53 protein-coding genes and 1 pseudogene are annotated in these 55,434 nt (G+C 73.6%); 17 read left to right on the forward strand and 37 right to left on the reverse strand.

Annotated elements, in window-relative coordinates; translation table 11 throughout:
* Positions 1-173: 173 nt before the first annotated feature.
* The 3 genes from IE332_RS26105 to IE332_RS26115 all read right to left on the reverse strand — a co-directional run bounded on the left by IE332_RS26105 (position 174) and on the right by IE332_RS26115 (position 3,831).
* Positions 174-1,364 (reverse strand): DUF2510 domain-containing protein, encoded by a 1,191-nt coding sequence (locus IE332_RS26105; RefSeq protein ID WP_189920851.1) that lies wholly within the window; start codon positions 1,362-1,364, stop codon positions 174-176.
* Between the two features lie 98 nt (positions 1,365-1,462).
* Positions 1,463-2,263 carry a 3-oxoacyl-ACP reductase gene (locus IE332_RS26110; protein ID WP_189920853.1) on the reverse strand — a complete coding sequence of 267 codons (801 nt, stop codon included), beginning with the start codon at positions 2,261-2,263 and terminating at the stop codon, positions 1,463-1,465.
* Between the two features lie 107 nt (positions 2,264-2,370).
* Positions 2,371-3,831, reverse strand: coding sequence for a glutamine synthetase family protein (locus IE332_RS26115; RefSeq protein ID WP_189920855.1), 1,461 nt, complete (start codon positions 3,829-3,831; stop codon positions 2,371-2,373).
* A gap of 156 nt (positions 3,832-3,987) precedes the next feature.
* Between IE332_RS26115 and IE332_RS26120 the strand changes: the two genes are divergently transcribed.
* A complete protein-coding gene (locus IE332_RS26120; protein WP_189920857.1) occupies positions 3,988-4,761 on the forward strand; it encodes a gamma-glutamyl-gamma-aminobutyrate hydrolase family protein in 774 nt (257 codons plus the stop codon).
* Positions 4,762-4,837: 76 nt separating this feature from the next.
* On the opposite strand, the gene IE332_RS26125 is transcribed toward IE332_RS26120, so the two are convergent.
* The 6 genes from IE332_RS26125 to IE332_RS26150 all read right to left on the reverse strand — a co-directional run bounded on the left by IE332_RS26125 (position 4,838) and on the right by IE332_RS26150 (position 10,608).
* A complete protein-coding gene (locus tag IE332_RS26125; protein WP_189920859.1) occupies positions 4,838-5,587 on the reverse strand; it encodes an SGNH/GDSL hydrolase family protein in 750 nt (249 codons plus the stop codon).
* Between the two features lie 19 nt (positions 5,588-5,606).
* Positions 5,607-6,902 (reverse strand): beta-ketoacyl-[acyl-carrier-protein] synthase family protein, encoded by a 1,296-nt coding sequence (locus IE332_RS26130; protein ID WP_189920861.1) that lies wholly within the window; start codon positions 6,900-6,902, stop codon positions 5,607-5,609.
* Positions 6,899-7,141 (reverse strand): acyl carrier protein, encoded by a 243-nt coding sequence (locus IE332_RS26135; protein WP_189920863.1) that lies wholly within the window; start codon positions 7,139-7,141, stop codon positions 6,899-6,901. Before IE332_RS26135 ends, IE332_RS26130 begins: the two co-directional genes overlap by 4 nt.
* Before the next feature lie 14 nt (positions 7,142-7,155).
* On the reverse strand, positions 7,156-8,640 hold the full coding sequence (locus IE332_RS26140) for an MFS transporter (RefSeq protein WP_189920865.1): 1,485 nt from the start codon (positions 8,638-8,640) through the stop codon (positions 7,156-7,158).
* Complete coding sequence (locus IE332_RS26145) at positions 8,640-9,545, reverse strand: class I SAM-dependent methyltransferase (protein ID WP_189920867.1); 906 nt, start codon at positions 9,543-9,545, stop codon at positions 8,640-8,642. Before IE332_RS26145 ends, IE332_RS26140 begins: the two co-directional genes overlap by 1 nt.
* Before the next feature lie 115 nt (positions 9,546-9,660).
* Entirely contained in the window at positions 9,661-10,608 is a 948-nt protein-coding gene (locus IE332_RS26150; RefSeq protein ID WP_229928913.1) for an acyl-ACP desaturase, read from the reverse strand.
* 279 nt (positions 10,609-10,887) lie between these two features.
* Between IE332_RS26150 and IE332_RS26155 the strand changes: the two genes are divergently transcribed.
* The 4 genes from IE332_RS26155 (at position 10,888) to IE332_RS26170 (ending at position 14,290) form a co-directional block, all read left to right on the forward strand.
* Positions 10,888-11,964: a cation diffusion facilitator family transporter gene (locus IE332_RS26155; protein ID WP_189920869.1), complete on the forward strand. Its 1,077-nt coding sequence runs from the start codon at positions 10,888-10,890 to the stop codon at positions 11,962-11,964.
* A gap of 72 nt (positions 11,965-12,036) precedes the next feature.
* Entirely contained in the window at positions 12,037-12,939 is a 903-nt protein-coding gene (locus IE332_RS26160) for a 5'-3' exonuclease (RefSeq protein ID WP_189921084.1), read from the forward strand.
* Positions 12,940-13,115: 176 nt separating this feature from the next.
* Positions 13,116-13,910 (forward strand): hypothetical protein, encoded by a 795-nt coding sequence (locus IE332_RS26165; RefSeq protein WP_189920871.1) that lies wholly within the window; start codon positions 13,116-13,118, stop codon positions 13,908-13,910.
* Complete coding sequence (locus tag IE332_RS26170) at positions 13,907-14,290, forward strand: winged helix-turn-helix domain-containing protein (protein ID WP_189920873.1); 384 nt, start codon at positions 13,907-13,909, stop codon at positions 14,288-14,290. Before IE332_RS26165 ends, IE332_RS26170 begins: the two co-directional genes overlap by 4 nt.
* A 128-nt stretch (positions 14,291-14,418) precedes the next feature.
* Here IE332_RS26170 and IE332_RS26175 read toward each other — a convergent pair whose 3' ends face one another.
* The 3 genes from IE332_RS26175 to IE332_RS26185 all read right to left on the reverse strand — a co-directional run bounded on the left by IE332_RS26175 (position 14,419) and on the right by IE332_RS26185 (position 19,078).
* The gene (locus IE332_RS26175; RefSeq protein WP_189920874.1) at positions 14,419-14,721 is read right to left on the reverse strand and encodes a hypothetical protein; all 303 of its coding nucleotides are present in this window, start codon (positions 14,719-14,721) and stop codon (positions 14,419-14,421) included.
* 14 nt (positions 14,722-14,735) lie between these two features.
* Positions 14,736-15,269: a class IV adenylate cyclase gene (locus IE332_RS26180; protein WP_189920876.1), complete on the reverse strand. Its 534-nt coding sequence runs from the start codon at positions 15,267-15,269 to the stop codon at positions 14,736-14,738.
* A 953-nt stretch (positions 15,270-16,222) separates the two neighbouring features.
* Positions 16,223-19,078, reverse strand: a complete 2,856-nt coding sequence (locus tag IE332_RS26185) for a DEAD/DEAH box helicase (protein WP_189921086.1) — start codon at positions 19,076-19,078, stop codon at positions 16,223-16,225.
* 252 nt (positions 19,079-19,330) lie between these two features.
* On the opposite strand from IE332_RS26185, the gene IE332_RS26190 reads away from it, so the two are divergent.
* Together IE332_RS26190 and IE332_RS26195 are read left to right on the forward strand one after the other, a co-directional pair.
* Complete coding sequence (locus IE332_RS26190; RefSeq protein ID WP_189920878.1) at positions 19,331-19,705, forward strand: hypothetical protein; 375 nt, start codon at positions 19,331-19,333, stop codon at positions 19,703-19,705.
* Positions 19,706-19,735: 30 nt separating this feature from the next.
* Positions 19,736-20,059 (forward strand): annotated as a pseudogene (locus IE332_RS26195) (ArsR/SmtB family transcription factor); the annotation flags it as partial.
* A gap of 58 nt (positions 20,060-20,117) precedes the next feature.
* Here the strand turns inward: IE332_RS26195 and IE332_RS26200 are convergent.
* Positions 20,118-21,290 (reverse strand): aminotransferase class V-fold PLP-dependent enzyme, encoded by a 1,173-nt coding sequence (locus IE332_RS26200; RefSeq protein WP_229928914.1) that lies wholly within the window; start codon positions 21,288-21,290, stop codon positions 20,118-20,120.
* A 97-nt stretch (positions 21,291-21,387) separates the two neighbouring features.
* Between IE332_RS26200 and IE332_RS41980 the strand changes: the two genes are divergently transcribed.
* The 5 genes from IE332_RS41980 (at position 21,388) to soxR (ending at position 27,872) form a co-directional block, all read left to right on the forward strand.
* Positions 21,388-23,478 carry a S9 family peptidase gene (locus IE332_RS41980; RefSeq protein ID WP_268256615.1) on the forward strand — a complete coding sequence of 697 codons (2,091 nt, stop codon included), beginning with the start codon at positions 21,388-21,390 and terminating at the stop codon, positions 23,476-23,478.
* A 100-nt stretch (positions 23,479-23,578) separates the two neighbouring features.
* Entirely contained in the window at positions 23,579-23,956 is a 378-nt protein-coding gene (locus tag IE332_RS26210) for a YrdB family protein (protein WP_189920884.1), read from the forward strand.
* A gap of 169 nt (positions 23,957-24,125) precedes the next feature.
* Entirely contained in the window at positions 24,126-24,503 is a 378-nt protein-coding gene (locus IE332_RS26215) for a DUF2568 domain-containing protein (RefSeq protein ID WP_189920887.1), read from the forward strand.
* A 226-nt stretch (positions 24,504-24,729) separates the two neighbouring features.
* Positions 24,730-27,102, forward strand: coding sequence for an immune inhibitor A domain-containing protein (locus IE332_RS26220; RefSeq protein ID WP_308437604.1), 2,373 nt, complete (start codon positions 24,730-24,732; stop codon positions 27,100-27,102).
* A 314-nt stretch (positions 27,103-27,416) separates the two neighbouring features.
* Complete coding sequence (gene soxR / locus IE332_RS26225; protein ID WP_189920898.1) at positions 27,417-27,872, forward strand: redox-sensitive transcriptional activator SoxR; 456 nt, start codon at positions 27,417-27,419, stop codon at positions 27,870-27,872.
* Positions 27,873-27,931: 59 nt separating this feature from the next.
* On the opposite strand, the gene IE332_RS26230 is transcribed toward soxR, so the two are convergent.
* The 5 genes from IE332_RS26230 to IE332_RS26250 are packed head-to-tail and all read right to left on the reverse strand — an operon-like array spanning position 27,932 to position 33,668.
* Complete coding sequence (locus IE332_RS26230; protein WP_189920906.1) at positions 27,932-28,948, reverse strand: ABC transporter ATP-binding protein; 1,017 nt, start codon at positions 28,946-28,948, stop codon at positions 27,932-27,934.
* Positions 28,948-29,946 (reverse strand): ABC transporter ATP-binding protein, encoded by a 999-nt coding sequence (locus tag IE332_RS26235; protein ID WP_189920908.1) that lies wholly within the window; start codon positions 29,944-29,946, stop codon positions 28,948-28,950. The genes IE332_RS26230 and IE332_RS26235 overlap by 1 nt, the downstream gene beginning before the upstream one ends.
* On the reverse strand, positions 29,946-30,932 hold the full coding sequence (locus IE332_RS26240; RefSeq protein WP_189920910.1) for an ABC transporter permease: 987 nt from the start codon (positions 30,930-30,932) through the stop codon (positions 29,946-29,948). Before IE332_RS26240 ends, IE332_RS26235 begins: the two co-directional genes overlap by 1 nt.
* Positions 30,929-31,903, reverse strand: coding sequence for an ABC transporter permease (locus IE332_RS26245; protein WP_189920913.1), 975 nt, complete (start codon positions 31,901-31,903; stop codon positions 30,929-30,931). The genes IE332_RS26240 and IE332_RS26245 overlap by 4 nt, the downstream gene beginning before the upstream one ends.
* A gap of 13 nt (positions 31,904-31,916) precedes the next feature.
* Entirely contained in the window at positions 31,917-33,668 is a 1,752-nt protein-coding gene (locus tag IE332_RS26250; protein WP_189920915.1) for an ABC transporter substrate-binding protein, read from the reverse strand.
* Between the two features lie 165 nt (positions 33,669-33,833).
* On the opposite strand from IE332_RS26250, the gene IE332_RS26255 reads away from it, so the two are divergent.
* Entirely contained in the window at positions 33,834-35,303 is a 1,470-nt protein-coding gene (locus IE332_RS26255; RefSeq protein ID WP_229928915.1) for an aminopeptidase P family protein, read from the forward strand.
* A gap of 16 nt (positions 35,304-35,319) precedes the next feature.
* Here the strand turns inward: IE332_RS26255 and IE332_RS26260 are convergent, their stop codons facing one another.
* The 5 genes from IE332_RS26260 to IE332_RS26280 form a co-directional block, all read right to left on the reverse strand.
* Positions 35,320-35,649, reverse strand: coding sequence for a helix-turn-helix domain-containing protein (locus IE332_RS26260; protein WP_189920917.1), 330 nt, complete (start codon positions 35,647-35,649; stop codon positions 35,320-35,322).
* A complete protein-coding gene (locus IE332_RS26265) occupies positions 35,646-36,017 on the reverse strand; it encodes a type II toxin-antitoxin system RelE/ParE family toxin (RefSeq protein ID WP_189920919.1) in 372 nt (123 codons plus the stop codon). Before IE332_RS26265 ends, IE332_RS26260 begins: the two co-directional genes overlap by 4 nt.
* Positions 36,018-36,117: 100 nt before the next feature.
* Positions 36,118-37,140, reverse strand: coding sequence for a nitronate monooxygenase (locus tag IE332_RS26270; RefSeq protein WP_189920926.1), 1,023 nt, complete (start codon positions 37,138-37,140; stop codon positions 36,118-36,120).
* Between the two features lie 73 nt (positions 37,141-37,213).
* Entirely contained in the window at positions 37,214-37,840 is a 627-nt protein-coding gene (locus IE332_RS26275; protein ID WP_189920928.1) for a response regulator transcription factor, read from the reverse strand.
* On the reverse strand, positions 37,837-39,042 hold the full coding sequence (locus IE332_RS26280) for a sensor histidine kinase (protein WP_189920930.1): 1,206 nt from the start codon (positions 39,040-39,042) through the stop codon (positions 37,837-37,839). The genes IE332_RS26275 and IE332_RS26280 overlap by 4 nt, the downstream gene beginning before the upstream one ends.
* A 178-nt stretch (positions 39,043-39,220) precedes the next feature.
* Between IE332_RS26280 and IE332_RS26285 the strand changes: the two genes are divergently transcribed.
* Both IE332_RS26285 and IE332_RS26290 read left to right on the forward strand, forming a co-directional pair.
* Positions 39,221-40,297: an ABC transporter permease gene (locus IE332_RS26285; RefSeq protein WP_189920932.1), complete on the forward strand. Its 1,077-nt coding sequence runs from the start codon at positions 39,221-39,223 to the stop codon at positions 40,295-40,297.
* Positions 40,294-40,977, forward strand: a complete 684-nt coding sequence (locus tag IE332_RS26290; RefSeq protein ID WP_189920934.1) for an ABC transporter ATP-binding protein — start codon at positions 40,294-40,296, stop codon at positions 40,975-40,977. The genes IE332_RS26285 and IE332_RS26290 overlap by 4 nt, the downstream gene beginning before the upstream one ends.
* Here IE332_RS26290 and IE332_RS26295 read toward each other — a convergent pair.
* From IE332_RS26295 to IE332_RS26310, 4 genes are all read right to left on the reverse strand, one after another.
* Complete coding sequence (locus IE332_RS26295; protein ID WP_189921094.1) at positions 40,974-41,501, reverse strand: Uma2 family endonuclease; 528 nt, start codon at positions 41,499-41,501, stop codon at positions 40,974-40,976. The genes IE332_RS26290 and IE332_RS26295 overlap by 4 nt on opposite strands.
* A 20-nt stretch (positions 41,502-41,521) precedes the next feature.
* A complete protein-coding gene (locus IE332_RS26300; protein WP_189920936.1) occupies positions 41,522-42,118 on the reverse strand; it encodes a Uma2 family endonuclease in 597 nt (198 codons plus the stop codon).
* Between the two features lie 100 nt (positions 42,119-42,218).
* Complete coding sequence (locus IE332_RS26305) at positions 42,219-42,929, reverse strand: GntR family transcriptional regulator (RefSeq protein WP_189920939.1); 711 nt, start codon at positions 42,927-42,929, stop codon at positions 42,219-42,221.
* A gap of 191 nt (positions 42,930-43,120) precedes the next feature.
* Positions 43,121-44,035 (reverse strand): NAD(P)-dependent oxidoreductase, encoded by a 915-nt coding sequence (locus IE332_RS26310; RefSeq protein WP_189920941.1) that lies wholly within the window; start codon positions 44,033-44,035, stop codon positions 43,121-43,123.
* A 107-nt stretch (positions 44,036-44,142) separates the two neighbouring features.
* Here IE332_RS26310 and IE332_RS26315 point away from each other — a divergent pair, with 107 nt between their 5' ends.
* Both IE332_RS26315 and IE332_RS26320 read left to right on the forward strand, forming a co-directional pair.
* On the forward strand, positions 44,143-44,751 hold the full coding sequence (locus IE332_RS26315) for a TetR/AcrR family transcriptional regulator (protein ID WP_189920943.1): 609 nt from the start codon (positions 44,143-44,145) through the stop codon (positions 44,749-44,751).
* 100 nt (positions 44,752-44,851) lie between these two features.
* Positions 44,852-45,178 (forward strand): hypothetical protein, encoded by a 327-nt coding sequence (locus tag IE332_RS26320; RefSeq protein WP_189920945.1) that lies wholly within the window; start codon positions 44,852-44,854, stop codon positions 45,176-45,178.
* 38 nt (positions 45,179-45,216) lie between these two features.
* Here IE332_RS26320 and IE332_RS26325 read toward each other — a convergent pair whose 3' ends face one another.
* From IE332_RS26325 to tatA, 10 genes are all read right to left on the reverse strand, one after another.
* A complete protein-coding gene (locus IE332_RS26325; protein ID WP_189920947.1) occupies positions 45,217-46,131 on the reverse strand; it encodes an ornithine cyclodeaminase family protein in 915 nt (304 codons plus the stop codon).
* A gap of 41 nt (positions 46,132-46,172) precedes the next feature.
* On the reverse strand, positions 46,173-47,201 hold the full coding sequence (locus IE332_RS26330) for a proline racemase family protein (protein ID WP_189920949.1): 1,029 nt from the start codon (positions 47,199-47,201) through the stop codon (positions 46,173-46,175).
* Positions 47,201-48,565, reverse strand: coding sequence for an aldehyde dehydrogenase family protein (locus IE332_RS26335; protein WP_189920952.1), 1,365 nt, complete (start codon positions 48,563-48,565; stop codon positions 47,201-47,203). The genes IE332_RS26330 and IE332_RS26335 overlap by 1 nt, the downstream gene beginning before the upstream one ends.
* A gap of 153 nt (positions 48,566-48,718) precedes the next feature.
* Positions 48,719-49,723 (reverse strand): proline racemase family protein, encoded by a 1,005-nt coding sequence (locus IE332_RS26340; protein ID WP_189920954.1) that lies wholly within the window; start codon positions 49,721-49,723, stop codon positions 48,719-48,721.
* Between the two features lie 87 nt (positions 49,724-49,810).
* A complete protein-coding gene (locus tag IE332_RS26345) occupies positions 49,811-50,746 on the reverse strand; it encodes a dihydrodipicolinate synthase family protein (RefSeq protein WP_189920956.1) in 936 nt (311 codons plus the stop codon).
* Between the two features lie 61 nt (positions 50,747-50,807).
* Positions 50,808-52,301, reverse strand: coding sequence for an FAD/NAD(P)-dependent oxidoreductase (locus tag IE332_RS26350; RefSeq protein ID WP_189920958.1), 1,494 nt, complete (start codon positions 52,299-52,301; stop codon positions 50,808-50,810).
* Positions 52,282-52,599, reverse strand: a complete 318-nt coding sequence (locus IE332_RS26355) for a (2Fe-2S)-binding protein (RefSeq protein WP_189920960.1) — start codon at positions 52,597-52,599, stop codon at positions 52,282-52,284. Before IE332_RS26355 ends, IE332_RS26350 begins: the two co-directional genes overlap by 20 nt.
* A 96-nt stretch (positions 52,600-52,695) precedes the next feature.
* Complete coding sequence (locus IE332_RS26360) at positions 52,696-53,865, reverse strand: NAD(P)/FAD-dependent oxidoreductase (RefSeq protein ID WP_229928917.1); 1,170 nt, start codon at positions 53,863-53,865, stop codon at positions 52,696-52,698.
* 132 nt (positions 53,866-53,997) lie between these two features.
* Positions 53,998-54,891: a twin-arginine translocase subunit TatC gene (gene tatC / locus IE332_RS26365; RefSeq protein ID WP_189920962.1), complete on the reverse strand. Its 894-nt coding sequence runs from the start codon at positions 54,889-54,891 to the stop codon at positions 53,998-54,000.
* 127 nt (positions 54,892-55,018) lie between these two features.
* On the reverse strand, positions 55,019-55,318 hold the full coding sequence (gene tatA, locus IE332_RS26370) for a Sec-independent protein translocase subunit TatA (protein WP_189920964.1): 300 nt from the start codon (positions 55,316-55,318) through the stop codon (positions 55,019-55,021).
* Positions 55,319-55,434 lie beyond the last annotated feature (116 nt).

Consider the following 55,434-nt stretch of genomic DNA (forward strand, 5'->3'; position numbering starts at 1 on the left):
CGCCGGGCCGGTCACACCCCCGTCCGGCCCGGTTCCCGCGGCGCCGCGGCACGGCCCGGCGAGGAAGCGAACGGCGGGGCAGCGAGCGGCGAGCAAGCGAACGGCGGCGGCCCGCCCGGGAGGGAGGACCTCCGGGTGGGCCGCCGCCGTGTGCCGTGTGAGGAGCGCGGGGCTCAGGTGGTGGTGCCGCCCGCGTCCCCGGCGCCGCCGGCCCCGGAGCCCGAGCCGGGCAGCCCCGGGATGCTCGGCAGCTTGCCCTTGTAGTCGGTGATGCCCTTGACGATGGTGTCCATCACGGCGACGTCCGGCGCCTTGTCGGCGATGTCGAAGCCGAAGTGCACCGACACCAGCCCCTTGCCGTCGGCGGACGGGAAGACCACGGTCTGCACGTAGCCGTTGTTGCCCTTGGGCGCGTCCACCTTCCAGCGGACCAGGTAGCCGTCCTTCCCGTTGACCTTGACGGCCTCGGACTTGAGCTCCTGGTGCCCGGTGACGTCGCTGTACGACTCCTTGGCGACCGCCGCGATGTCGGCCTTGGCCGCCGCCTGGACGTCGGTGCCGCCGCCGTCGATCCGGCCGGTGTTGACCCCGCCGAGGGTGCATTCGCCGTTGCCGTCGGCGCAGGTGTACGAGCCGACGGTGATCATCGCGTAGCCCTTGCCGGTGGTGCCGGCCTGCCAGCCGTTCGGGACCGGCAGGGTGAGGCGGTTCACCACGTCGATCGCGGTGTCGGCGTTCGGCCGCACCTTGCCGTTGCCGTTGCCCTTCCCGTTGCCCTTGCCGTCCCCGCTGCCGCCGTTGCCGTTCCCGCCGTTCCCGCCGCTTCCGCCGTCACCGCTGCCGCCGTCGTTGCCGCCGGGGCCGCCGGGGCCGCCCGGGTAGCCGTCCCAGGGACCGAAGCCGCCCTTGGGGACGTGCTGGGCCGTCGGCTTGGCCTTGTCCCCGTGGCCGTCCATCGCCAGGTAGGTGATCCCGGAGCCCGCGCCCAGGCCGAGCAGGGCGGCGACAGCCGTCGCCACGACCAGCTTGGACGGCTTGCGCCAGGGCTTGCGCGGCGGCGGCGCGGGCGAACCGTAGGCGGCGCCGAAGGGCGGCGGCTCCGGGTAGCGGACGGTCGGGCCGCTCCCCAGGACCTCGCCCTCCAGCACCCTGGGCTGCTCGGTCGTCTCCGGCCCCGGAGCGCCGGCCGCATCGGACGCGTCGGGCGCAACGGCCGCATCGGGCGCAACGGGCTCCGGGGCGTCCGAGGGTGCGGGCCGGGTGTCGGCCGTCCAGCCCTTGCCGTCCCACCACCGCTGCGGCCTCGGGTCGCCGGTGGGGTCCTTCGGGTCCGGGTACCACCCGGCGGGGATCTGCTCACTCACAGCAAAGAATCTAAAGGCAGCCGGATAAACGCGAAATCAGCGCGGCAGCCGATTCCCGCGGTTTTCGATGAGATTACGGTGAGAAGGTCCCCGCGGGCCTACAGCGGGGTGACGTACGCCCCGGAGATGCCGCCGTCCACCAGGAACTCGCTCGCCGTGATGAACGAGGAGTCGTCGCTGGCCAGGAACGCGACCGCGGCGGCGATCTCCTCGGCCCGGGCGAACCGGCCGAGCGGGATGTGGACCAGTCGGCGGGCGGCCCGCTCCGGGTCCGCGGCGAACAGCTCGCGCAGCAGTGGGGTGTCCACCGGCCCCGGCGAGAGCGCGTTGACCCTGATCCCCTCCCGGGCGAACTGCACGCCCAGCTCGCGGGACATCGCCAGCACCCCGCCCTTGGACGCGGTGTAGGAGATCTGCGAGGTGGCCGCGCCCATCCGGGCCACGAAGCTGGCGGTGTTGATGATCGAGCCCCGCCCGTGCCGGCGCATGTACGGCAGCGCGGCCTTGCAGCAGAGGTAGACCGAGGTCAGGTTGACCTCCTGGACCCTGCGCCAGGCGTCCAGGGCGGTGGTCAGGATGGAGTCGTCCTCCGGCGGGGAGATGCCCGCGTTGTTGAAGGCGACGTCCACGCTGCCGTAGGTCTCGTACGCCTCGTCGAACAGCGCCTCGACCATGTACGGGTCGGTGACGTCGGTGTGCACGAACAGCCCGCCGGTCTCCTTGGCGGCGGCCCGCCCGGTCTCCTCGTCGAGGTCCGCGCAGACCACCTTCGCCCCCTCCGAGGCGAGCCGGCGGGCGGCGGCCAGGCCGATGCCGCTGCCCGCGCCGGTGACCACGGCGGTGCGGCCGACCAGCCGGCGGCAGACCACCGCGTCCGGCGCGGCGTGCTTCTCGCTCATGGGGCTGTCACTCCTCGCTCTGGGTGGAGACGTTCGTGGTCCGTCACGCGTCATGCGTCATGCGTCATGCGTCACGTCCAACGCTCGTGCGCCACCTCCGTCACGCGTCACATCCGCTCGAAGGACCGGTAGCGCTCCCAGTCGGTGACGGAGCCGTCGTAGGCGGACTGTTCGACCCGGGCCATGTTCAGGTAGTGGTCGACCACGTCACCGCCGAAGGCCTCCCGGGCGAGCTCGCTCCCAGCCCACAGGTCGGCGGCCTCGCGCAGCGATCCGGGCACCCGGGCGTACTCCTCGACCGCGTAGGCGTTGCCCAGGCAGGGCGCGGGCAGCTCCAGCTTGTGCCGCAGCCCGTGCAGGCCGGCCGCGATCATCCCGGCCACCGCGAGGTACGGGTTGACGTCGCCGCCGGGCACCCGGTTCTCCATCCGCAGCCCGGGGCCGTGGCCGACCACCCGGTAGGCGCAGGTGCGGTTGTCCCGGCCCCAGGCGACGGCGGTCGGGGCGAAGGAGCCGGGGCGGAAGCGCTTGTAGGAGTTGATGTTCGGCGCGTAGAGCAGGCTGAACTCGCGCAGCGCCCTCAGCTGCCCGGCCAGGAAGTGCCGCATGGTGTCGGTCATCCGGCCGTCCCGGTCCGCGAAGGCGGGCGCGCCGACCGTGTCGCGCAGCGACAGGTGGATGTGGCAGCTGTTGCCCTCGCGCTCGTCGTACTTGGCCATGAAGGTGAGTGCGCAGCCGAGTTGGGCGGCGATCTCCTTCGCGCCGGTCTTGTAGACGCTGTGCTGGTCGCAGGTGGTGAGGGCGTCGGCGTAGCGGAAGGCGATCTCGTGCTGGCCGAGGTTGCACTCGCCCTTCGCGGACTCCACGACCAGGCCCGCGCCGGCCATCTCGTTGCGGATCCGGGAGAGCAGCGGCTCGACCCGGGCGGTGCCCAGCATCGAGTAGTCCACGTTGTAGAGGTTCGCCGGGGTCAGGCCGCGGTAGCCGCCGAGCCAGGCCTGCTCGTAGGTGTCGCGGAAGACCAGGAACTCCAGTTCGGTCCCGATGTCGGCGGCCAGGCCGTACTCGGCGAGCCGGGCGATCTGGCGGCGCAGCATCTGGCGCGGGGCGGCGTCCACCGGGTGGCCGCCGTGCCGGGCGAGGTCGGCGGTCACCTGGGCGGTGCCGGGCTGCCAGGGGGTCAGCCGCAGGGTGCCGAGGTCGGGGCGCATCGCGAAGTCGCCGTAGCCGGTGGCCCAGGAGGAGAAGGCGTAGCCGTCCACGGTGTTCATGTCGACGTCGACGGCCAGCAGGTAGTCGCAGGCCTCGGAGCCGTGCTCGGCGACCTCGTCGAGGAAGAACCGGGCGGCGAAGCGCTTGCCCTGCAGGCGGCCCTGCATGTCGGTGAAGGCGAGGGCCACGGTGTGCACCTCGCCGGCGTCCACCAGGGTGCGCAGCTCGTCCAGGGTCAGCGGCGGCCGGGGGCGCGAACCGGCGGTGGCGTTCCCGGGTGCGGCGTTCCCGGGTGCGGCGTCCCCGGGGGCGGTGTTCTCAGGTACGGCGTTCTCAGGTGCGGCGTTCTCGGACATGGCGGAACCCTCCTTCCTCGATCACTCTTCGAGATCACGCGGTCACAGCGAACCGTACGGCCTGCGACTCGCGGGGCGGAAGAGGGCGGACGGGTGTGGCGCGCCGATATGCGTGGTTGACGATGGATCAGGTGTTTCGGGAGGAGAATGCGCGCCATGGATCGCAGGCCTTTGATCGGCGTCAGCACCTACCTGGTGGACGCGAGTTGGAGCGACTGGCGGGCCCGGCGGGTGGCCCTCGTCCCCGAGCGGTACACCGCGTACGTCCAGAACTCCGGCGGCATCGCCGTCCTGCTGCCGCCGGACGCCCCGGAGCGCGCGCCCGAGGTGCTGGCCCGGCTGGACGCCCTGGTGATCGCGGGCGGCCCGGACATCGACCCGGCGTACTACGGCGAGCCGGCCCACCCGGCGACCGAGGTGGACTCGCCGGAGCGGGACGTCTGGGAGGTCGCGCTGCTGCGGGCGGCCCTGGCGGCGGGGATGCCGCTGCTGGGCGTCTGCCGGGGGATGCAGGTCCTGAACGTGGTGTGCGGCGGGACGCTGGTGCAGCATCTGCCGGACGTGGTGCCGGTGGACGTGCACGGCGGCTCGCCGGGGCGCTACGGCTCGCACCTGGTGCGGCCGGTGCCGGGGACGCTGCTGGGCGGGCTGCTGCCGGAGAGCGAGCTGGAGGTGCCGACCTTCCACCACCAGGCCGTCGGCCGGCTCGGGGCGGGCCTGCGGGTGAGCGCCCACGCGCCGGACGGCACGGTGGAGGCGGTGGAGGGGCCGGGCTTCACCCTCGGGGTGCAGTGGCACCCGGAGCAGGGGGACGATCTGCGGCTGATGCGCGCCCTCGTCCGGGCGGCCACCCCGGCGTCCCTGGACGCCTTGGTCCCGGACGCGGCGGCACTGGGCTCCCCGGCCCTGGACGCGGTGGCGCTCCACTGAGGGGCGGCGAAGTTCGGGCACGACCCCCGCCGTTCCCCCCGCGCTCCCCGGTCGGGGCGCGGGGGGAACGGCCGGTTCAGGGGGTCGCCGGGCTGGGGGCCGGGTGGTGGAGGTGCTCGGCGGCGGCCAGCAGGGTGGGAAGCATCCGGGTGGCGTGGGCGGCGTAGCCGTGGGGTGAGGGGTGGATGCCGTCGGGGCCGAGCAGCCGGGGGGCCTGGTCGCGGAACTCCGGGCCGGAGGTGGGCGCGAGGTGGGCACCGGTACGGGTGGCCGTGCGGGTGTGGCGGCGGGCGAGGCGTCGGGAGCGGTGGTGGCCGATCCAGCGGGCGGGGGCGCGGAAGCCGGGGCCGTAGCCGGGGTTGGGGCAGGGGACGACGACGAGTTGCCAGCCGGCCTCCCGCAGGGACCGGGCGAAGTGGGCGTGCCGACGGGCGGCGCGGCCGAGCGGGGCGGGCAGCAGGACGTCGTTGCCGCCGACGATGAGGACGGCGATGCCGGGGCGCAGCGGGGCGGCCCGCAGGAGCTGGCGGCCGACGGCCGCGGTGGTCGAGCCGACCCGGGCGTGGACGCGCAGGTCGACGGGCCGGCCGGTGCCCTCGGCGAGGCCGGCGGCGAGCCGGGCCCCGAGGGTCTGGTCGGGGCGGTGGGCGCCGAAGCTCTGGGCGAGGGAGTCGCCGAGCATCAGCAGGGTGAGCGGACGGCCGTCGGGGACGGGCTCGGGCGGGGCGTACCGTCCGTCGGCGACCGGGACGGTCCAGTCGGTGGGCGGGCGGTGGGCCAGCAGGTGCATGTACAGCCGGGCGAGCCGGAGGGCGAGGCGACGCATGGTGGGCAGGGCTCCCGGGTCAGGCGGCGGTGAGGACGACGGCGGCGTTCTGCCCGCCGAAGCCGCTGGAGACGGACAGGGCGGTGGGGACGTCGACCGGTCGCGGCACCTTGGTGACCACGTCGAGGCCGATGGCGTCGTCGAGCCGGTCGAGGTTGGCGGTGGGCGGGACCAGCCGGTGCTGCAGCGCGAGCACCGTGAGCGCCGCCTCGATGGCGCCGGCCGCGCCCATGGTGTGCCCGATCACGCTCTTGTTGGCGGTGACCGGCGGCGGCCGGCGGAAGACCTGCCGCAGGGCCGCCGCCTCGGCCGGGTCGTTGAGCGCGGTGCCGGTGCCGTGCGCGTTGATGTGTCCGATCTCCTCGGGCGCCAGCCCGGCGTCGGCGAGCGCCGCCCGTACGGCTCGGGCCAGGCCGTCGCCGCCGGGGTGCGGGGCGGTGAAGTGGTGGGCGTCCGAGGAGGCGCCGTGCCCGACGAGGTGGGCCCGGGGGCGGGCACCCCTGGCGCGGGCGTGTTCGGGGTGTTCGAGCAGCAGCACGCCCGCCCCTTCGCCGAGGACGAAGCCGTCCCGGTCGGCGTCGAAGGGGCGGGAGGCGCCGGCCGGGTCGTGCCGGCGCCGGGAGAGCGCGCCGAGGCGGTCGAAGGCGACGCAGGTCATCCGGGTGCGGGGGCTGTCGGTGCCGCCGGCCAGGACGAGGTCACAGGTCCCGGAGGCGATCAGGTCGCGGCCGAGGGCGAGCGCGCTGGTGCCGGAGGCGCAGGCGGTGCTGACGACCAGGCCGGGACCGCGGGCGCCGAGGTCGAGGCTGACCTCGCCGGCGGCCATGTTGGGGATGGAGCGGGGCAGCATCAGCGGGGAGACCCGGTCGGCCCGGCCCTCGGCGAGCCGGGCGTACTCGACGGGGTAGGTGTGCACGCTGTTGGCGCTGACGCCGAGGACGACGCCGACCCGGTCGCCGTCCCACTCCGCCGGGTCGAGCCCGGCGTCGGCCACGGCCTGCCGGGCGGCGACCACGGCCATCTGGCTGAAGCGGTCCAGGCGCCGGGCGAGCCGCCCGCCGAGCAGGGCGGGCGGCTCGAAGTCGGCCAGCCGACAGGAGAAGTCGACGGCGAGGCCGTCGAGTTCGGGGTCGGGCCGGGCGGTGGGACCGGCGCCGAGGAAGTGCGCCCAGACGGCGTCCGGCCCGTTCCCGGCCGGGGTGACCAGGCCGAGGCCGGTGACGGCGACCGTGCGCGGGGCGGCGGCCGTACGCGGGGCGGCGGCCGTACGCGGGTCGGCGACCGTACGCGGGTCGGCGACCGTACGCGGGCTCAACTGGCCGACTCCTTGGCCAGGGTGGCTTCCGCGTGGGCGGCGAGTTCGCCGAGGGTGCGGTCCGGGGTGATGTCGGCGACGGTGACGCCGATCCGCTCCTCGACCACCAGGGAGAGTTCGACCAGGGCGAGGCTGTCCAGGGCGAGTGAGGCCAGGGTGGCGTCGGGGGTGACCACGGCCGGGGACACGTCGAACTCGTCGACCAGGCAGGCGCGGATCGTCTCGTAGGTGCTGGGCATGGTGAATTTTCCTTTCAACTGGGGTGGTTGGTGAGGTCGAGGGCGGTGGCGGAGGGCTGCCGCCCGGGCAGTCGGGCCCAGGCGAGGACGGCGCCGAGCACCGCGACCGCGCCGCCCACGACGGCGGCCGCGGCCAGGCCGTCGGTGAAGGCGGCCGGGTCGCCGGGGGCGGCACCGGTGAGCGAGGTGGCGAGCACGGAGCCGAGCACAGCCACACCGAGGGTCGAACCGACCTGCCGGGTCGCATCGTTGAGGGCCGAGCCGACACCCGCGGCGGCGACCGGGACGGCGCTCATCACCACCTCGGTGGCGACCGGGGCGAGCAGTCCGGCACCGAGCCCGGACAGTCCCTCGAACAGCAGCACCGGCCCGTCCCCCGATCCGGCGGCCAGCCCGCCGAGCTGGACGAATCCGGCGGCGATCAGCAGCAGTCCGCCGGCCGAGGGCACCCTGGCCCCCGACTGCCGTGCCACCAGCGGCCCGAGGAGCGCGCCGGTGGCCAGGCCGAGGGAGAGCGGGACCATCCGCAGCCCGGCCTGCCAGGCGCTCAGGCCGCGGACCTGCTGGAGGTAGAGGGTGAGCAGGAACATCGCGCCGAACATCGCGAAGGACATCAGCGCCAGCGAGACGGTGGCCGGCCAGACCGGCCCGCCGCGCAGCAGCCGGACCGGCACCATCGGTGCGGGGCAGCCGAGTTGGCGACGGACGAAGGCCGCCAGCAGCAAGGCGCCGAGGGTGAACGCGAGGAGGACGGCGGCACTGGTCCAGCCCCGGCCCGGGGCCTCGATCACGCCCCAGACCAGCGCGAGCAGCCCCGCGCAGGACAGCAGCGCGCCGGGCCGGTCCAGCGGCCGGACCTCGGGAGCACGGGACTCGGGAACGGCGATCAGCGCCGCGACGCCGATCGCCGCGATCACCGGGACGTTCAGCCAGAAGGCCGACTGCCAGCCGTACCGGTCGACCAGCAGGCCGCCGGCGACCGGGCCGAACACCGCGCCGACCCCGGCCACCGCCGCCCAGATGCCGATCGCCCGCTTCCGGGCGGCCGGCTCGCGCAGCACGTGCACCACGGTGGAGAGGGTGGCGGGCATGAACAGGGCCGCGCCGAGGCCCATGCCGCAGCGGGCGGCGACCAGTTGGGCGGGCCCGGTGCCGAGCGCCCCGGCGGCGGAGGCCACACCGCACAGGGCCAGCCCGGTGAGGAAGGCCCGCCGCCGCCCGTACCGGTCCCCCAGCGCGCCGCCGGCCAGCACGCAGCCGCCGAGGGCGAGGGCGTAGCCGTCCACGATCCACTGGGTCTCGGCGAGGGTCGGGCCGAGGTCGGCGCGCAGGCCGGGGACGGCCACGTTGAGGACGGTGAAGTCCAGGCCGAGCAGGAACAGCGCGGCACAGACCACCGCGACGGCCGCCCAGGCGCGGCGTGGGGTGGTGGTCCTGTCCAGGGACGGCGTCGACTCCGTGGACGGCGGGGACTCCGAAAGTGGCTTGGGCCCGGGCATCAGGCGGACAGCCGCAGCGGCTCGTCGCGCCGCCGGAAGCCGATCCGGTACAGCGTGGCGGCGCCGCGCAGGAAGGTCACCTCGCTGGCCCGCAGGTAGCGCCGGTACCGCCGGTAGCCCTCGGGGCCGACCAGCCGCTCGGCCTCCACCCGGGCCCGCAGCAGCCGGGCCGACCAGGAGGCGAGGGTGCGGACGTAGTCATCGGCGGAGGCGGTGAGGGCGACCACCGAGAAGTACGGGTCGCAGGCGGCGGCGATCTCGGAGAGCCGGGGCAGCTTGGCGCTCGGGAAGACGTCGGCGCCGACGAAGTCGCCGATCGGGCCGGAGCCGTCGGCGGCACCGTCGTAGGCGATGCACTGCAGCGACATCCGGCCGCTGGGGCGCAGCCAGCGGTGGCAGGCCTCGAAGTAGCGGGAGTAGACGTCGAGCCGTTCGGCCCGGTCCATGCCGGCGGTGGCGAAGTGCTCGAAGGCGCCCATCGAGACGACGGCGTCGTACGGCCGCTCGGGGGCGTGGTCCTCCCAGCTCTCCAGTCGGGTTTCGGTGCCGGGCAGGGCGCGGGCGGTGAGGAAGTCGTACTGGGCGCGGGAGATGGTCAGGCCGGTGGCGTGGGCGATCCGGCCGTCGCGGCCGGCGTGCGCCAGCATGGCGCCCCAGCCGCAGCCGACGTCGAGCAGCCGCAGGCCGTCGCCGGGGCGGGCACCGACCAGGTCGAGGTGGTGGTCGAGCTTGGCCCGCTGGGCGCGCGGCAGCGCGGTGGCGTCCGGCTCCCCGGGCGGGATGCCGTCCCACCTGGCGGCGGTGTAGGCGAGGGTCTCGTCCAGCCAGAGGGCGTAGAAGTCGTTGCCGAGGTCGTAGTGGAACGCGATGTCGGCGGCGGTGGTGCCGGCCGTGGTGATGGTCATACGGGTCCTGTTCTGGAGGGTCGGGCTCGGGTGTGCTCGGCGGCGGCGTACGCAGGCGGGCTCGGGCGGGCGGGCTCGGGCGTACGCAGGCGGGCTCAGGCGGGCTCAGGCGGACTCAGGCGGGCTCCGCCCGGCCGGCCCGGACGGCGAGGGCCTGGGCGCGGCGCTCGACGAAGCGGGCGGCCCGGGCGTCGGTCCGCTCGACGTGCGCGGCGATCCGGTCGCGGGCCCGCTCCCCGGCGGGGCCGAGCCCGGTGAGGTCGTTCACCCTGAGGGCGCGCAGCAGCGGGACGAGCACCTCGTCGTGGTGCACCCGCAGGTCGTAGACGCCGGCCACCGCGATCTCGGCGGCCATCCGGCCGAAGCCGGGCATGGCCAGGCCGGGCATGGCGAAGTCGCGGATCGTGGCGTCGAGCGTGACGAGCACCTGGTCGGCGCCCGACTCCAGTGCGGCGCGCAGGAGTTCCCGGTAGAAGACCATGTGCAGGTTCTCGTCCTGGGCGATCCGGGTGAGCAGCCGCTCGCAGACCGGGTCGCCGCTGAGCCGCCCGGTGTTGCGGTGGCTGACCCGGGTGGCGAGCTCCTGGACGGCGGCGTAGGCGATCACGTCGAGGGGGCCTTCGAGCTCCGGGACGGTGCCGGTGCCGAGGTGCGCCATCCGGGCGCGTTCCAGCGCGATCGGGTCAACGGCACGGGCGGCGTGCAGATAGCCCCGGATGGCCGCGGCGTGCCGGTCCTCCTCGGCGGTCCACTGGTGCAGCCACGCACCCCAGGCGCCGTCCCGGGAGGTCCGGCTGCCGATGGTCCAGTGGTAGCCGGGCAGGTTGTCCTCGGTCAGCAGGTTGACGACCAGGGCGGACCGTACGGCCGGACTCAGCGCGGACTGATCAGCGCTCCAGGGCTCACCGCCGAGCGGGCCGTCGAAGTCCCGGCCGAGGCTCCAGGGGACGTACTGGTGCGGGAACCACTCGCGCGCCGACGCGAGATGACGGTTCATCAGCTCCTCGGCGGTCGCTTCGAGTTCGGAGAGCCAGCGGAGGGCGTCCGCGGTAGCGATCTTCACGGGCCATGATCGTCGTGTAACCGCGTACGGCCGCGCAAGCTCGCCTCACCCGTTCAGGTGACTCCCGGATCGCGGCCCTGACCTGGGCCCATGCCCCCGGCATGCCGGCCGCCGAGGAGGCCGCCACGGACACCGGAACGGACGTCTGAACGGACGCCCGAACGGCAACGACAACGGTCACCAGTACAGCCTTTGGATCTTTGTCGATTCTGCGGTTCACTTCGGGTGCGGGGCGATCGCACCCCGTCACCAGCACCCGTGCGTCCAGAGAGGACTTCGATGGCCGGCCACGAGCATTCTCACGATGATCATGCGCATGACCAGCAGCACTCCCCCGGCCACACCCACGGACACGCGCACGGAAGCGGACACGGCGGCGGACACGGCGGCCACTCGCACGGGGTCTCCGCCGACGCCGACCGCCGCTGGCTGCTCAGCGCGCTCGCCCTGATCGTCGTCTTCATGGCCGGCGAGGTCGTGGTCGGCTTCGCCGCCCAGTCCCTCGCGCTGATCTCCGACGCGGCGCACATGCTCACCGACGCCGCCTCGATCGTGCTGGCCCTGATCGCGATGCGGCTCGCCGCCCGCCCGGCCCGCGGCGGCTACACGTACGGCCTCAAGCGCGCCGAGATCCTCTCCGCGCAGGCCAACGGGGTCACCCTGCTGGTGCTCTCGGCCTGGCTCGGCTACGAGGCCGTCGCCCGGCTGATCGAGCCGCCCGAGGTCACCGGCTCGCTGGTGCTGGTCACCGCGCTGATCGGCATCGTGGTCAACCTCGCCGCCACCTGGTGCATGTCCAAGGCCAACCGCAGCTCGCTGAACGTCGAGGGCGCCTTCCAGCACGTGCTCACCGACCTGTACGCGTTCATCGCCACCGCCGTCGCCGGCCTGGTCGTCCTGCTCACCGGCTTCGCCCGGGCCGACGCCATCGCCTCCCTGATCGTCGTCGCGCTGATGCTCAAGGCCGGCATCGCCCTGGTCCGGGACTCCGGGCGGATCTTCCTGGAGGCCGCCCCGGCCGGGATCGACCCGGACGCCGTCGCCGACCGGATGGTCACCGAAACGCTGGTCGAGGAGATCCACGACCTGCACATCTGGGAGATCACCTCCGGCCAGCCCGCGCTCTCCGCGCACATCCTGGTCACCCCCGGCGGCGACTGCCACGCGGTCCGCCGCCAGCTCCAGCGCCGCCTCGCCGACGAGTACGGGATCACCCACAGCACCCTCCAGGTCGACCACGTCGGCGAGGACGAGGCGGGCGCGCTGCTGCAGATCTCCGCCCCCGGCGACACCGCCGCCGAACACTGCGCCGACGCCCACGGCCCCGTCCACCGCGCCGGCCCGCACGAACACTGAGAACCCGCGGTCCGTCGCCCCTGTCCGTCACCCCCGTACGGCATGATCTGAGTCGTGACCGCACCGCGACTGATGCTGCTCGACTCCGCCAGCCTGTACTTCCGGGCCTACTACGGCGTACCGGACTCCCTGCGCTCCCCGCAGGGAGAGCCGGTCAACGCCGTCCGCGGCCTGCTGGACTTCATCGCCCGGCTGGTCCACGACCACCGCCCCGACCGGCTGGTCGCCTGCATGGACGCCGACTGGCGCCCGCAGTGGCGGGTGGACCTCGTCCCCTCCTACAAGACCCACCGGGTCGCCGAGGCCGCCCAGGACGGCGAGGAGGAGGTGCCCGACACGCTGGCCCCGCAGGTCCCGGTGATCGAGCAGGTGCTGGACGCGCTCGGCATCGCCCGGGTCGGCTCCCCCGGCTACGAGGCGGACGACGTGATCGGCACCCTCACCGCCCGCGCCGACGGCCCGGTGCAGATCGTCACCGGCGACCGCGACCTCTTCCAGCTCGTCGACGACGCCCGCGGCATCACCGTGCTCTACCCGGTCAAGGGCATGGGCAACCTGCAGGTCACCGACGACGCCCTGCTGCTGGAGAAGTACGGCGTACGCGGCGCCCAGTACGCCGACATGGCCGCCCTGCGCGGGGACCCGTCGGACGGCCTGCCCGGCGTCAAGGGCATCGGCGAGAAGACCGCCGCCCAGCTGATCAACGAGTACGGCGACCTCGCGGCCATCCGCGCCGCCGCCCTCGACATCGGCTCCGGGCTCACCCCGGCCCGCCGCCGCAACATCGTCGAGGGCTCCGCCTACCTCGACGTCGCCCCGACCGTGGTCCGCGTCGCCCCCGACGCCCCCCTCCCCGCCTTCGACCCGGCCCTCCCCCGCGAACCCCTGGACCCCATGACCCTCGAGGAACTCGCCACCCGCTGGGGCCTCGGCACCTCCCTCGACCGCCTGCTGGAGGCCCTCGCCACCCGCTGAGCCGCACCCGGGAGGGGCTCGTACCCGGGAGGGGCTCGTCGCATCGCGCGGCGGGCCCCTTCGGCGTTCCCGGACCGGACCGGACCGCCGGTTGCTTTGCCTCCCCGTGAACTCTTGACCGCAATCTACTTTGCGATGCAAAGTGAATCCACGATCAAGCTCGACAGGGGTGGACCATGGCAACACCGCACCACGACGACCCGGCCGAACTGCTGGCCGCCACCGAAGGGTTGCGGGCCCGCGCCCGCACCCGACTGCGCGGCGCGGGGGTGCCGTTACTGGGCTTCGGCCTGCTCTCGCTGGCAGCCGCGCCGATCGCCGGACAGGCCTACAACTTCGGCGCCCACGGGCGCGGCGTCGAGTCGTACCCGGCCTTCGCCTACGCGCAGCTGACGGGCCTCTGCGTCGCCCACGCCCCGGACGCCGCCTGCGACGCCCACGAGTTCGACGGGGCGGTCCTCCGCTTCCTCGGCTGGGGAATCTGGTTCGCGCTGCTCCCCCTGGCCTGGCTGGCCCTCGCCCGCTGGTACCGGCGGCGCGGTGAGGCCCGCGGCATCGTCCCGCACCGCGCCTCCTGGCTCGGCGCCGCCGCCGGGGCCGGCGTCCTGGTCGCCGCCGTACTGCTCGCGCTGCTCTTCGCGGACCGGACGCCGTTCACGCTCTCCCTGCTGGCGAACGGCTACGCCTCACCCTGGTACGTGATCGGCACCGGCCTGCTCGTCCTCGGGCTGACCGAGCGCAGCCCGCTGGTCGCCGGCGCCGGCCTCGCCCACACCGCGCTGCTCACCGCCTACCTCGCGGCACCCTGGGAGAGCGGCTGGCTGCCGTGGCTCGACCGGAACGACGGCGGCTGGGCCGACGGCCCCCAGCCCAAGGCCCTGCTGCTGGCCGCGATCCTGCTCGCCGCCGGGCTGGCCCAGTGGACCGCGGCCCGCCGCGAACCGGCGGCGTCCCGTACCGTCACCCCATGAGCGCTGCGCAGGCGTCCGGTGGAACGGGCGACGAGGAACAGGACGAGGCCGAGCGGCCGCACCCGACCCTGGACCTGGACGACACCGTCCACCAGCGGGTCCGGCTCGGGGTCCTGACCGTCGCCCGCGAGGCCGAGAGCGTCGAGTTCGGCTTCCTGAAGGAGCAGCTCGGCCTCACCGACGGCAACCTCTCCCGGCACCTGAAGGTCCTGGAGGAAGCCGGCCTGATCGCCGTCAACAAGGGCTACGCCGGCCGCCGCCCCCGCACCTGGATCACCCTCACCCCCCAGGGCGCCCAGGCCCTCGACCGCGAACTCCGCGCCCTCCGCGAACTGGTCCGCCGCCTCGACACCGCCGGCCCCGGACACCTCCGCCCATAGGAAGTCGGCCAGGCCGACTTCCCGCGCAGCGCCGTGGCGGGGTGGGCATGCGAAGGGGCCCGCACGTTCGTGGCGAACGTGCGGGCCCCACTCGGACTCGGGTCAGGCAGCGGCGCCGTACTCGCTCGTCAGCCTCCGGACTTCGGCGTCCTTGAAGGCCAGCACCTCCGAACCGCCCGCCGGAAGGACATGTCCGGGGCCATCTTGGCCGAGAGGAAGTCGACGCCGTTCGTCTCGCCGTAGATCGACACGCGTCCGGTCCGGCTGGGCCCCGACAGGAAGGGCAGCAGGCTGCGGCCCTTGTTGTCGGCGGTGACGGGCGTGCCCTCGTTGTGGCAGAACGTGCAGGCCATCCCGCAGGCGTCGATCACCTTGACGCGGATGGTGTTGTCCCGGACGACTCGGACCGCCGGGCATTGGGTCACAGACACCGTGCACCTCCCTTTCACTCGAACGTGAGCCGGGGGATCGCCTCGATGTCGATCCCGTACCGGCGGTAGACCTTGGTGGTATTCTCGCTCGTCAGCTCGCCGAGCGGGAGCCCGAGCGCGAGCGCCGTCGCGTGGACGTGATCGGCGCCGTCCCCCTCGATCTCCAGGTACGGGGGGATCAGCGGCCATTCGTCGATCTCGACGGCCGCGCCGCGCAGCGTCCAGGAGGACCGGCGGTTCTCCTGATACGCCTTCGGCTGGTAGCCGAGCTTGCCGAGGAGCGTGTTCGTCGTGTCGAAGTCGCCGACGGCCGTCTCCGTCTCGGTCACGCCGTCGATCGCGTCCGAGTGGATCTCCTTGACGCACAAGGTGACATCGCGGCCGGTGTCGCGCAGCCGGACCCACGCGTCGGGCCGGCCGGGGATGTCGTAGACGTAGCGGCGCTGGAACCGGTCGACCACGTGCTCCGCCCCGGCTTCGGCAAGCAGCACACGGATCCTCTCCGGCTCGATGTCGAGGATCTTCGCTTCGAACTCAGTTGCGGGCATGGGACATTGACCCTTCCGGTCGGGGTTTAGGGATGCGCGAGCGCACGGTATCGGCGATCGCGTCGGCCACCTGCTCCGGCGTGCGGCCGGTGCCGCCCACCCGGACGAGGGAATTCGGCCCACGGGAAGGTTCCTCAACCCGCATGGACCACCGAGATGCTCCGCGACTACTTCGCCCCCGCACGCACCCTGACCGAAGGCGACACCACGGCGTCAATTTCCTTGATGCGCAGTGCACGGATTGGACCGTGCTGTTTGGCGCCCTCGTTCCGATCGAGTGAGGCCGCCAACGTCGATGCGGTGATCGACAGGGTCCTGGTCCCGGTCTTCACCACCCTCGAAGGCCTGTCACTCTCGTGCGCTCTCCCCTATACGGGAAGCCGGCCGAATCCCCTTGCCGCTTCGGCCCCACCGAAGCGGCAACGGAAGAAATCTCCCTGGGGGATCCCTACAGGGACTACGCCCGCTCTCCCAACACCTCGTCTGCGATCACCTTGTTTCTGCTGCGTAGGAAGTCGGCCAGGCCGACTTCCTACGCAGCACCGTCGCCGCTTCGGTGGAAACCGAAGCGGCGCCCTGGAGGAACTTCCCTGAGGATCGCTGGAAGCGCTACAGAGAGTCGCCACGCACAGAGCCTGTGATCGCTCCACCGCACTCTGGTGGGGCCACATTCATCTCATTCCTCGGCCTGCGCCCCAGTCCTCTGAACAATCGCCGGAAGCAATAGACGACTTGGCCGCTGCCCCCTGCCTTCGGGAGGGGGCAGCGGCACTTTCGTGAGCGCAGGAGGGGGCGCGGCGAGGCGTAGCCGAAGCCGCGCACAGGGGGGTGGGTGGGGCAAGCCAGGGCCGAAGGCTTGGCTTGCCCTCACCGGTCACCGGTGGGGCCGCCCGCTGCGCGATGCCGAAGGGGCCCGCACGAAGGGTTTCGTGCGGGCCCCCGTTGGGGTCGTGCTAGCCGACCGAGGAGTAGGCGATGATGCCTCGGCGGAGGCTGTCGACGGCCTTGCGGGCGGTCTTGCGCAGGTCGGCGTCCTCGCCGGCGGCGTCCTGGATCTGGCCGAGGACGTCGATCAGCTGCTTGGTCCAGCGGACGAAGTCGCCGGCCGGCATCTCGGCGTCGCGCAGGACCTGGTCGAGGTCGTGGCCGAGCGACCAGCGGTAGGCGACCCAGGCGAAGCCCAGGTCGGGCTCGCGCTGGCCGACGCCCTCGGCGGTGTTGATCCGGTGCTGCTCCTCCAGGGCGTCCAGGTGGCCCCAGATGCGGACCATCTGGCCGAGCGCCTCCTTGGCCGCGCCCTCCGGGACCCGGGGGGCGCCGGCGTCGTCGGACTGCCGGGCCTCGTACACCAACGCCGAGGCGCAGGCGGCGAGTTCGGCGGCGGCGAGGCCGCTCCAGACGCCTTCGCGGATGCACTCGGAGGCGAGCAGGTCGAGTTCGCCGTAGAGCCGGCCGAGCCGCTTGCCGTCGTCGGTGACGGTGTCGCCGCGCAGGTAGCCGAGGTCGGTGAGCAGTGCGCAGACCCGGTCGAAGGTGCGGGCGATGGTGTGGGTGCGCGAGCGCATCCGGCGTTCCAGCAGTTCGGTGTCGCGGTGCAGCCGGTGGTAGCGCTCGGACCAGCGGGCGTGGTCCTCGCGGTCGGAGCAGCCGTGGCAGGGGTGCTGGCGCAGTTCGGTGCGCAGCCGGGTGATCTCCGGGTCGTCGGCGGCGGCCGCGCGGCCGCGGCGGAACCGGTCGGGCTCCAGGTGGCCGGCCTTGGTGCGCAGGGCCGAGGCGAGGTCGCGGCGGGACTGCGGGCTGCGCGGGTTGAAGGACTTGGGGATGCGGAGGCGCTCGATCGCGGCGACCGGGTGCGGGAAGTCGATCATGGCGAGCCGCTTGACCTGGCGTTCGGCGGTGAGCACCACCGGGCGCGGGCCGTCCTGGAAGTCGGGGTGGCGCCGGTCGCCCCGGCCGGAGCGGTCGACCGGCGGCAGGCCCGGGTCGAGGACCAGGGCGAGGCCGGCGAACTTGCCGGTGGGCACGTGGATGACGTCGCCCGGCTTGAGCTGCTCGATGGACTCGACGGCGGCCGCGCGGCGCTGGCTGGTGCCCTCGCGGGCCATCTCGTTCTCGCGGTCCTTGAGCCGGCGGCGCAGTTCCATGTACTCGTCGAAGTCGCCGAGGTGGCAGGTCATCGACTCGCGGTAGCCGTCCAGGCCCTCTTCGTTGCGCTGCACCTGGCGGGCGAGGCCGACGACCGAGCGGTCCGCCTGGAACTGGGCGAAGGAGGTCTCCAGCAGCTCGCGCGAGCGGTGCCGGCCGAACTGGGAGACCAGGTTGACGGCCATGTTGTAGGACGGCCGGAACGAGGACTTCAGCGGGTAGGTGCGGGTGCCGGCCAGGCCGGCCAGCGCCTCCGGGTCGAGGCCGCGCTGCCAGAGCACCACGGCGTGGCCCTCGACGTCGATGCCGCGCCGCCCGGCCCGGCCGGTCAGCTGGGTGTACTCGCCGGGGGTGATGTCGGCGTGGGTCTCGCCGTTCCACTTGACCAGCTTCTCCATGACCACCGAGCGGGCGGGCATGTTGATGCCGAGCGCCAGGGTCTCGGTCGCGAAGACGGCCTTGACCAGGCCCTTCACGAAGAGCTCCTCGACGACCTCCTTGAACCGGGGCAGCATCCCGGCGTGGTGGGCGGCGATGCCGCGCTCCAGCCCGTCCAGCCACTCGAAGTAGCCGAGGACGTGCAGGTCCTCGTCGGGGATGTCGGCGCAGCGCTCCTCGACGATCGTCCGGACCAGGGCGCGGTCGGAGTCCTTGTTGAGCCGCAGGCCGGAGCTGAGGCACTGCTGGACGGCGGCCTCGCAGCCGGCCCGGCTGAAGATGAAGGTGATCGCGGGCAGCAGGCCCTCGGCGTCGAGCCGGTCGATGACGTCGACCCGGCCCGGCGTCCAGACCTTGCCGGGGCGGCCGTTGGGCATGGAGCGGCCCCGGCCGCGGCCGAAGCGGTCGCGCGGGTTGCGGTCGACCTCGGAGCGGGCGAGCCGGACCAGCTCGGGGTTGACGGCCTTGCCGGGGTTCTTCAGGTTGTGCTTGGGGCGGCCGTCCCGGTCGGGGTCGGCGAACAGGTCGTACATCCGGTTGCCGGCCATCACGTGCTGCCACAGCGGCACCGGGCGGGTCTCGGAGACGATCACCTTGGTGCCGCCGCGCACGGTGTCCAGCCAGTCGCCGAACTCCTCGGCGTTGGAGACGGTCGCGGAGAGCGAGACGAGGGTGACCGACTCGGGGAGGTGGATGATGACCTCCTCCCAGACGGCGCCGCGGAAGCGGTCGGCGAGGTAGTGCACCTCGTCCATCACGACGTAGCCGAGGCCGTTGAGGGTGCTGGAGCCCGCGTAGAGCATGTTGCGCAGCACCTCGGTGGTCATGACCACCACGGGTGCGTCGCCGTTGACGGTGTTGTCGCCGGTGAGCAGGCCGACCTTGGCGGCGCCGTAGCGCTTGACCAGGTCCCCGTACTTCTGGTTGGAGAGCGCCTTGATCGGCGTCGTGTAGAAGCACTTGCGCCCGGCGGCCAGGGCGAGGTGCACGGCGAACTCGCCGACGATCGTCTTCCCGGAGCCGGTGGGGGCGGCGACCAGGACGCCCGAGCCGGATTCCAGCGTCTCGCAGGCCTCCAGCTGGAAGTCGTCCAGCGGGAAGTCGTACAGCTGCTGGAAGCCGTACAGGGCGGTGGCCTGCTCCTTGGCCCGGCGACGACTGGCCGCGTACGCCTCGGCGGGGCTGAGCTCCTGATCGTCCTGGGGCTCTGGATCGGGGGTGTTCATCGCCGTCCGGGTGTGGTTGGTGTGATCTGGCATCTCAGCGAGAGGTTACCCGGGAGGAGTGACATCGATAGCACCGTTTTTCCGTGCGAGGAGATCACTCCTCTCTCAGATCCATAGTTGCAAATGTCTTCAAGCGATCGCGGACCGGTCGACTTCGAACGTCTTCGATCATCGCCGGTGGACCGCCGCCCGATCTCCCTACCTTCGTCGTCACAGCCACCAAACAGCCACCAACCCACGGGAGGAACCGCGATGGCGAACCTGGAGACGTCCCTCAAGGAGGCCATGTCGATCGACGGCGCCATCGGCGTCGCCCTGGTCGACTACGGCAGCGGCATGGCGCTCGGCAGCCTCGGCGACGGCGGTGAGCTCGACCTCAACGTCGCCGCGGCCGGGAACACCGACGTGGTCCGCGCCAAGATGCGGGCAATGGAGATGCTCAACCTGCACGACAACGCGATCGAGGACATCCTGATCAGCCTCACGAACCAGTACCACATGGTCCGGCCGATCACGACGCCCAGCGGACGCGGCCTGTTCCTCTTCCTGGCGCTCAACCGCGAGCGCTCCAACCTCGCGATGGCCCGCCACCGGCTCAAGCTGATCGAAGGCTCGCTGGAGATCTGAACCGGCACCGACACCAGGAAGGGGGGCCTCGTGACGGTCGCGCTCTACCAGGCGAAGGCCGAGTTCTTCCGGATGCTCGGCCATCCCGTCCGGATCCGGGTGCTGGAACTGCTCCAGGCCGGGCCGACGCCCGTCCGCGGTCTGCTCGCCGAGCTGGAGGTCGAGCCCTCCAGCCTCTCCCAGCAGCTCGCGGTGCTGCGCCGGTCCGGCATCGTCACCGCCACCCGGGAGGGCGGCACGGTGGTCTACGCGCTGGCCGGCGGGGACGTCGCGGACCTGCTGCGGGCGGCCCGGCGGATCCTCACCGGGCTGCTCGCCGACCGCAACCTGCTGCTCGCGGAGCTACGGGCGGCCCCGGAGCCACATACGGACCGTGGGCCTCGTGCAGACCCGCAGCCGGAGAACGGCCCCGCTAGCCCTTCAGCACCCCCGCCAGCCCGTCCGCCAGCCGCTCGTACTCCCCCGGCCGGTTGTACAGCTGCGCGCTGATCCGCAGCACCCCGCCGCCGGCCCAGGGGCGGACGGCGATCCGGGTGCGCAGCCGCCGCCACACCTCGGCCATCAGCGCCTTGACCTGCGGTTCGGTCTCGCCGTGCCCGGCCGGCAGCCGGACGGTGCGCATCCACACCCCCGGCGTCGCGGGCAGCGGTTCCAGGCCGGCCCGCTCGGCGAGCGCCCGCTGGCCGTACGCGGCGAGCGCGGCGTTGTGCGCGGCCACCGCCGCCGGGCCGAGGGCGCGCAGCAGTTCGAAGCCGGCCGGGGCGGCCAGCCAGGGCGTGTAGTCGCAGGTGCCGCGCCACTCGACGTTGCCCGGGAAGCCCTTGTCGTGTTCCCAGGAGAGGGCCAGCGGGCGCACCCGGGCGGTCCACTCGGGGCGGACGGCGAGGACGCCGGTGGCGCGCGGGGCAAAGGCCCACTTGTGCAGGTTGCCGAACCAGAAGTCCGCGTGCGGGTCGGCCGGGGCGGGCAGCATGCCGGGCGCGTGGGCGCCGTCCACGACGGTGGTCACGCCGCGGGCGCGCAGTTCGGCGAGCAGGGCGGGGCCGGCCACCAGGCGGGCGGTGGGCGAGGTGAGCTGGTCCAGGACGGCGACGGTGGTGCGGGCGTCCACGGCGGCGAGCACGGCCTCCCGGACGGCCCGTTCGTCCGGGGCGTCCAGCGGCACCGGCGCCACGACCAGCTCGGCGCCGGTCTCGGCGGCCTTGCGGGCGGCCGCCTGGGTGACCGCGCCGTAGCCGTGGTCGGTGACCAGGATCCGGTTGCCGGGGGCGAGCGGGAGGCTGTCCAGGGCGATCGCGACCGCCTCGGTGACGTTGGCGACCAGGGCGAGCCGGTCCGGGTCGGTGCCCAGCTCGGCGGCGAGGACGGTCCGGGCGGCGGCGATCCGGGCCGGGAGGTCGGCGAAGAAGCCGTCCGGGTCGAGTTCGTGCTCGGTCCGCAGCCGTTCCTGGGCGCGCTGCACCGGGACGGGTACGGCGCCGTACGAGCCGTGGTTCAGGTGCGCCGCGTCCGCCGACACGCTGAACAGCCCGTCGGCGGCGGGCAGCGGGGCCGGGGGTTCGACGGTCCGCAGGTCCTCGGTCACGGTTTCCTCCGTTCGCACGGCACACCCCACGTGGTGTGTGACATTTCACATGACAGACTACTGGTCGGGGCACGCACCGCGCGACCACGATCGGGCCGTGACCATCACCGACGCCTTCCTTGCCCTCAGCGCCCGCACCGGCCGGTTCACCCACGGCGCGCCCCGCGCCTACACCCTCGCCGAGGACGGTACCCGGCTGCTGCTGCTCCGCTCGGCCGGCCCCGAGGACCCGGTCGAGCGCCTCCACCTGCTCGACACCGCCACCGGCGAGGAGCGGACGGTCGCCGACCCGGCCGCGCTGCTGCCCGGCCGCACCGGCCGCCGCGACGACCTGCCCGCCGTCGAGCGCCGGCTGCGCGAGCGCACCCGGCTGGTCGCCGCCGGGATCGGCGGCTACGCCGCCACCGCCGACCTCGCGGTGGCCGTCTTCACCCTCGACGGCCGGCTGTTCCGCACCGACACCGCCACCGGCACCAGCGACGAACTCCCCACCGCCGGGCCCGCGTTCGACCCCCGGCCGGACGCCACCGGCCAGCGGGTGGCCTACGTCGCCGACGACACCCTGTACGTCACCCCCGGCCCCGACCCGCTCTCCCCCGCCGACGGCGCCCGCTGGGGCGTCGCCGAGTTCGCCGCCGCCGAGGAGCTCGGCCGCGCCCGGGGCCACTGGTGGCGCCCGGACGGCGGCGCGCTGCTGGCCGCCCGGGTCGACGAATCCGCCCTCCCCCGGCGCTACTTCGCCGACCCGGCCCACCCCGCCGAGGCACCCGAGGACTTCGCCTACCCGCAGGCCGGCGGCCCCAACGCGGACGTCCAGCTCTGGGTCCTCGGCCTCGACGGCGGCCGGGTCCGACTCCGCTGGGACGCCGACGCGTTCCCCTACCTGTGCGCCGCCTCCTGGGCCTCCGACCACGAACTGCTGCTCACCGTCGCCGACCGGCTCCAGCAGAACGTGCTGCTCCTCACCGCCGACCCGGCCACCGGCCGGACCCGCGAACTCTCCCGCACCACCGACGAGTTCTGGGTCGACGACCTGCCCGGCACCCCCGACCGGCTGCCCGACGGCCGGCTGCTCACCGTCCACGACACCCCGCACGCCCGCGGCCTCGCCCTGGACGGCAAGCCGCTGGACACCACCGGGCTGCAGATCCGCCGGGTGGTCGGGCGGCTGCGCGGCCGACTGCTCTGCGAGACCGGCCAGGGCGACCCGGCCGACCAGTACGTCCACCTGATCGACCCGGACGGCGGCGCCCCCGAACTCCTCACCACCGGGCCCGGCGTGCACTCCGCGCTCGCCGCCGCCGACACCCTGCTGCTCACCTCGGCCTCCGCCGACGGGATCCACCGCCGCGTCCTGCGCGGCGTCCTGCCGAGCGACCTGGAGGACGGAGCCGAACTCCCGCTCACCGACCTGAGCGCCGCGCTGCCCTACCCGGTCCGCCCGCGCCTCGCCCGGGTCACCGACCGCGGCCTGCCGACCGCCGTGGTGTACCCCCGCGACCACGTCCCCGGCCGCCGGCTCCCCGTCCTGCTGGACGTCTACGGCGGGCCCGGCTACCAGGCCGTGGCCGCCGAACCGCGCCGCTGGCAGCTCCGCCAGTGGTGGGCCGACCAGGGCTTCGCCGTCGTCACCACCGACAACCGCGGCACCCCGTTCGTCTCCCCGGACTTCACCCGGGCGATCTTCCGCCGCTTCTCCGAGGCCGCCCTGGACGACCAGGTCGACGCCCTGCGCGCGCTCGCCGCGCACCACCCGGACCTCGACCTCGGCCGGGTCGGCGTCCGCGGCTGGTCGTACGGCGGCTACTTCGCCGCGCTCGCCGTCCTGCGCCGCCCGGACGTCTTCCACGCCGCCTGCGCGGGCGCCCCGCCCACCGACTTCCGGCAGTACGACACCGCGTACACCGAGCGCTACCTCGGCCTGCCGCAGGACAACCCCGAGGGCTACGCCGCCGACTGCCTGCTCGCCGACGCACCCGGCCTGACCAGGCCGCTGCTGCTGATCCACGGGCTGGCCGACGACAACGTCCACCCCTCGCACACCCTGCTGCTCTCCCAGGCGCTCACCACGGCCGGGCGCCCGCACGCGGTGCTGCCGCTGCCGGGCGTCACCCACATGACCCCGGACGGGATGAACGAGCGACTGACGCTGGCCGAACTCTCCTTCCTCCGCGCCGCCTTGGGCTGATCCGCGGGCGCCGGTCCATTGCGCCCGCCCGGGCCGGACTGCGACACTCCGCGTGTTCGCCGCCCGGCCCGGGCGGACCAGCGGAACGGGGAGAGCGCGGATGAGGATCGACAGACCGGGACCGGTCGGACAGCGGCAGTGGACCCCGCTGACCGCGGGCAACGCGGGCCTCGCCTTCAGCCTGGAGCTCGCCATGCTGGCGGCGCTCTGCTACTGGGGCTTCAAGACCGGCTCCACCCTGGCCGTGCGGCTGCTGCTGGGGCTCGGCGCACCGGCCCTGGCGGCCCTCATCTGGGGCCTGTTCCTGGCCGCGGGCGGCCCGACGTACCGGCTGCCGCTCCCCGCGGAGATCGTGCTCAAGCTGCTGACGCTCGGCACCGCCGGGCTGGCCCTGTACGCCACCGGGCGGACCACCCTCGCGGTGGTGTACGGCGCGCTGGTGGTGGTCAGCGTGGCCGTCGAGTACACCACCCGCTGACGGCAACGGAACTGAGGAACCGGCAGGTCGGAGGCATCGACCGGCAGCCGCGGGAAGATCCGTTGAGTTCGCCCGGCCGGGCTGGGACACTCCCGTCAGACACGCCCCATACCGCCGTCCGGCCCCGGGCGGCGCGCGAGGCGGGGGACGAGGCGGGGAGAGCGCGCGGATGACGATCGACAGACCCGGCCCGAGGGAGCGCCGACTGCGCCGGTCACTGGCCCGGACCGGCACCGAACTCGGCTTCGGGGTACAGCTCGCGAGCCTGGCCGCGCTCTGCTACTGGGGCTTCCGCACCGGCGACGGCCTGGGCGTCCGGCTGCTGCTGGGGCTCGGCGTCCCGGCCGCGGCCCGGGCGGTCTGGGACGTGTTCCTGGCCGAGCGCCGGGCGAAGGTCGAACTGCCGCTCGCCGCCCGGCTGCTGCTCAAGCTGGTGCTGCTCGGCGCGGGGGCGGTGGCGCTGTACGCGACCGGACCGACCACCCTGGCGGCGGTGTTCGCGGCGCTGGTGGTGTTCAGCCTGGCGCTCGACTTCAGCAACGGCTAGACGAGGCCCACGGAAAGGGGCCCACCGACAGAGGCCCACCGACAGAGGCCCACCGAAAGGGGCGCCGCACCTCCGGGTGCGGCGCCCCTTCCTCTTGCCCCGGAATCTCCACGTGCCCCGGACCCCTTCCACGTGACCCGTGACATGTGAAATATTACCTGCGCTTCACCGGCCCATGCCACGAAGCACCCCCAGACACCCCCATCCCCCGGAAAGGACCGGTCAGTTGCGCAGACTGTCCGCGGCCCTCGCAGCAGCGCTCACCACGAGCGCGATAGCGGCCACCCTGCTGGGCACCCCTGCCCAGGCCGCTCCCCCGCCGCCCCTCACCGACACCTCCGCCGCGGCGGCCGGCTCCGCCCCGCAGGGCGCCGAGGCCCCGCCCGCACCGCTCGTCCCCCAGGAACGCGAGCGCCAGGCGCTCCGCGGCAAGGCCCTGGAACAGCTCAACAAGGGCGCCGTCGCCAAGAGCGCCGACAAGCGGGCCCCGGCGAAGGTGCGGATCGGCGACGACTACGTCCAACTGGCGCACCAGCGCACGGACAAGGTCTTCGTGATCCTCGCCCAGTTCGGCGACCAGGTCGACGACTCGACCCAGTGGAACGGCCAGCCCCGCTACGGCGGCACCCCCGGCCCGCGCCACAACCTGATCCCCAAGCCCGGCTCGGACGACAACCACACGCTCTGGTCCAAGGACTTCGACCGCGCGTACTACCAGAAGATGTTCTTCGACGACTCGCCCGGCGCGGTGTCGATGCGCAACTACTACCGCACCCAGTCCTCCGGCCGGTACGACGTCGAGGGCACCGTCAGCGACTGGGTCACCGTCCCGTACAACGAGGCCCGTTACGGCAGCAACAAGGGCCCGCAGGGCTCCGGCGCCTGGACCCAGGGCCAGGAGTTCGTCCGGGACGCCGTCAAGGCCTGGTACGACGGCGAGGTCGCCAAGGGCCGCTCCACCGCCGACATCAAGGCGCAGCTCGCCCAGTACGACGTCTACGACCGCTACGACCACGACAAGGACGGCGAGTTCAACCAGCCCGACGGCTACCTGGACAACGTCATCGTGGTCCACGCCGGCGTGGACGAGACCTGGGGCGGCGGCGCCCAGGGCGCCGACGCGCTGTGGGCGCACCGCAGTTGGGCCTTCCCGGACGCGACCGGGCAGACCGGACCGGAGGGTGACAGGATCGGCGGCGCACCCGTCGGCGACACCGGCCTCTACGTCTACGACTACGTCCAGGGCGGCGAGAACAGCGGCGTCGGCCTGTTCGCCCACGAGTACGGCCACAACCTCGGCCTGCCCGACCTCTACAGCACCAGCGGCGGCGACAACAGCGTCAACTTCTGGTCGCTGATGTCCTCCGGCTCGTACCTGGGCAAGGGCCCGAACACCACCGGCGGCTACCCGGGCGACCTCGACGCCTGGAGCAAGCTGCAGTTCGGCTGGCTCAACTACGACGAGGCGCAGGCCGCCACCCGCTCCAGCCACGCCCTCGGGGTGAGCAGTTACAACACCGACCAGGCGCAGGCCGTCCTGGTGCACCTGCCGGACGGCACCACCAGCACCGACCTCGCCGACCCGTACGAGGGCGGCAAGCAGTGGTGGAGCGACACCGGTGACAACCTCGACAACTCCCTCGCCCGGGACGTCGACCTGCGCACCGCCGCCGGTCCGGCCGCACTGGACGCCGCGGTCTGGTACGACGTCGAGCAGGACTACGACTTCCTGACCGTCGAGGCCTCCACCGACCAGGGCAAGCACTGGACCGCCCTCGGCGGCACCGTGGACGGCGCGCCGATCGGCAACACCAGCGCCAACACCCCCGGTCTCAGCGGCACTTCGGGCGCCTACCGGAAGCTGCACATCCCGCTGGACGGCTACCTCGGGCAGCAGGTCCGGCTGCGCTTCCACGTCACCTCGGACGGCAACACCCACGGCAAGGGCGTGCTGGTGGACGCCGTCAAGGCCACCGCCGGGGGCACCGAGCTGTTCGCCGACGGCGCCGAGAACGGGGCCGGCGGCTGGACGGCCAACGGCTTCACGGCCATCACCGGCCGCGCCGCCGTCAAGCAGCACCCGCGCGCCTACCTCGCCGAGAACCGCCGCTACAGCGGCTACGGGGCGTTCCTGAGGACCGGGCCGTACAACTTCGGCTACACCGGCGTCGCGGGCAAGGCCAACGTGGTCGACAACTACCCGTACCAGGAGGGCGTCCTGCTCTGGCTCTGGGACACCTCGTACGGCGACAACAACACCAAGGACCACCCCGGCGGCGGGCTGATCCTGCCGATCGACGCCCACCCGGCGCCGATCCGCTTCGCCGACGGCACCCTGGTCAACGGGCGGGCGCAGACCTTCGACGCCACCTTCTCGCTCAAGCCGACCACGCCGTTCACCCTGCACAAGGGCGGGGTCGCGGTGCGGATCCCGGCCGAGCCGGCCGTCCCGGTCTTCAACGACCACAGCGGGGTGTACGCCGACCCGGCCACGCCGCAGCTGACCGTGAAGGTGCCGGACACCAACACGAGGATCGAGGTCGTCCGGGAGTCCCAGGGCGGGCGGATCACCACCGTCCGGGTGGGCCCGGCCTCCTGAGCCGGTCGTGAGCGGGCCCCGGATCCCCCCGACGAAGGGGATCCGGGGCCCGCTTCACGGGCCTCCCACGGCCGAGGATCGGCGCCGCCACCGGCCGAGGACCAGCGCCGCCACCGGGGAGCTCGCGAGGAGCGAGGCCGCGGCGGCGTACCGGCGGGGGAAGGGTTCGCGCCGGCCGCCGGAGGCTCCCTCGGACGGCGACTGCGCTGGGTAACTTTCCTGCTGGGGACCGGTCGTGCCGGTCCCCACGGCGGCGGATCCGGTCGTGTCGGGTACCGTAGGACTTCAAGAGAGCTTGAAGTCAAGGAGCCGTCATGACCACCGCACCGGTCGACCTGCTGAGCGTCGGGGAGGTGGCCCGGCGGGCCGGGATCGCCACCTCGGCGGTGCGCTTCTACGAGGACCAGGGGCTGATCAGCTCCGAGCGGTCGACCGGCAACCAGCGCCGCTACCGGCGGCACGTGCTGCGCCGGATCTCGCTCATCCTGGTCGCCAAGCGGCTCGGCATCCCGCTCAGCGAGGTCGCCGAGGTGTTCACCGGCCTCCCGGAGGACCGGATGCCCGGCAAGCACGACTGGGAGCGGATCTCCCTGCGCTGGGCCGAGCAGCTGCGCGCCCGTCGCCTCGAACTGGAACGGCTGGAGGACGAGCTGACCGGCTGCATCGGCTGCGGCTGCGTGTCGCTGCGCCGCTGCCGGGTGCTCAACCCCGGCGACGAACTGGCCGCCGAGGGGCCCGGCCCGCGCCGGCTGCTGCCGCACGAGGACTGATGGAACCCGGTCGGACGCGGCCCTCGAAGGGTTCCCCGCCGCGCCCGACCGGGGGTCTCTCAGCTTCCCGGCACCTCCGGGAAGTGGCAGGCCGCCTCCCGGGTGCCCGGGCCGGCGATCCGCAGCAGCGGCCGCTCCGTCCGGCACAGGTCCTGCGCCTTCGGGCAGCGCGGGTGGAAGCTGCAGCCGGGCGGCGGGTCGGCCGGGCTCGGCGGGTCGCCGAGCAGCACGATCCGCTCCCGGGTGCGCTCCGCCTCCGGGTCCGGCAGCGGCACGGCGGACAGCAGCGCCCGGGTGTACGGGTGCGCGGGGCTGCCGTACACCTCGGCCTTGTCGCCGATCTCGACGATCCGGCCCAGGTACATCACCGCGACCCGGTCGCAGACCCGCTTGACCACCGAGAGGTCGTGCGCGATGAACACGTACGCCAGCCCGAGCTCCTGCTGGAGCCGCTCCATCAGGTTGACCACCTGGGCCTGGATGGACACGTCCAGCGCGGAGACCGGCTCGTCGGCGATCACCAGCCGCGGCGAGGTGGCCAGCGCGCGGGCGATGCCGATGCGCTGCGCCTGGCCGCCGGAGAACTCGTGCGGGTAGCGGTCCAGGTGCTCGGGGATCAGCCCGACCAGCTCCATCAGCTCGGCGGCCCGCTTGCGCGCGGCCGTCGCGCTCTCGCCCTGGACCAGCAGCGGCTCGGAGATGATCCGGGACACCGTCTGCCGGGGGTTGAGCGAGGAGTACGGGTCCTGGAAGACCATCTGCAGGTCCCGCCGGTGCGGGCGCAGCCGGGCCTGGGAGAGGCCGCCGATCTCGGTGCCGTCGAAGGTGACGGTGCCCGAGGTCGGGTCGAGCAGCCGGACGATCATCCGCCCGGTGGTGGACTTGCCGCAGCCGGACTCGCCGACCAGGCCGAGCGTCTCCCCGGCCCCGACGTCGAAGCTCACCCCGTCCACGGCCCGGACCGGTGCGCCCGGCCGCCCGGTGCGGCTGCGACGGCCGGGGAAGGTCTTCACCAAGTCCCGTACCGACAACAGGGGTTCGTTTGTCGGCGGTCCGGTCAGCGAGGGTTCGGTCATCACAGCACCCCTTCCGGCACCAGCGGCAGGTGGCAGGCGGCCTGGTGGCCGGGGGCGAGCGGGCCGAGCACGGGGCGCTCGGCCAGGCAGCGGGCGTGCTCCTCGGCGGCCGCGGCGGTGGTGCGGGCGCAGCGCGGGGCGAAGGAGCAGCCGGGGGCGGGGGCGATCAGCGACGGCGGGCTGCCGGGGATGGCCCGCAGCGGGGCGTCGTCGGTGTCGTCCAGGCGCGGCAGCGAGTCCAGCAGGCCGCGGGTGTACGGGTGCGCGGGTTGCGCGAACAGCCGTTCCACCGGGGCCTGTTCGGCCGCCCGGCCGCCGTACATGACCAGGACCTCGTGGGCGACCCGGGCGACCACGCCGAGGTCGTGGGTGATCATCACGACGCCGAGGCCGCGCTCCTGCTGGATCCGGGCGATCAGGTCGAGGATCTGCGCCTGGACGGTGACGTCGAGCGCCGTGGTGGGCTCGTCGGCGATCAGCAGGTCGGGCTCGCAGGCGAGCGCCATGGCGATCATGACGCGCTGGCGCATGCCGCCGGAGAACTGGTGCGGGTACTCGTCGACCCGGCGGGCCGGCTCCGGGATGCCGACCTCGGCCAGCATCTCCACCGCGCGGGCCCGGCCCGCCTTGCGGTTGGCCCTGAAGTGCACCCGGTAGTGCTCGGCGATCTGCTCGCCGACGGTGTAGAAGGGGTGCAGGCTGGACAGCGGGTCCTGGAAGATCATCGCGATCCGGCGGCCCCGGACGGTGCCCAGCGCCTTCTCCCCGAGCCCGTTCAACTCCTGTCCGTGCAGCCGGATCGAGCCGGTGACGGTGGCGCCGCGGTGCAGTCCCATGACGGCCAGCGAGGTGACCGACTTGCCGCTGCCGGACTCGCCGACCAGGCCGAGGGTGCGCCCGGCCTCGACGGCGAAGGAGATGCCGTCCACGGCCCGGACGGTGCCGCGGGGGGTGTCGAAGGCGACCTTGAGGTCCTCGACCTCCAACAGCCTGGTCATCAGTACCTCACTCTCGGGTCGACGAACGCGTAGAGCAGGTCGACCAGCAGGTTCGCCGCGACGATGAAGAAGGCCGCGAGCAGGGTCACACCGAGGATGACGGGCTGGTCGGAGCGGCCCAGGCCGTCGTAGAACAGTCGGCCGACGCCGGGCAGGCCGAAGATGGACTCGGTGATGACGGCCCCGGCCAGCAGGCCGCCGAGGTCCATGCCGAAGATGGTCAGGATCGGCGTCATCCCGGCCCGCAGCCCGTGCTTGACCGTGACGGTCCGCGCCGGCAGGCCCTTGGCCCGGGCGGTGCGGATGTACGGCTCGGACATCGCCTCGATCATCGAGTTGCGGCTCTGCCGGGCGTACATGGCCGCGTACAGCAGGGCCAGGGCGGTCCACGGCAGCAGCAGGTTGGAGGCCCAGGCGAAGGGGTTCTCGGTGAACTGGTGGTACGCCGGGTAGGGCAGCAGTCCGGCCGTCCTGACGACGCCCCAGATCAGCATGATCGAGGTGAAGTAGACCGGCAGCGAGGCGGTGCCGACGGAGACCACCATCAGCGTCCGGTCGAGCGGCCTGCCCTTGCGCAGGGCCGAGGTGACGCCCGCGCCGAGGCCGAGGACCAGCCAGAGCGCGGCCGCGCCGAGGGCCAGCGACACGGAGACCGGCAGCCGGTCGGTCAGCAGGTCCCACACCGGCAGCCCGTACTCGTAGGAGTAGCCGAGGCAGGGGAAGCCGCAGTGCACGGCGCTGGGGCCGGAGCCGTAGTCGCGGCCTGCGAAGATGCCGCCGAGGTAGGCCAGGAACTGGTCCCAGACCGGCTTGTCCAGGCCCATCGCGGCCTTGACGTCGGCCAGCCGCTCGGGGCTGCAGGTCTTGCCGCAGGCCGCCGCGGCCGGGTCGTTGGGCAGCAGGTAGAAGATGGTGAAGGTGATGGCGCAGATGGCGAGCAGGATGCCCGCCACGCCGAGCAGTCGGCGGCCGAGGTAGAGGATCACGACCGGCCTCCCCGGGGGTCGAGGATGTCGCGCAGCGCGTCCCCGAGCAGGGTGAAGGCGAGCACGGCGAGGAACAGGAAGGCGGTCGGGATCAGGAAGTAGGTCGGGTCGGTCTCGTAGTGCACGATGCTCTCGGCGATCATCTGGCCCCAGGACGGGGTCGGCGGGCGGACGCCCACGCCGAGGTAGCTGAGCGCGGCCTCGGTGGCGATCATGCCGGGGATGAGCAGCGTGGTGTAGGCGATGATCGGGCCGGAGACGTTCGGCAGGATCTCCCGGGTGAGGATCCGCCAGGAGCGGGCGCCGCCGACCTTGGCGGCCTCGACGTACTCGCGGTGCTTGAGGGAGAGGGTCTGGCCGCGGACCACCCGGGCGATGCCGGGCCAGGTGAACAGCCCGATCACCAGGGTGATCAGCAGGATCCGGTTGACGTCCTTGGCCACCGACATCATCGCGATCATGAAGATCAGCGAGGGGAAGGACATCGTGAGGTCCATCAGCCGGGACAGCAGCGTGTCGGTGCGGCCGCCGAAGTAGCCGGCCGCGATCCCGGCCAGGGTGCCGGCGACCACGACGACCGCGGTCGCGGTGAACGCGATCAGCAGGGACACCTGACCGCCGTGCAGCACCCGGGCGAACAGGTCGCGCCCGGTGATCGGCTCGACGCCCAGCCAGTGCCGGGCGCTGATGCCGCCGAAGTCGCCCCGGGGCAGGCCGCCCAGGTAGGCGTCGACGGCGCGCTTGTCGAACTCCTCGGGGGTCCAGCCGCCGAGCGAGCTCAGCGGCCCGGCCAGCGCGGCGGCCAGCAGCAGCACGCCGACCGTGATCAGCCCGAACCGGGCCGAGCCCTTGGCCCACAGCTGGTCCCAGACCAGCCGCCACGGCCCGCGCCCGGCACCCGCCTCGACGCCCGCCTTGGCGCCCGCCGCCGGGGCGTCGGCCACGGCGGAGGGCTCAGTGGTGGTACTCATCGGCACCGGCCCCTCAGCCCTTGCCCTTGGCGGGGTCCTTGAGGCCGACCACGGCGAGGTCGATCATGCCCGCGTAGCCGGAGTTGCCGAACGCGCCGGCCACGTTGGTGCCGACCAGCAGGGGGCGGCGCTGCCACATCAGCGGGACGGCCGGGGCCTTCTTCATCAGGTCCTGGTCCAGCTGCTGCCAGGCCTTGTTGGCCTCGGCCACGTCCGTCATGGCCGCGATCTGGTCCATCCGGTCCATCGTGGCCTGGTCGCGGAACTGGCTGTAGTTGCCCTGGTTGCCCTTCTCCTTGATGGTGCGGCCGTCGAAGAGGAACGGCAGGAAGGTCGCACCGGACGGGTAGTCGGGGCACCAGCCGTTGATGGTCAGCTCGGGGGCGTTCTTGATGTCGCCGACGGTGTCGGCGAAGGCGGACGGGTCCGTGGTGTTGACGGTGACCTGCACACCGGCCTTTGCCAGCGACTGCTGGATCGCCTCGGCGCGGGTCTTGTCGCCGAGCGAGACGGTGAGCGCGACCTTGAGGTCGGTCCTGCCCGCCTCCTTGAGCAGCGCCTTGGCCTTCTCCGGGTCGCCGGCCGCCGGGATCTTCAGCGGGTCGGAGGTGGCGCCGCCGGTCAGCGACGGCGGCAGGAAGGAGGTCGCCACGTCGGTCACCGCCGGGCCGCCGAAGGCCGTCACCTGGGCCTCGCGGTCGACCGCCCACATCATCGCCTCGCGCACCTTCGGGTCGTCGAAGGGGGCCTTGGCGGTGTTCAGGTACAGCATGTCGGTGCAGCCGGTCCGCTCGGCCACCATGCGGGACTTGACGTCCGCCTTGGGCAGCACCTTGGCGACCGTCTCGTGCTGCATCCAGGGCATGTTGATCGCGTTGGCGTCGGCCCCGTCGCTGGCGATGATCCGGTCGTCGGCCTGGCCGCCCTTGATGCCCTGGGTCACCACGACCTTGTCCGGGTACGCCTTGCGGACGGTGTCGGTGGCCGGGTCCCAGTTGGTGTTGCGGACCAGCACCAGCTGCTTGCCGCGGTCGTACGCCTCGATCTTGTACGGGCCGGAGGAGAACGGCCGGGAGTCGTACTGGGTGCCCTTCTCCTGGGACTGCGGCACCGGGGAGAAGGTCGGCAGGGTGACGGTGTCCGAGAACTCGGCGACCGGGCGCTTCAGGTGGAAGACGATCGTCTTCTCGTCCGGGGTCTCGATGCTCGCCAGGTGCTCGCCGGTCAGCGGGCCCTTGTAGCTCTCGCCGCCGGCCAGGTACTGCTGCGCGTAGTCGGGGCCGCCGGTGAGGTCCGGGGAGAAGGACCGCTCGACGTTGTACTTGATGTCGGCGGACTTGATCGGGCTGCCGTCCTCGTACTTGAGGCCGTCCTTCAGCGTGAAGGTCCACACCTTGCCGCCCTCGGAGGACTTGCCCAGGTCGGTGGCGAGGTCCGGGACGATCTCGCTGCCGGCGGCGCCCGGTTCGGCCTTGAACGTGGTCAGGGTGCGGTAGAGCAGCCGGGTGCCGAAGTCCATGTGCGGCACCACCCAGTTGCGGGCCGGGTCGAGGTGGGCGAAGTCCTGGTTGGTCAGGACGGTGAGGGTGCCGCCCTTGGCCGGGGTGCCGCCGACGACCGAGCCGCTCTCCGCGCCCGGGCCCTTGGTGCTGGAGGGTGCCGCGTCGCCGCCGCTGTCGCTCTTGTCGTTCTTGCAGGCCCCGAGGCCGAGGGTGAGGGTCGCCGCGAGGGCCGCCGCGAGGGCGGCATGGGTGCGCCTGGTCATGTTGCAACTCCGCTGTGGGGGGCCTGATCTGGCCGCTCCGCTGTGTGACCCGTAACATAGTAATGTGAAATTGCACTGCACAAGAGGTGACGCCACCCGTTACCGAGCTGTGTCCGTGCCCACCCCGCCCCGAACATCTCCCCAGCCCCGCCTAGGAGTTCACCGGTGACCCTCCCCCCGGCCGGCCTCAACACCGGCAGCCACGACCTCCCCGTCTCCCCCGCCCTCGCCGCCTTCATGGGCACCCGCTGGGCCGCCACCCCCCTCCCCGCCGACCGGCGCGTCCCCGGACACGACCGCTTCCCCGGCCGCCGCGCCCGCCTCTCCGCCGCCTTCCCCGGCGAACGGCTCCTCGTCCCCGCCGGCCGGCTCAAGGTCCGCTGCAACGACCTCGACCACCGCTTCCGCCCGCACAGCGCGTACGTCTGGCTCACCGGACTCACCGGCGAGGACCAGGCCGACCACGTCCTCGTCCTCGAACCGGCCGGCCCCGAAGGCCACGAACCCGTCCTCTACCTGCGCCCCCGCTCGCCGCGCGACGGCGGCGAGTTCTACCGTGACCGCCGCTACGGCGAGTTCTGGGTCGGCGCCCGGCCCGACCTCGCCGAAGCCGCCCGGCTCACCGGCATCCGCACCGAACACCTCGACGACCTCGGCAAACTGCTCTCCGGCCCCCAGCCGCCCACCCGCGTCCTGGCCGGCACCGACGCCCTGGTCGACGAGGCCACCGGACGGCGCGCCACCGCCGGACACCCCGCCGCCACCACCGCGGACGGCGAACTGGCCGCGGTGCTCTCCGAGTTGCGCCTGGTCAAGGACGAATGGGAGATCGGCCAGCTGCAACTCGCCGTCGACCACACCGTCACCGGCTTCGAGGACGTCGTCCGCGCCCTGCCCACCGCCCTGCGCCACCACCGCGGCGAACGCTGGATCGAAGGCGTCTTCGACCTGCGCGCCCGCGCCGAGGGCAACGGCACCGCCTACACCACCATCGCCGCCTCCGGCGCCCACGCCTGCGTCCTGCACTGGATCCGCAACGACGGCGCCCTCGACCCGAACGCCCTGCTCCTGCTGGACGCCGGCGTCGAAACCGACACCCTCTACGCCGCCGACATCACCCGCACCCTCCCCCTCGGCGGCACCTTCACCCCCGTCCAGCGCCAGGCCTACGACCTCGTCCTCGCCGCCCAGAGCGCCGGCATCGCCGCCCTGCGCCCCGGCGCCCGCTTCCGCGACTTCCACCGCGCGGCCATGCGGGTCATCGCCGAAGGCCTCGCCGACTGGGGCGTCCTGCGCATCCCCGCCGAAGAGGCCCTCGCCGAGGACAACGGCCTCTACCGCCGCTACACCCTCTGCGGCAGCGGCCACATGCTCGGCCTCGACTACCACGACTGCGCCAAGTCCCGCGCCGACCGCTACCTCGACGGAACCCTCGAAGCCGGCATGGTCCTCACCGTCGAACCCGGCCTCTACCTCCAGCCCGACGACGAAACCCTCCCCGTCGAACTCCGCGGCCTCGGCATCCGCATCGAGGACGACCTGGTGATCACCGAGGACGGCGCCCACCTGATGTCGAACGCCCTCCCCCGGACAGCCCCCGACATCGAGTCCTGGATGGCCACCCTGCTCGCCTGAGGGAGGGGGCGGACGATCAAGCCACCTTGATCGTCCGCTCACCCTGGCGAATGTTGACCTCGACCTCGCCGCCGATGGCAGCGGCGTACGCCCGCAGATTGTCCAGGCTGTCGACCTGCCCGTGCTCGATCTGCGACACCCTCGCCTGGCTCACACCGAGCAGCTCAGCCACCTGCTTCTGGGTGAGCCCGGCCTTCCGCCGCAGCTCCGCGAGCTCATACCCGCGGATTCGGGCCAGGTTCTCCTGCCTGATCCGAGCCCGCTGCGCCTCTGCCTCCGGCGAGGCCAGCCACGGGTTGATGCGCAGTGCCTCGGCACGAACCTCAGCCCAACTACGACTCGTCATGCGCGTGCTCCCGTCCGTCGCTCCTCGACGTAAGCCGCGTACCGCTTCTCCGCCAGGGGGATCGACTCGTCGTACCACTCCGACCAACGGCCGGACTTGTCACCTGCCACGAGGACGATGGCCTCCCGCTCCTGGTCGAACACGAAGAGCATGCGCACCTCGCTTCCGCCCGAGGACCCGGGCCTCAGTTCCTTCATATTGTGCAAGCGGCTGCGATGGATCCTGTCCACCATGGGCCGCCCCAGTGTCGGGCCTTCCACCTCCAGGAGGTCCAGTGCCTGAAGGATGTTGCTCGCGGTCTTGGGATCGTCCTCGCAGATTTGCAAGTACCACTCCTCGAGCTGCGCCACCAGCGCGATTTCCCACATGGGACAGACTTAAGTCGCTGCTTATAACCTACCGCGCGCTTTCCCACTCAATCCACCGCTGCGAGGGATGACACTCCGCCGCCCGCGCGCCCCGAGCGCGCTACCCCCGCGCGGCCTGCCAGAGCTGGGCGACGATCCGCTCCGCCGGGCCCGTGCGGGCCAGGTGGTGGGCGGTGCCGGCCCAGAGGTGCATGGCCGTGGTGTCGCCGCGGCGGGTGGCGGCGGTGCGGAGCGGGGCGGTGAGGTGGTGGACCTCGGGGTAGGCGGGCGGGGCGTACGGGCCGTGGCGGTCGATGAAGGCGTTGCGCAGGCCGCGGGCCGGGCGGCCGGTGAAGGCGCGGGTGACGGTGGTCTCCGGGAGGTCGGTGAGTGCCGCCCGGTGCGCGGCCGAGGCGCCGGACTCGTCGGCGCGCAGCAGGGCCGTCCCCAGCTGCACCGCGACCGCCCCGGCCCGCAGCGCCGCCGCGATCGCCGGGCCGTCGCCGAGTCCGCCGGCGGCGATCAGCGGCAGCGTCGTCACCGCCCGTACGGCGGGCAGCAGTTCGAGCAGCGGCAGCTCCCCCGGCGGGTCGGTGACCCGGTGAGTGCCCCGGTGCCCGCCCGCCTCCGGGCCCTGCACGCACAGCGCGTCCATGCCGGTCGCCTCCGCCGCCCGAGCCTCCTCCGGCGTGGTCACGGTGCCGACCTGCAGCGTCCCCACCGCGCGCAGCGCGGCCGCCTCCGCCGCCGTGGGCAGCCCGAAGGTGTACGAGACCACCGACACCGGGTCCGCGAGCAGCGCCGCGAGTTTGGCCTCCCAGTCGTCGCGGTCCGGCCCGATCTCCTCCGGCAGTTGCACCCCCCACCGCTCGGCCTCGGGCCGCAGCCGCTCCCGGTAGGCGGCGACGGCCGCCGCGTCCCCGGGCGGCGCCGGGACGAAGAGGTTCACCCCGTACGGCCGGTCGCCCGACTTCCGTACCAGCGCGATCTGTTCGGCCATCGCCGCGGCGCTCTTGTAGCCCGCCGCGAGGAACCCCAGCCCGCCGGCCCGGTTCACCGCGGCCACCAGTTCGGGCGTGGAGGCGCCGCCGGCCATCGGCGCGGCGATCACCGGTACGGCGAGCCCGTCGAGACGCACGACCATCGGGGCACTCCTCACACGCTGCGGGTACGGACCGTCGCCCACCCTACGCTCGGGTGCCTAACTCCGGCCCGCCCTACCGGATCAGGCCCCGGCCGCGCGCCTCCCGCACGGCCGCCGTGCGCGAGTCGACGCCCAGCTTGGTGTAGATGTGCACCAGGTGCGACTTCACCGTGGCCTGGCTCAGGTGCAGCCGCTGGCTGACCTGCTGGTTGGTCAGCCCGTCGGCGACCAGCCCCAGCACCTCGGTCTCCCGGGCGCTGAGCGCCGCCGCAGGCGTCCGCATCCGTTCCAGCAGCCGGTCGGCGACGCTGGACGCGAGGGCGGAGCGTCCGGCCGCGGCGGCCCGGACGGCCTGGGCCAGTTCCTCGGGCGGCGCGTCCTTCAGCAGGTACCCGGTGGCGCCGGCCTCCAACGCGGGCAGGGTGTCGGCGTCGGTGTCGTACGTGGTGACGACCAGGACCCGCGGCGCGCCCGCCCGGGCGGTGATCGCCGCCGTGGCCTGGGCGCCGTTCATCGCCGAGCCGGGCCCGAACTGCAGGTCCATCAGCACCACGTCGACCTCGGCCTCGGCCGCGAGTTCGACGGCCCGCTCGGCGGTGGCCGCCTCCGCGACGATGGCGAAGTCCGGTTCGCTCTCCAGGACGGCGCGCAGCCCGGCCCGCACCACCGGGTGGTCGTCGGCGATCAGCAGCCGGATCACGACCCGGCCTCCGGGGTGACCGGCAGCTGCACCGCGACCGCCGTGCCCTCGCCGGGCGAGGACTCCACCGTGAAGGTGCCGCCGAGCGCCCGGGCACGGGCCCGCATCGAGGGCAGCCCGAATCCGCCGTCCTCGCCGGTGCGGCCCGCGACCGCCCCCGGGTCGAACCCGGCCCCGTCGTCGACCACGTCCAACGCCACCTCGCCCTCCATGTAGCTGAGTGTCATCTCGGCCCGCTGGGCCTTCGCGTGCCGGACGGCGTTGCCGAGCGCGGACTGCGCGATCCGCAGCAGCGCGACCTCCTGGGCGGGCGGCAGCCGTACCGGGTCACCGGAGAGGTGCAGCTTCACCGGCAGGCCGCTCTGCGCGGTCGTGGTGGCGCAGAGCCGTTCCAGGGCGACCGGCAGTGGGTCGCCGTCCAGTGCGGGCGGGGTGAGCGCCCGGACGAACCGCCGGGCCTCGTCCAGGTTGTCCTGGGCGGCCTGCCGCGCCTGTTCGACGTACCCGGCGGCGGCCTCGGTGCGCTCGGGCAGGGCCCGCTGGGCCGCCCGCAGCAGCAGCTGGATGGAGCTGAGGCTCTGCGCGAGGGTGTCGTGGATCTCGCGGGCGAGGCGTTCGCGTTCGGCCAGCACCCCGGCGGTGTGGTGGGCGGCGGACAGGTCGGCGCGGGCGGCGGTGAGTTCGTCGATCAGCCGGCGCCGTTCCTCGCTCTCCCGGTAGAGCGCCTGGTAGCCGAGCACGGTCGCGGTGGCGACGGCCGCGCCGAGGGCGGGCCCGATGGAGGCGGCGACGCTGAAGCTGTGCTGGTGCCAGGACCAGCCGGCGATCGCCCCGGCGGCGGTGAGGGCGACGGCCGTCAGCCCGCCGCGCCGCCCGAGCAGGTGGAGTTCCAGGAAGTACAGCGGGAACGCCAGCCAGACCCCGTCCTGGGTGGCGAGCAGCACGCCCGCCCAGGTGACGCCGAGCAGGGCCAGCCAGAGCGCCGCGGCCCGGCGCGAGCGGCGGACGGCGGCCAGCTGGGGCCCGATCGCGTAGACGGCGCCCATCGCGGTGGCCGCGGCGGCGACGGCCGCCGGGTCGGCGCCGCGGCCGTCGACGACGGAGCGGGCGACGGCGAGGACGAGCAGGCCCGCCACGAGCAGGTGCAGGCAGACCTGGAGGACGCGGGCGACGGGTGTGGTTCTGGATCGTTCGGTCGCCATCCGTCCAGCCTAGGTTCCGCGCCCGGCTCCGGCATCAATCAAAAGGTTGAACTCCGCTTCTGCCCTTTGATGCCCAGGATGCAATCCCCGGCTCGATGCCCCGGACCCGGGCGGTCCGCGACGGTGGGAACGTCGGAGAACACCGGTCCGGCACCCACCCGTACAGAGGAAGGCCGCCGTGTTCGTCGCCTGGAGGGACCTGGGGTTCGCCAAGGGGCGGTTCGCCCTGATGGGGACCGTCATCGTACTGATCACCGTCCTGGTCGGCCTGCTGTCCGGGCTGACCGCCGGACTCGGCCGGCAGAACATCTCCGCGATCACCGGCCTGCCCGCCGACCACCTGGTCTTCGGCAAGCCCGCCGACGGACAGAAGCTCTCCTTCACCGACTCCCAGGTCACCCCCGACCAGTGGCAGGCCTGGGCCGGCGAGCCCGGCGTGACCTCCGCCCAGCCGCTCGGCATCACCACCACCAAGGCCGCCGCCGGGAAGCGCACCGCCGCGCTGTCCGCCTTCGGCGTCCCGGACGGCTCCCTGCTCGCCCCGCAGGGCCGCCGGATCGCCCCGGGGCAGGCGGTGCTGTCGAAGACCGCCGCCGCGAACCTGGGCGGACTCGCCCCGGGCGCCGACCTCACCCTGGCCGGGCACCCGCTGCGGGTCGCGGCCGTCGACGGCGACGCCGCCTACAGCCACACCCCGGTCGTCTGGACCAGCCTCACCGACTGGCAGGCCCTCGCCCCCGGCGGCACCGGCCACGCCACCGTCATCGCCCTCGGCACGGCCGGCGGCACCGACCTCGCCGCCGCCGACGCCCGCCACGGCACCGAGACCCGCACCCGCGACGACGCCCTCGCCGCGATCGGCTCCTACACCTCGGAGAACGGCTCCCTGCAGCTGATGCGCGGCTTCCTGTTCGCCATCTCGGCGCTGGTGATCGGCGCGTTCTTCACCGTCTGGACGATCCAGCGCAGCGGCGACATCGCCGTCCTCAAGGCCCTCGGCGCCTCCACCCGCTACCTGCTGCGCGACGCGCTCGGCCAGGCCGTCCTGCTCCTGCTGCTCGGTACGGCCGCCGGCACCGCGATCGCGCTCGGCGCCGGAGCGCTGATCGGCTCCGCGGTCCCGTTCGTCCTGGACGCCCCGACCCTGCTGCTGCCCGCCACCGTCATGATCGCCCTCGGCGCGGTCGGCGCGGCCCTGTCCATCCGCCGGATCACCTCCGTCGACCCGCTGACCGCCCTGGGGAGCGCCCGATGACTTTGGCCCTCGACCGCATCACCCTCACCTACCCGGACGGCGACGGCCGGCTCACCGCCCTCGACGACGTGTCACTGACCGTCCCCAAGGGCTCCATCACGGCCGTCGTCGGCCCGTCCGGCTCCGGCAAGTCCAGCCTGCTCGCGGTGGCCGCCACCCTGATCGCCCCGGACTCCGGGCGGGTCGTCGTCGACGGCACCGACACCGCGGGCCTCACCCGCGCGGACCTCACCGCCCTGCGCCGCACCACCATCGGCATCGTCTTCCAGCAGGCCAACCTGCTGCCCTCGCTCACCGCCGCCGAACAGCTCCAGGTGATGGCCCACCTCGACGGCCGCTCCCCCCGCGAAGCCCTCCCCCGCGCCCTGGACCTCCTGGACGCCGTCGGCCTCCGCGACCAGGCCGCCCGCCGCCCGCACCAGCTCTCCGGCGGCCAGCGCCAGCGCGTCAACATCGCCCGGGCCCTGATGAACGACCCCACGGTGCTCCTGGTGGACGAACCCACCAGCGCCCTCGACCACGAACGCGGCGCCGCCGTCCTGGACCTGATCACCGAACTCACCCACCGCCGCGCCACCGCCACCGTCCTGGTCACCCACGACCGCACCCACCTGACGGCCGTCGACCAGATCGCCGAGGTCCACGACGGCCGGCTGACCCTGCCCGCGGCGGTGGCCTAGGAGAACAGGGCGTCCACGCTCAACGTGACCGAGGTCCCGGGCAGGGTGAACACCTGCCCGGGACCGTGCTCGACCCGCTTCCGGTACTCGCCGCCCTCGGGGGCGGTCAGCACCAGCACCCGCCGGCCGACCCGGTCCACGACCACGTACACCGGCACACCCGCCATCGCGTACGCGGCGGGCTTCCTGGTGAGGTCACTGCACAACGCCGCCGACGTCACCTCCAGCACCAGCCGGAAGACCTTCGGGTCGTAGCAGTTGTAGGCGACCATCTGATCGTCGCTCGCGGCATCGACGATCGACAGATCCGGCATCGCGAAGTCATCCGGCCCAGTGGGCAACCAGATCGCAAGCCGCTGGACCGGCCAAGGACGTCCCTCGGTCATCCCGGCCTTGAAACAGGCGGCCATCACATCCGTCAGGATCTCGGCGTGCCGCCCGTCCGGCAACGGCTCGACGGACACCTCACCACCGAGCACCTCCACCCGGAGCCCGGGAAAGCGCTCGAAGAGAACCTCGGCCATGCCGAGCACGGAGTGCGGCACTACTTCTTGGCCGTCAGCACGTCGTCCACCGAGAGCGTCACCGACGCACCGATGGACTCCGGCAGGGTGAACGACTGCCCGGGGTGGTGGACGGCGTGCACCCGGTATTCGCCGTCCTTGGGGTCGGTCAGCACCATCACCCGCTGGTTCGTCCGGTCCACGATGACGTAGACCGGCACCCCGGCCGAGGCGTAAGCACCCGGCTTCTTCTTCAGGTCATTGCCGAGGTTCGAGGACGTCACCTCCAACACGAGCCGGAAGATTGCGGGATCGTAGGCCCCGTAGTCCAGGATCCGGTCATCGCAATCCGCGTCGGTGATCGCCAGATCCGGTTGCGCGTAGTCGAACGGTCCATCAGGCAGCCAGATGCCGATGTTCTGCCACACCTCGGTCTCGCCGCCGTCGAGCCCCGCGCGGTTGAACGCGCGATCGAAGCGCCTCACCGATCGGTCATGCCTCATATTCGGGGTGGGCGTCACGGTGATTTCGCTCCCGATGATCTCGACCCGGTAGCCGGGGAGCTGCTCGGAGATCAGCTCGGCGGCTTCGAGCAGCGTCATCTGCTCGAAGGGCTCTTCCACTGCTGCGGCGGACATGGAATTCCTCCTGGCTGCCGATGTCGAGAGCATCATCGTAGAGCCCGGGCGTCCCCCGACGCCCGATCCTCCGCACTCACCCCATCGGGTGGTTTGGCCGCTACCGAGCCCGCAGTCGCAGGGCCGGCCGCTCCGGTTCGGCCGCCTCTTCCTGGCCCGCCCAGAGGGAGCGGACGTGGCTGAGGTGGCGGGTCATGCAGGCCTCCGCCGCGTCGGCGTCGCCGGCGATCATCAGGTCGAGCAGTTCCAGGTGTTCCTCCGCCGAGGAGACCAGCTCGCCGCGCTCGTCGAGCCGGGTGAGGCCGTACAGCCGGGAGCGCTTGCGCAGGTCGCCGACGACGTCGACGAGTCGGGCGTTGCCGGCCAGGCCGAGCAGGTCGAGGTGGAACTGCCGGTCGGCTTCCAGGTAGCCGATCAGGTCGTGCTTGCGGGCGGCGGCGACGATGGCCTCGGCCTGCGGGCGCAGCCGTTCCAGCTGGTCCTCGGTCGCGGTGCGGGTGACCCGGCCGATGGTCGGGACCTCGATCAGGGCGCGGATCTCGGTGTAGTCGTCGAGGTCGCGTTCGGTGAGCTCGGTGACCCGGAAGCCCTTGTTGCGGACGGCTTCGACCAGGCCTTCGCGGGCGAGGTCGAGCATGGCCTCGCGGACGGGGGTGGCGGAGACGCCGAAGTCGGCGGCGAGGGCGGGGGCCGAGTAGACGACGCCGGGGCGCAGTTCGCCGGAGATCAGGGCGGCCCGGAGTGCGTGGGCGACCTGGTCGCGAAGCCGCTCCTGGACGGAGATCAGGGTGCGGGGTTTGAGGTCGGCCATGGTGTTCCTCCGGGTGGGTGCAGAACACCAGCGTACAATGTCACGTTGCGTTGCGTGCGCAACCGTCCGTGATTCGAACGGTCCGTCAAGCCCGCCGACGCTCATGGTGGCAGCGCGCCGTCGGCCGTGACAACGGCCGACGGCACACGATCTGCCACGCCGGACGGGCTACGGGGTGACGGCGGCGCCGGTCACGCCGCCCGGAACTGCGCGACCAGCGCGGTCAGGCTCGCCGCGCCGTTCCCGGCCTCCACGCCCCGCCGGAACGTCTCCGCCAGCAGTGCCGGCAGCGCGCTGTCCACCCCTGAGGCCTCCGCGGTGTGCCGTACGTGTTCGATGCTGGCGAGCCCCATCGCGAGCCGGTCGACGTCCCCGCGGTGGTCCCCGGCGGTGATCCGCGGCGCGTAGAACGCCTGGAAGCCGGGCAGCGAGGCGGCCGTCGAGCTGAGGTACGGCAGGAAGTCCTCGGCGGAGATGCCGTTGGCCTCGGCGATCGCCGTGGCGTGCAGGTAGCCGACCAGGGAGGTCCAGAAGAGGTCCATCTGGATCTGGTAGTACAGCTGGGCCAGCCCGGGGTCGTCGCCCCGGTAGTCGGCGCCGGTGAGCACTTCGAGCGCGGCCCGGTGCCGCTGGAACAGGTCGACCGGCCCGCTGTAGAAGGTGGAGGACTCGGGGCTGCCGATGCCGGACGGCGGCACCTGCACCCCGCCGGTCAGGTGTCCGGCGCCGTGTCCGGCGAGCCGGCGGGCGGCTTCGCGGGCCCGCTCGGGGGTGTCGGAGCTGAGGTTGACGACGGCCCTGCCCTTCAGCACCGCCGGGTCCAGCGGGTCCAGCACGGCGAACACCGCGTCGTAGTCGGTGAGGCTGAGGACGACCAGCTCGTTCGCGGCCACCGCCGCCTCCGCGCTCGGCGCGGACCGCGCGCCGCGGGCCACGAGTTCGGCGGCCCGCTCGGCGGTGCGGTTCCACACCGTGACGGCGTACCCGGCGTCCAGGTACGCCCCGGCCATGGCCTGTCCCATCGGGCCGAGCCCGATCACCGTCACCGATCGCTCCGACCGCTCCTGCCGGCCCTGCTGCTCCTGCCGCTTCTGCTCGACGGACATACGGATTCCCCTCCGCTAGAACGAACGCTCTATCCAGAACAACGGGGCTGACGCTAACACAGCTCTGGAACGAACGCTCTATTCAATTCATCGGCTAGGATCGCGCCGTGAAGACGCCCGAGAGGACCGAGACGCCCGAGAAGACCACCCCCGTCGGCACCCGCGAGCGGATCGTCCGGGCCACCTCCCGGCTGCTGCAGCGCCAGGGGTACGAGGGCACCGGGATCAAGCAGATCTCCCGCGAGGCCGAGGCCACCCTCGGTTCCGTCTACCACTTCTTCCCGGGCGGGAAGCAGGAGCTGGCCGCCGAGGCGATCCGGCACGGGGACGAGGAGTTCGCCGTCCTGCTGCGCGCCGGGCTGGGCTCCTCGGCGGACATCGGCGAGGCGGTCGTCACCTGCACCGGGATGCTCGCCCGGGAGCTGCGCGCCTCCGACTGGCAGGACGGCTGCCCGATCAGCAGCACCGCCCTGGAGACGGTCGGCCGCGCGCCGGCGATCGAGCAGGCGGTGGCCGCGGCCTTCGCCAACTGGCGGGCCATCGTGACGGAACACCTGGTCGCGGCGGGCATCGGCGCGGAGGACGCCCGCGAACTGGCCGGTACGGTCGTCAGCACCCTGGAGGGCGCCGAGCTCGCCGCCCAGATCGCCCGCAGCGAGGAGCCCCTGCTGGTCACCGGCAAGCACCTGGCCCGGCTGCTCGCGACCTACCGCTGACCGCACCCGAGGACGCGAAGGAGCCGGCCCGGTGGGGGATCCCTTCCCACCGGGCCGGCTCCGGCCTCACGACTCCCGAACACCGTCAGGAGCAACCGCCTTGGGCATCGAGATCGCCCTGTACGACGGCCGACCGGACAGGGCCCGGACCACCGGCCCGCTGCACCTCTCGATCGACCACGGCGACGCGCTCGCCGACGCGCTCGCCGCGCACACCCGCCCGTCCGAGCACCGGCTCGGCCGGATCGACCCGTACCGCGACACCTACCTCAACGAGCAGGAGGCGGCGGCCGCCTTCGAGGAGGCCACCGCGCTGCTCGCCCGCTGCACCACCGAGGCGCAGCGGGCCGCGGTCCGGGACCTGCGCAACCTGCTCGCCAACTGTGCGGCCACACCCGGCAGTTGGCTCTGCTTCATCGGCGACTGAGCAGCCGGGCAGCACTGGGACACCGCCGCCCGCCGCCGCTACGACGACGGCTCTCCCGCCGCCCGGTACACCTCCGCCGCGACCGCCAGGTCCTCCCAGGCCATCCCGACGCTCTTGAAGAACCGCGGCCGCCCGGCCGGCACCAGCGCGTCGCCGCGCACCAGCTCGGCGAGGTTCCACAGTTGCCGTCCGGCCACGCCCGCCATCAGCAGGTCCCCGGCCTCCCGGGCCGCGACCGAGCGCGCCTCCACGTACAGCTCGGCGCGCCCGACCAGCGCCTCGTCGACCTCCCGCGCGTCCGGCTCGTGCGAGCCGACCGCCGCGACCGCCGCGTGCGCGGGCACCAGCGTGCCGTCGAACAGCGGCGTGCGCGCGGTGGTGCAGCAGACCACCAGGTCCGCCTCGGCGACCGCCTCCGGCCCGCCGACACCGGCCCTCAGGCCGAGCCGCCGCCCGTACGCGGCCAGGGCCGCGGCCCGCTCGGGGTGGCGCGCGACGACCGTGAGCCGGGTCAGCGGCCGTACGGTCAGCAGCGCGTCGAGGTGTCCGTACGCCTGCGGTCCGGAGCCGAACACCACCAGGTGTCCGGCTTCCGGCACCGCCAGCCGCCGCAGCGCCGCGGCGGTGACGGCCGGCGTGCGCAGCGCGGTGAGCGCGGCGCCGTCCAGGAGGGCGAGCGGTTGCAGGGTGGGGCCGTCCAGCAGCAGGTAGCTGCCGGTGATCCGGGGCAGCCCGTGCTCCGGGTTGGCGGGCGCGACTCCGGCGATCTTCACGCCGGCGTACGGCCCGGCGGCGGCCGGCATCATCAGCAGCTCACCGGCCGGCACCGGAACGGCGGACCGGGCGGGTGCCGCTTCGGGGTCGAACCCGTTCAGCAGCACCCGCTCGATCGCCCCCACCGCGTCGGCGGGCCCGACTCCGCCGGTGCCCGGGACGGCGTACTGGAGCGGCACAAGCGCCGTTCCGGGCCGTGCGGTTGGACTCTCGACGGGACTCACAGCAGGAATCCCGTCCCCAGGTCGTCGCCCGGTTCGAGCACGAAGCCGTGCTCGCCGGTGCGGAAGGCCGTCCCGCTGACCTCGGTGACGACGCCCGCGCCGAGGGGGTCGCCGCCGGGGAGCACCAGGCCGGTGAAGACCGTGCCGATGACCGACTCGTGCCGCAGCGGCTCCCCCGGGGCCAGCCGGCCCTCGGCGGCGAGCACCGCGAGCCGGGCGGAGGTGCCGGAGCCGCAGGGCGAGCGGTCGATCTGCCCGTCCGCGAAGACGGTGACGTTCCGCTGGTTCAACACGCCGTCTTCCGAGGGGAGTTCATCGTAGAGGATCACCCCGTACACGCCGGACAGCCGGGGGTCGGTGGGGTGCGCCACCGCCTCCTCCCCGGCCAGTGCCGCCCTGATCTCCCGCCCCAGGGCGGTGAGTTCGGGCAGCTGCGCCGCTTCCACCGCCAGCCCCAGGGCGGCGGCCGGGACGGAGGCGTAGCAGGCGCCGGAGTGCGCCACCGCGACCTCCACCGTGCCGCGCGAGGTCCGCACCGGGAGCTTCAGCGCGCTCACCCGGGTGGGCACGTTGCGGAAGGTCACTCCGGTGGTGCGCCCGCCGGTGCGGTGCACCAGCGCGGTGACCCGGCCGGAGGGCACGTCGATCCGCACCCGGGCCACGCCGTCCGCGGGGGCCGCGACCAGCCCGGAGTCGACGGCCCACGCGCCGAGCGCGATGGTGCCGTGCCCGCAGGCGGTCGAGTAGCCGTCCTTGTGCCAGAACAGCACGCCCAGGTGCGCCTCGTCGTCGTCCGGCGGCACCAGGAAGCCGCCGTACATCCCGGCGTGTCCGCGCGGTTCGCGGGTGAGCAGCCGCCGGACGTCGTCCAGGGCGCCGGGCCGCGGGGCGGTGGCGGTGCCGCCCGCGCCGAGGGCGATGGCCCGCCGTTCGGCGACGGTGTCGCCGGGGATCACCGGTGCGCCATCCAGCACGATCCGGAACGGCTCTCCGGCGGTGTGGTAGTCGACGGTGCGGACGTACATCAGGCACCCCCGCCCGGCAGCACGCTGACCGTCCGGCTGACGGTGTAGAAGTCCAGGGCGGCCTGGCCCTGTTCGCGCTCGCCGTGGCTCGCGCCCTTGGCCCCGCCGAAGGGCAGGTGGAAGTCGACGCCGCTGGAGGGGGCGTTGACCCGGATCATGCCCGCGTCCAGCCGGTCGGCGGCGGCCAGCGCCACGTCGAGGCTGCGGGTGTGCACCGAGGTGGAGAGGCTGTGCGGGGTGTCGTTGGCGAGCGCGATCGCCTCGTCCAGGTCGGCCGCGGCGTGCAGGACGGCGACCGGGCCGAAGAACTCCTCGCGGGCCAGCGGGTGTTCGGCCGGCACGTCGGCGAGCAGGGTCGGCTCGACGTACCAGCCGGCCCGCTCGGGCACCCGGCCGCCGGTGAGCAGGTTCGCCCCGGCCTCGACCGCCGAGTCCACCGCCCCGGTCAGCCGGTCCCGGGCACCGGAGTCGACCACCGGCCCGCACACCGAGTCGTCGACCGCCGCCAGCGCCTTGACCAGGGCCTCGCGCAGCGGCTCGTACGCGGCGCCGACCGCGATCACCCGGCTGGTGGCGGTGCACTTCTGCCCGGCGTACCCGGCGATGGCCGCCGCGATGTGCCCGGCGGCCTGCGCGATGTCGGCGTCGGGCAGCACCAACGCGGCGTTCAGGCCGCCGAGTTCGGCCTGGACCGGGACCCCGCGCTCGGTCGCGGCGCGCACCACGGCCCGGCCGACGCCGGTCGAGCCGGTGAAGGAGACCACGTCCGCCGCGTCGACCAGTGCCGCGCCCTCCTCGGCACCACCGGGCAGCACCGTGAGCACGTCCGCGGGCAAGCCGGCCGCGAGGGTCAGCTCCGCCAGCCGCAGCGCGCAGGCCGTCGCCTCGGGCGCGGGCTTGAGCACCGCCGTGTTGCCGACCGCCAGCGCCGGGGCGGCCTTCCAACTCGGGATCGCCAGCGGGAAGTTCCACGGCGCGATCAGCCCGGCCACCCCGTACGGGCGGCGCCGGGTGAGCAGCAGCCCGGGCCCGGCGGCGGTCTCGTGCACCGCACCGGAGGGGGTGTACGGCGCCTGCGCGTAGTAGCGCCAGATCGCCGCGGTCCGGGCGACCTCGCCGCGCGCCTCCGCGAGCGGCTTGCCGACCTCGCGGACGATCAGCGCGGCCAGCTCCTCCGCGTGCGCCTCGACCGCGTCGGCGACCCGGCCGAGCGCGGCCGACCGGACGCCGGCCCCGGCCGCCAGCCAGTCGGCCTGCGCCGTCCGGGCCCGTCCGACGGCGGCCCGGACGGCCTCGGCGCCGGGCTCCTCGACCGCGATCACGAGGTCGTCCGGGTCGGCGGGGTTGTACGAGGTGATGGTCACGACTGGCAGCCCTTCGGGGGAGGTTCGGAGCGGGAGGCCCACCGCGGGAGAGGCGGGAGCCGGCCGGGTGGGTCGGGCTCTGCTGACAACAGGAAGCCCGCCGGTTCGGAGCAGGGTCCGCTGACAACAGGCTCCGCCTACAGCAGGCTCTGCTTACAACAGGAAGCCCGCCGGGAACGGGTCGCTCGGGTCGAGGAAGTACTGGGCGGTGCCGGTGACCCAGGCCCGCCCGGTGACGGTGGGCACGACCGCGGGCCGCCCGGCCACCTCGGTCCCCTCGACCAGCCGCCCGGTGAAGGTCGTGCCGATGAAGGAGTCGTTGCGGAAGTCCTGCCCGAGCGGCAGCTCCCCTCGGGCGTGCAGCTGCGCCATCCGCGCGGAGGTGCCGGTGCCGCAGGGCGAGCGGTCGAACCAGCCGGGGTGGATGGCCATCGCGTGCCGGGAGTGCTCCGCGGTGGAGCCGGGGGCGAGCAACTGGACGTGGTGGCAGCTGTGGATGGACGGGTCCTCGGGGTGCACCGGCCGGTCGGGGCTCGCGTTGATGGCGTCCATCATCGCGAGTCCGGCGTCGAGGATCTCCTGCTTGCGCTCGCGTTCGAAGGGCAGGCCGAACTCGGCGAGCGGCAGGATGGCGTAGAAGTTGCCGCCGTACGCGAGGTCGTAGGTCACCGTGCCGTAGCCGGGCACCTCGATCTTGTTGTCCAGGGCGACCGAGTAGGAGGGCACGTTGCGGATGGTCACCGCCTTGGCCGCGCCGTCCTCGACCCGCACCTCGGCGACGACCAGCCCGGCCGGGGTGTCCAGCCGTACGGTGGTGACCGGCTCGACCACCGGCACCATCCCGGTCTCGACCAGGACGGTGGCGACCCCGATGGTGCCGTGCCCGCACATCGGCAGCAGTCCGGAGACCTCGATGTAGAGCACGCCGAAGTCGGCGTCCGGCCGGGTGGGCGGCTGCAGGATGGCGCCGCTCATCGCCGCGTGGCCGCGGGGCTCGTACATCAGCAGGGTGCGGAAGTGGTCCAGGTGCTGCTGGAAGTGCACCCGGCGCTCGGCCATGGTGGCGCCGGGGATGACGCCGAAGCCGCCGGTGATCACCCGGGTCGGCATGCCCTCGGTGTGCGAGTCGACGGCGTGGAACACGTGACGGCTGCGCATGGGTCACAACTCCCGTACAGGTCGGTTTGGTTGGTGGGGCCGGGCCGGCTGCCCCCGCAGCCGGCCAGGAGGGGGCACGACCAGGGCCTAGGCGAGGCCCTCGGCCAGCGCCTTCTCGGTGGCCGCGCGGACGGCCGCCTCGACCTCCGGGGTGAGCGGCTGGCGCGGCGCCCGGACCGGACCGCCGGGGCGCCCGGCGATGTCCATGGAGAGCTTGATGGCCTGGACGAACTCGGTCTTGGAGTCCCAGCGGAGCAGCGGGTGCAGCGCCTTGTACAGCGGCAGCGCGGTCTCCAGCTCGTGCTTGACGGCGGCGTCGTAGAGCGCCACCGAGGCCTCCGGCAGGGCGTTCGGGTAGCCGGCGATCCAGCCGACCGCGCCCGCCAGCGCGAGCTCCAGCAGCACGTCGTCGGCGCCGATCAGCAGGTCCAGCCCGGGGGCCAGCTCGGCGATCTCGTACGCCCGGCGGACGTCCCCGCTGAACTCCTTGACCGCGACGATCGAGCCCTCGCCGTGCAGCTCGGCGAGCAGCGTGGGGACGAGGTCCACCTTGGTGTCGATCGGGTTGTTGTACGCGACGACCGGCAGGCCCGCCTTGGCCACCTCGGCGTAGTGCGCGCGCACCGAGGCGTGGTCGGCCCGGTAGGCGTTCGGCGGCAGCAGCAGGACGGAGCCGGCGCCGGCCTCGGCGGCCTGCTCGGCCCACCGGCGGGACTCGGCGCTGCCGTACGCGGCGACGCCGGGCATGACCCGGGCGCCGTCCCCGGCCGCCTCGACCGCCACCTCGACGACCCGGGTGCGCTCCTCGGCGGTGAGCGTCTGGTACTCGCCCAGCGAGCCGTTGGGGACGACGCCCTCGCAGCCGGAGTCGATCAGCCAGCGGACGTGCTCGGCGTAGGCGTCGTAGTCGACGGAGTGGTCCGGGCGCAGCGGGATCGTTGTGGCGACCATGATGCCGCGCCAGGGACGGGTGGTGTCGTGCGGGGTGATGGACACGGTGAACTCCTTGGTGAGGTGTGACATTTTATAAGTGGGAACGGGCCGGAGACAAGGTCCCCGGCCCGTCCGTTCGACGACGGGCCGGCTACGAGGCCGGGGACTCCGGGGAGGGCCCCGCCGCCAGTTGCGAGAGCGGCACCGGGCAGCCCAGCGGCCGCCGGTCCGGTCCCGGACCGCCCGACGCCGACCCCGGGGCCGATCCGGCCAGGCAGGCCACGGCCGGACCGCACATCCGCCCCTGGCACCAGCCCATCCCGGCCCGGGTGAGCAGCTTGACGGTGCGCGGGTCGCCCGCGCCCAGGTCGTCCACGGCCTCCCGGATCGCCGCGACCGGTACTTCCTCGCATCGGCAGACGTCGGTGTCCGGGCGCAGCCACCCGGTCCAGCCGGGGCCCGGCCGGTGCGCGGCGGCCATCAGCTCGGCGAAGGCCCGCAGCCGTGAGCGGCGGCGCAGCGTTCCCGCCTCCGGCAGCGCCCCGGCCACGGCGTACGCGGCCAGCTCGCCCTCGGCGAGCGCGAGGTCTGCGCCGCCGACGCCGTTGGTCTCCCCCGCCGACCAGAGGCCGGGCACGCTGGTGCGCAGCCGGGCGTCGACCGCCAGCGCGACCGCGCCGTCCGGCCCGGTCCGGGTCCGCGCGCCCAGCTCGGTGGCCAGGTCGATCTGCGGCAGCAGGCCGTGGCCGACCGCGAGGGCGTCGCAGTCGATCCGCCGCTCGGTGCCGGGCAGCGGCCGCCACCGCGCGTCCAGCCGGGCGACGGTGACGCCGGTGACCCGGTCCGTCCCGTGCGCCTCGACCACGGCGCTGCGCGGCCGCAGCCGTACGCCGTGCCGCAGCAGCGCGCCACCGTGCCCGGCGCCCTCGACCAGCTTGCCGGGGACGCCCGCCAGCACGCCGGGGCGCCGCGCGTACCCGAGGTAGGCGGTGGCCTCGACCACCGCGGGCACCTCGGCGCCCGCGGTGACCAGCGAGGAGGCCGCCGCGAGCAGCAGCGGCCCGCTCCCGGCCACCACGATCCGCCGTCCGGGCAGCACCAGCCCGGCCTTGAGCATCGCCTGGGCACCGCCCGCGGTGACCACCCCGGGCAGGGTCCAGCCGGGGAACGGCAGCTGCCGCTCGTACGCGCCGGTGGCGAGCAGCACCGACCGGGACCGGACGGTGGCCCGGTCGGTGCTCTCCGGCCCGCGGGTGACGTGCGCCGCGAAGCCGTCCCCGGTGCGCTCCAGCGCCCAGACCTGGTGGCCGCCCCGGAAGGCGGCCCGCCCGGCCCGCTCGTGGGCGGCGAGCCGGTCGGCCAGCCCGGTGTAGGCGGACCAGTGGTGGTGCAGCCGGTCCGGACGGGCGGCGCCGAGCCCGGGGGCCGGGTGGCGGTAGTACTGCCCGCCGGTGCCCTGCCCGCCGTCCAGCAGGACGCAGCGCAGCCCGAGGTCGGCGGCGGTGACGGCGGCGGCGAGCCCGGCCGGGCCGGCCCCGATCACCGCGAGGTCGAAGAGCGGGTCGAAGAGCGGGTCGGCGAGGGGGCCGGAAGACGCGTCGGCGGGCGGCCCGAACGACGAGGGGTCAGACGGCGAGGTCGGCACGGCCGTGGCCCTCCTGGGTGGTGACGGTGGTGCCGGGCTCGGCGGGGAGCAGGCAGGTGCGCTGGTTGGGCCGGCCGTCCACGGTGGCCAGGCAGTCGAAGCAGCTGCCGATGCCGCAGAACGCCCCGCGCGGCTTGCCGCCGACCCGGGTGGTGCGCCAGGCGAGCACGCCGTCGGCCCAGAGCGCGGCGGCGATCGTCTGCCCGGGCAGCGCGGGGACGGGTCGCCCGTCGAACTCGATGTGGTGGGCGGGCCCGGGCTCGGCCTCGACCAGCCCGGCGGGGGTGCGGCGGCGCATCGGCGGCGTCTCCAATCCAGGACGGAATCTCGTGCGGAAGGCATCTCGTACGGAACGGCGGGCGGAACAACGGAGGGCACAGCGGCGGAGGGCCGCTCAGGCGGTTCCGACGACCGGGAACCGGTCCGCACGGAACGGCCCGAGGTCCAGCTCCGGCTGCTTGCCGGTGAGCTGCTCGGCGATCAGCAGCCCGGTCGCCGGGGCCAGCCCGATCCCGGCCCCCTCGTGCCCGCAGGCGTGGTGGAGCCCGGGCACCCGGGGGTCCGCGCCGATGGCCGGCAGGTGGTCCGGCAGGTACGGGCGGAAGCCCCGGTAGGCGCGCAGCACGGTGACGTCGGCGAGCACCGGGAAGAGCTCGGCGGCCTGGCCGGCCAGCCGGCGCAGCACCTCCTGGGAGAGCGTGCGGTCGAAGCCGACCCGCTCCCGGCTGGCGCCGATCAGCACCGGCCCGCCCGGGGTGCCCTCGATCACGGCGGAGGTCTCCAGGCCGGCGGAGCCGCTGGCCACGTTGGCCACGTAGTCGGCGGCGTACACCTTGTGCCGGACGACCCGCGGCAGCGGCTCGGTGACGAGGACGAAGCCGCGCCGGGGCATCACCGGCAGGTGCACCCCGGCCAGCGCGGCCAGTTCGCCGCCCCAGGTGCCGGCCGCGTTCACCACGGCGGGAGCGGCCAGCCGGCGGCGGTCGGTCCGCACGCCGCGCACGGCGCCGTCCGGCCCCAGGTCGACCGCCGTCACGGTCTCGCCGGTGATCAGCTCGGCGCCCATCCGGCGGGCCGCGCGCAGCAGGTGCGCGGCGGCCAGGGCGGGCTGAACCTGGGCGTCCTGGGGGTAGTGGAAGCCGCCGGCCAGCCCGGGGGCGAGGTGCGGCTCCAGCTCGCGCAGCCGCTCGCCGGGCACCTCCTCGGCGATCACGCCGACGGCGCGCTGCCCGGCGGCGAAGGCCCGCAGAGCCTCGTGCCCGGCGGCGGTGGAGGCGACCACCACCCCGCCCTTGGGCTCGTACTCGACGGCCTCGCCGAGGTCCTCGGCGAGTTCGCGCCAGAGCCGGGTGCTGAGCAGGGCGAGGTCGAGCTCGGGCCCGGGCTCCTTGTCGGAGACCAGCAGGTTGCCCTCGCCCGCGCCGGTGGTGCCGCCGGCCACCGGCCCGCGGTCCACGACGGCGACGGCGAGCCCGGCGCGGGCGGCGTAGTAGGCGCAGGCGGCACCGACCACTCCGGCGCCGACCACGACGACATCCAGGGGAGGTCTCTCGGTCTTCAGCACGTCAGTAATATGTCACATGCCATCCACCCTGCCAAGACCACCCGCCCGAAACCCGGAAACGCCCCCGACCAGCGGAAAGCCCCGGCCCACCGCTCGAAGCGACGGACCGGGGCTCCCTCAGGGCCCACCGGCTCAGGTGATGTCGTCCAGCTGCTCGTGGCGCGCCGCCGGCACCGGGGCGCTACTGGCCGCCGGGGCCGCCGAGGCCTGGACGGTCTCCGCACCGGCCACCGGCTGGACGGACAGGTCCAGGTGCGAGGCCTCCTCGTCGTCCAGCCCCGCGTCCGGGTTGCGGCGCGCCTTGCGCTTGTCGTTGAAGAGCGCGATCGCCACGGCGACGAAGTACAGCGCCCAGATCGGCGCCGACAGCAGCAGCATGCTGACCGGGTCGGCGCCCGGGGTGGCGAACGCGGCGAACACCGTGATGGCCATGACCATCCCGCGCCACCAGCTGAGCAGCCGCTTGCCGGTCACGATGCCGACCAGGTTGAGCATCACCAGCAGCAGCGGGAACTCGAAGGCCAGGCCGAAGACCAGCACCATCCGGGTGGCGATGTCGAAGTAGTCCTCGGGCGGCAGGATCGGCGTGGTGTCGTTCGGGGTGAACGAGATCAGCATCTCGACCATGGTCGGCATCACCATGATCGCGCAGCCGACACCCGCCAGGAACAGCGGGGCGCCGCAGACCATGAAGAGGACCGCGTACTTCTTCTCGTTCCGGTGCAGACCGGGCGCCACGAAGGCCCACACCTGGTACAGCCAGACCGGGACGGCCGCGACCACACCCGCCGTCAGCGCGACCTTCAGCATCCAGTTGAAGCCCGCGGTGAGCCCGATGTTGGACACCTGGGCGCAGCGCCCGTGGTACTCGCCCGCGTTCTGCTTGTCGCACTGCGGCAGCGGCTGGAGCAGGAAGTGCTCAATCTGCTTGTGGTAGATCGCCGCGATGACCGCGAACAGCACGATCGCCAGGACCGACTTGACCACGCGGTTGCGCAGTTCCCGCAGGTGGTCGGCGAGGGCCATCCGCCCCTCAGGATCCTTTGACGCCTTCGGCGCCTTGGAGAGCTTGCTCAACCCCGGTCCTCAACTCGTGCGTCGAGGCCCGCCGGTCGGCGGGCCTCCGTGGTCGCGTACGTCACGTGCGCCGTGCTCAGCGCGGGCGGTCGCCGTCGGACGCGGTCGTCCCGGCGGCGGGCTCCGCCACCGGACGGGCCGTGGCCGAGGCTCCCGGAGCGGCCTGGACCGTCTTGACCTGGTCGCCCGCCACCGGCGGCGCGGCGGCCTGCGCCGCTTCCCCGGACTTCCCGTCCGAACGCATCGCCTTGGCCTCGCTCTTCAGGATCCGCAGCGACTGCCCCAGCGACCGCGCCACCTCCGGCAGCCGCTTGGCTCCGAACAGCACGATGGCGAGTACCACGATCACCACGATCCCGGTCATCGAGATGCGCATGCGCGACCACCTTCAGTCATGGCGGCCCGACGGGCCGTCCGCTGCGGATGGTAACCGCTGCGGATGACGCCACGACGACGGCCGCCCGAACAGGACAGCGGCCCCCGCTACACGGT

Source organism: Kitasatospora xanthocidica, assembly GCF_014656195.1.
In the GTDB taxonomy this organism is placed as follows: domain Bacteria; phylum Actinomycetota; class Actinomycetes; order Streptomycetales; family Streptomycetaceae; genus Kitasatospora; species Kitasatospora xanthocidica.

What these genes read in the sequence shown, in the direction of transcription:
- IE332_RS26230 (WP_189920906.1), bottom strand. Translation starts at nt 28,948, where the DNA reads ATGACCGAACCCTCGCTGACCGGACCGCCGACAAACGAACCCCTGTTG.
- IE332_RS26260 (WP_189920917.1), bottom strand. Translation starts at nt 35,649, where the DNA reads ATGACGAGTCGTAGTTGGGCTGAGGTTCGTGCCGAGGCACTGCGCATC.
- IE332_RS26155 (WP_189920869.1), top strand. Translation starts at nt 10,888, where the DNA reads ATGGCCGGCCACGAGCATTCTCACGATGATCATGCGCATGACCAGCAG.
- IE332_RS26185 (WP_189921086.1), bottom strand. Translation starts at nt 19,078, where the DNA reads ATGAACACCCCCGATCCAGAGCCCCAGGACGATCAGGAGCTCAGCCCC.
- IE332_RS26280 (WP_189920930.1), bottom strand. Translation starts at nt 39,042, where the DNA reads ATGGCGACCGAACGATCCAGAACCACACCCGTCGCCCGCGTCCTCCAG.
- IE332_RS26180 (WP_189920876.1), bottom strand. Translation starts at nt 15,269, where the DNA reads ATGCCCGCAACTGAGTTCGAAGCGAAGATCCTCGACATCGAGCCGGAG.
- IE332_RS26355 (WP_189920960.1), bottom strand. Translation starts at nt 52,599, where the DNA reads ATGCGCCGCCGCACCCCCGCCGGGCTGGTCGAGGCCGAGCCCGGGCCC.
- IE332_RS26145 (WP_189920867.1), bottom strand. Translation starts at nt 9,545, where the DNA reads ATGACCATCACCACGGCCGGCACCACCGCCGCCGACATCGCGTTCCAC.
- IE332_RS26310 (WP_189920941.1), bottom strand. Translation starts at nt 44,035, where the DNA reads ATGTCCGTCGAGCAGAAGCGGCAGGAGCAGCAGGGCCGGCAGGAGCGG.
- IE332_RS26270 (WP_189920926.1), bottom strand. Translation starts at nt 37,140, where the DNA reads ATGGTCGTGCGTCTCGACGGGCTCGCCGTACCGGTGATCGCCGCGCCG.
- IE332_RS26110 (WP_189920853.1), bottom strand. Translation starts at nt 2,263, where the DNA reads ATGAGCGAGAAGCACGCCGCGCCGGACGCGGTGGTCTGCCGCCGGCTG.
- IE332_RS26235 (WP_189920908.1), bottom strand. Translation starts at nt 29,946, where the DNA reads ATGACCAGGCTGTTGGAGGTCGAGGACCTCAAGGTCGCCTTCGACACC.
- IE332_RS26125 (WP_189920859.1), bottom strand. Translation starts at nt 5,587, where the DNA reads ATGCGTCGCCTCGCCCTCCGGCTCGCCCGGCTGTACATGCACCTGCTG.
- IE332_RS26265 (WP_189920919.1), bottom strand. Translation starts at nt 36,017, where the DNA reads ATGTGGGAAATCGCGCTGGTGGCGCAGCTCGAGGAGTGGTACTTGCAA.
- IE332_RS26250 (WP_189920915.1), bottom strand. Translation starts at nt 33,668, where the DNA reads ATGACCAGGCGCACCCATGCCGCCCTCGCGGCGGCCCTCGCGGCGACC.
- soxR (WP_189920898.1), top strand. Translation starts at nt 27,417, where the DNA reads ATGACCACCGCACCGGTCGACCTGCTGAGCGTCGGGGAGGTGGCCCGG.
- IE332_RS26305 (WP_189920939.1), bottom strand. Translation starts at nt 42,929, where the DNA reads ATGGCCGACCTCAAACCCCGCACCCTGATCTCCGTCCAGGAGCGGCTT.
- IE332_RS26330 (WP_189920949.1), bottom strand. Translation starts at nt 47,201, where the DNA reads ATGTACGTCCGCACCGTCGACTACCACACCGCCGGAGAGCCGTTCCGG.
- IE332_RS26210 (WP_189920884.1), top strand. Translation starts at nt 23,579, where the DNA reads ATGAGGATCGACAGACCGGGACCGGTCGGACAGCGGCAGTGGACCCCG.
- tatC (WP_189920962.1), bottom strand. Translation starts at nt 54,891, where the DNA reads ATGGCCCTCGCCGACCACCTGCGGGAACTGCGCAACCGCGTGGTCAAG.
- IE332_RS26245 (WP_189920913.1), bottom strand. Translation starts at nt 31,903, where the DNA reads ATGAGTACCACCACTGAGCCCTCCGCCGTGGCCGACGCCCCGGCGGCG.
- IE332_RS26140 (WP_189920865.1), bottom strand. Translation starts at nt 8,640, where the DNA reads ATGCCCGGGCCCAAGCCACTTTCGGAGTCCCCGCCGTCCACGGAGTCG.
- IE332_RS26120 (WP_189920857.1), top strand. Translation starts at nt 3,988, where the DNA reads ATGGATCGCAGGCCTTTGATCGGCGTCAGCACCTACCTGGTGGACGCG.
- IE332_RS26215 (WP_189920887.1), top strand. Translation starts at nt 24,126, where the DNA reads ATGACGATCGACAGACCCGGCCCGAGGGAGCGCCGACTGCGCCGGTCA.
- IE332_RS26290 (WP_189920934.1), top strand. Translation starts at nt 40,294, where the DNA reads ATGACTTTGGCCCTCGACCGCATCACCCTCACCTACCCGGACGGCGAC.
- IE332_RS26135 (WP_189920863.1), bottom strand. Translation starts at nt 7,141, where the DNA reads ATGCCCAGCACCTACGAGACGATCCGCGCCTGCCTGGTCGACGAGTTC.
- IE332_RS26115 (WP_189920855.1), bottom strand. Translation starts at nt 3,831, where the DNA reads ATGTCCGAGAACGCCGCACCTGAGAACGCCGTACCTGAGAACACCGCC.
- IE332_RS26300 (WP_189920936.1), bottom strand. Translation starts at nt 42,118, where the DNA reads ATGTCCGCCGCAGCAGTGGAAGAGCCCTTCGAGCAGATGACGCTGCTC.
- IE332_RS26345 (WP_189920956.1), bottom strand. Translation starts at nt 50,746, where the DNA reads ATGTCACACCTCACCAAGGAGTTCACCGTGTCCATCACCCCGCACGAC.
- IE332_RS26295 (WP_189921094.1), bottom strand. Translation starts at nt 41,501, where the DNA reads ATGGCCGAGGTTCTCTTCGAGCGCTTTCCCGGGCTCCGGGTGGAGGTG.
- IE332_RS26340 (WP_189920954.1), bottom strand. Translation starts at nt 49,723, where the DNA reads ATGCGCAGCCGTCACGTGTTCCACGCCGTCGACTCGCACACCGAGGGC.
- IE332_RS26160 (WP_189921084.1), top strand. Translation starts at nt 12,037, where the DNA reads ATGCTGCTCGACTCCGCCAGCCTGTACTTCCGGGCCTACTACGGCGTA.
- IE332_RS26190 (WP_189920878.1), top strand. Translation starts at nt 19,331, where the DNA reads ATGGCGAACCTGGAGACGTCCCTCAAGGAGGCCATGTCGATCGACGGC.
- tatA (WP_189920964.1), bottom strand. Translation starts at nt 55,318, where the DNA reads ATGCGCATCTCGATGACCGGGATCGTGGTGATCGTGGTACTCGCCATC.
- IE332_RS26165 (WP_189920871.1), top strand. Translation starts at nt 13,116, where the DNA reads ATGGCAACACCGCACCACGACGACCCGGCCGAACTGCTGGCCGCCACC.
- IE332_RS26170 (WP_189920873.1), top strand. Translation starts at nt 13,907, where the DNA reads ATGAGCGCTGCGCAGGCGTCCGGTGGAACGGGCGACGAGGAACAGGAC.